This is a genomic window from Acidovorax sp. (assembly GCF_034519795.1).
In the GTDB taxonomy this organism is placed as follows: Bacteria; Pseudomonadota; Gammaproteobacteria; order Burkholderiales; family Burkholderiaceae_C; genus Acidovorax.
Map to the genome: position 1 here is coordinate 15001 of NZ_JAXHOB010000003.1, position 56412 is coordinate 71412.

The 56412-nt window shown below is 68.4% G+C and carries 48 protein-coding genes, 2 rRNA genes and 1 pseudogene (2 of these 51 cut by a window edge); 24 read left to right on the plus strand and 27 right to left on the minus strand.

Annotated elements, in window-relative coordinates; genetic code table 11:
* Both U5N23_RS01985 and rrf read left to right on the plus strand, forming a co-directional pair.
* A 23S ribosomal RNA gene (locus tag U5N23_RS01985) occupies nt 1-1036 on the plus strand (it extends 1843 nt beyond the left edge of the window).
* Nucleotides 1037-1174: 138 nt separating this feature from the next.
* Nucleotides 1175-1287: ribosomal RNA gene (rrf, locus tag U5N23_RS01990) — 5S ribosomal RNA — on the plus strand.
* Between the two features lie 95 nt (nt 1288-1382).
* Here the strand turns inward: rrf and U5N23_RS01995 are convergent.
* From U5N23_RS01995 to U5N23_RS02015, 5 genes are all read right to left on the minus strand, one after another.
* Complete coding sequence (locus U5N23_RS01995) at nt 1383-2150, minus strand: class II glutamine amidotransferase (RefSeq protein WP_322591206.1); 768 nt, start codon at nt 2148-2150, stop codon at nt 1383-1385.
* A 34-nt stretch (nt 2151-2184) separates the two neighbouring features.
* On the minus strand, nt 2185-3669 hold the full coding sequence (locus tag U5N23_RS02000) for an MFS transporter (RefSeq protein ID WP_416208559.1): 1485 nt from the start codon (nt 3667-3669) through the stop codon (nt 2185-2187).
* Nucleotides 3670-3688: 19 nt separating this feature from the next.
* Complete coding sequence (locus U5N23_RS02005; protein WP_322591207.1) at nt 3689-3877, minus strand: 4-oxalocrotonate tautomerase; 189 nt, start codon at nt 3875-3877, stop codon at nt 3689-3691.
* A gap of 48 nt (nt 3878-3925) precedes the next feature.
* Nucleotides 3926-4204 carry a cysteine-rich CWC family protein gene (locus U5N23_RS02010; protein WP_416208560.1) on the minus strand — a complete coding sequence of 93 codons (279 nt, stop codon included), beginning with the start codon at nt 4202-4204 and terminating at the stop codon, nt 3926-3928.
* A gap of 172 nt (nt 4205-4376) precedes the next feature.
* Nucleotides 4377-6587 carry a malate synthase G gene (locus U5N23_RS02015; protein WP_322591209.1) on the minus strand — a complete coding sequence of 737 codons (2211 nt, stop codon included), beginning with the start codon at nt 6585-6587 and terminating at the stop codon, nt 4377-4379.
* Between the two features lie 171 nt (nt 6588-6758).
* Between U5N23_RS02015 and U5N23_RS02020 the strand changes: the two genes are divergently transcribed.
* Both U5N23_RS02020 and U5N23_RS02025 read left to right on the plus strand, forming a co-directional pair.
* Nucleotides 6759-7691: a LysR family transcriptional regulator gene (locus U5N23_RS02020; RefSeq protein WP_322591210.1), complete on the plus strand. Its 933-nt coding sequence runs from the start codon at nt 6759-6761 to the stop codon at nt 7689-7691.
* A gap of 27 nt (nt 7692-7718) precedes the next feature.
* Nucleotides 7719-8363 (plus strand): response regulator transcription factor, encoded by a 645-nt coding sequence (locus U5N23_RS02025; protein WP_322591211.1) that lies wholly within the window; start codon nt 7719-7721, stop codon nt 8361-8363.
* 11 nt (nt 8364-8374) lie between these two features.
* Here the strand turns inward: U5N23_RS02025 and U5N23_RS02030 are convergent, their stop codons facing one another.
* Nucleotides 8375-11038 carry a PAS-domain containing protein gene (locus tag U5N23_RS02030; RefSeq protein ID WP_322591212.1) on the minus strand — a complete coding sequence of 888 codons (2664 nt, stop codon included), beginning with the start codon at nt 11036-11038 and terminating at the stop codon, nt 8375-8377.
* Nucleotides 11039-11282: 244 nt separating this feature from the next.
* Between U5N23_RS02030 and U5N23_RS02035 the strand changes: the two genes are divergently transcribed.
* The gene (locus tag U5N23_RS02035; protein ID WP_322591213.1) at nt 11283-12647 is read left to right on the plus strand and encodes a dicarboxylate/amino acid:cation symporter; all 1365 of its coding nucleotides are present in this window, start codon (nt 11283-11285) and stop codon (nt 12645-12647) included.
* 182 nt (nt 12648-12829) lie between these two features.
* Nucleotides 12830-13276, plus strand: coding sequence for a DUF2214 family protein (locus U5N23_RS02040; protein ID WP_322591214.1), 447 nt, complete (start codon nt 12830-12832; stop codon nt 13274-13276).
* Between the two features lie 152 nt (nt 13277-13428).
* On the opposite strand, the gene U5N23_RS02045 is transcribed toward U5N23_RS02040, so the two are convergent.
* Nucleotides 13429-13779, minus strand: coding sequence for a PsiF family protein (locus U5N23_RS02045; RefSeq protein ID WP_322591215.1), 351 nt, complete (start codon nt 13777-13779; stop codon nt 13429-13431).
* A gap of 210 nt (nt 13780-13989) precedes the next feature.
* Here U5N23_RS02045 and argS point away from each other — a divergent pair, with 210 nt between their 5' ends.
* The 6 genes from argS (at nt 13990) to U5N23_RS02075 (ending at nt 20311) form a co-directional block, all read left to right on the plus strand.
* Nucleotides 13990-15699 carry an arginine--tRNA ligase gene (gene argS / locus U5N23_RS02050; protein WP_322591216.1) on the plus strand — a complete coding sequence of 570 codons (1710 nt, stop codon included), beginning with the start codon at nt 13990-13992 and terminating at the stop codon, nt 15697-15699.
* Between the two features lie 13 nt (nt 15700-15712).
* Nucleotides 15713-16375 carry an SPOR domain-containing protein gene (locus tag U5N23_RS02055; RefSeq protein WP_322591217.1) on the plus strand — a complete coding sequence of 221 codons (663 nt, stop codon included), beginning with the start codon at nt 15713-15715 and terminating at the stop codon, nt 16373-16375.
* A gap of 74 nt (nt 16376-16449) precedes the next feature.
* Nucleotides 16450-17106 carry a thiol:disulfide interchange protein DsbA/DsbL gene (locus tag U5N23_RS02060; protein ID WP_322591218.1) on the plus strand — a complete coding sequence of 219 codons (657 nt, stop codon included), beginning with the start codon at nt 16450-16452 and terminating at the stop codon, nt 17104-17106.
* Nucleotides 17107-17216: 110 nt separating this feature from the next.
* Entirely contained in the window at nt 17217-17867 is a 651-nt protein-coding gene (gene lptA / locus U5N23_RS02065; protein ID WP_322591219.1) for a lipopolysaccharide transport periplasmic protein LptA, read from the plus strand.
* Nucleotides 17864-18646, plus strand: coding sequence for an LPS export ABC transporter ATP-binding protein (gene lptB, locus U5N23_RS02070; RefSeq protein ID WP_322591220.1), 783 nt, complete (start codon nt 17864-17866; stop codon nt 18644-18646). Before lptA ends, lptB begins: the two co-directional genes overlap by 4 nt.
* Before the next feature lie 63 nt (nt 18647-18709).
* Nucleotides 18710-20311 (plus strand): RNA polymerase factor sigma-54, encoded by a 1602-nt coding sequence (locus U5N23_RS02075; RefSeq protein WP_322591221.1) that lies wholly within the window; start codon nt 18710-18712, stop codon nt 20309-20311.
* A 7-nt stretch (nt 20312-20318) separates the two neighbouring features.
* Here the strand turns inward: U5N23_RS02075 and U5N23_RS02080 are convergent, their stop codons facing one another.
* From U5N23_RS02080 to U5N23_RS02095, 4 genes and pseudogenes are all read right to left on the minus strand, one after another.
* Nucleotides 20319-20687: a VOC family protein gene (locus U5N23_RS02080; RefSeq protein ID WP_322591222.1), complete on the minus strand. Its 369-nt coding sequence runs from the start codon at nt 20685-20687 to the stop codon at nt 20319-20321.
* Nucleotides 20687-21235 (minus strand): hypothetical protein, encoded by a 549-nt coding sequence (locus U5N23_RS02085; RefSeq protein ID WP_322591223.1) that lies wholly within the window; start codon nt 21233-21235, stop codon nt 20687-20689. The genes U5N23_RS02080 and U5N23_RS02085 overlap by 1 nt, the downstream gene beginning before the upstream one ends.
* 22 nt (nt 21236-21257) lie before the next feature.
* Nucleotides 21258-21446 (minus strand): annotated as a pseudogene (locus U5N23_RS02090) (glutaredoxin family protein); the annotation flags it as partial.
* Between the two features lie 12 nt (nt 21447-21458).
* Nucleotides 21459-21746 (minus strand): DUF4124 domain-containing protein, encoded by a 288-nt coding sequence (locus U5N23_RS02095; protein WP_322591224.1) that lies wholly within the window; start codon nt 21744-21746, stop codon nt 21459-21461.
* A gap of 200 nt (nt 21747-21946) precedes the next feature.
* On the opposite strand from U5N23_RS02095, the gene U5N23_RS02100 reads away from it, so the two are divergent.
* The 3 genes from U5N23_RS02100 to U5N23_RS02110 are packed head-to-tail and all read left to right on the plus strand — an operon-like array spanning nt 21947 to nt 24188.
* On the plus strand, nt 21947-22390 hold the full coding sequence (locus tag U5N23_RS02100; protein ID WP_322591225.1) for a thioesterase family protein: 444 nt from the start codon (nt 21947-21949) through the stop codon (nt 22388-22390).
* Nucleotides 22391-22414: 24 nt separating this feature from the next.
* Nucleotides 22415-23707, plus strand: a complete 1293-nt coding sequence (locus tag U5N23_RS02105) for a THUMP domain-containing class I SAM-dependent RNA methyltransferase (RefSeq protein WP_322591226.1) — start codon at nt 22415-22417, stop codon at nt 23705-23707.
* A complete protein-coding gene (locus tag U5N23_RS02110; protein ID WP_322591227.1) occupies nt 23697-24188 on the plus strand; it encodes a putative toxin-antitoxin system toxin component, PIN family in 492 nt (163 codons plus the stop codon). The genes U5N23_RS02105 and U5N23_RS02110 overlap by 11 nt, the downstream gene beginning before the upstream one ends.
* 19 nt (nt 24189-24207) lie before the next feature.
* Here the strand turns inward: U5N23_RS02110 and U5N23_RS02115 are convergent, their stop codons facing one another.
* The gene (locus U5N23_RS02115; protein ID WP_322591228.1) at nt 24208-25047 is read right to left on the minus strand and encodes a hypothetical protein; all 840 of its coding nucleotides are present in this window, start codon (nt 25045-25047) and stop codon (nt 24208-24210) included.
* Entirely contained in the window at nt 25044-26783 is a 1740-nt protein-coding gene (locus tag U5N23_RS02120; protein ID WP_322591229.1) for an FMN-binding glutamate synthase family protein, read from the minus strand. The genes U5N23_RS02115 and U5N23_RS02120 overlap by 4 nt, the downstream gene beginning before the upstream one ends.
* Nucleotides 26784-26953: 170 nt before the next feature.
* On the opposite strand from U5N23_RS02120, the gene U5N23_RS02125 reads away from it, so the two are divergent.
* Together U5N23_RS02125 and U5N23_RS02130 are read left to right on the plus strand one after the other, a co-directional pair.
* Nucleotides 26954-27805, plus strand: coding sequence for a UPF0149 family protein (locus U5N23_RS02125; protein ID WP_322591230.1), 852 nt, complete (start codon nt 26954-26956; stop codon nt 27803-27805).
* A gap of 143 nt (nt 27806-27948) precedes the next feature.
* Nucleotides 27949-29445 carry a SulP family inorganic anion transporter gene (locus tag U5N23_RS02130; RefSeq protein ID WP_322591231.1) on the plus strand — a complete coding sequence of 499 codons (1497 nt, stop codon included), beginning with the start codon at nt 27949-27951 and terminating at the stop codon, nt 29443-29445.
* Between the two features lie 4 nt (nt 29446-29449).
* Here the strand turns inward: U5N23_RS02130 and U5N23_RS02135 are convergent, their stop codons facing one another.
* The 5 genes from U5N23_RS02135 to U5N23_RS02155 form a co-directional block, all read right to left on the minus strand.
* A complete protein-coding gene (locus U5N23_RS02135) occupies nt 29450-31327 on the minus strand; it encodes a cyclic nucleotide-binding and patatin-like phospholipase domain-containing protein (RefSeq protein WP_322591232.1) in 1878 nt (625 codons plus the stop codon).
* 214 nt (nt 31328-31541) lie between these two features.
* The gene (locus U5N23_RS02140; protein WP_322591233.1) at nt 31542-32033 is read right to left on the minus strand and encodes a nuclear transport factor 2 family protein; all 492 of its coding nucleotides are present in this window, start codon (nt 32031-32033) and stop codon (nt 31542-31544) included.
* A gap of 101 nt (nt 32034-32134) precedes the next feature.
* Nucleotides 32135-32554: a CinA family protein gene (locus tag U5N23_RS02145; protein ID WP_322591494.1), complete on the minus strand. Its 420-nt coding sequence runs from the start codon at nt 32552-32554 to the stop codon at nt 32135-32137.
* A 65-nt stretch (nt 32555-32619) separates the two neighbouring features.
* The gene (locus tag U5N23_RS02150; protein WP_322591234.1) at nt 32620-33153 is read right to left on the minus strand and encodes a phosphatidylglycerophosphatase A; all 534 of its coding nucleotides are present in this window, start codon (nt 33151-33153) and stop codon (nt 32620-32622) included.
* Nucleotides 33154-33161: 8 nt separating this feature from the next.
* Complete coding sequence (locus tag U5N23_RS02155; protein ID WP_416208561.1) at nt 33162-34910, minus strand: DUF4139 domain-containing protein; 1749 nt, start codon at nt 34908-34910, stop codon at nt 33162-33164.
* A gap of 92 nt (nt 34911-35002) precedes the next feature.
* Between U5N23_RS02155 and U5N23_RS02160 the strand changes: the two genes are divergently transcribed.
* The gene (locus U5N23_RS02160; protein WP_322591236.1) at nt 35003-36409 is read left to right on the plus strand and encodes an esterase-like activity of phytase family protein; all 1407 of its coding nucleotides are present in this window, start codon (nt 35003-35005) and stop codon (nt 36407-36409) included.
* A gap of 6 nt (nt 36410-36415) precedes the next feature.
* On the opposite strand, the gene U5N23_RS02165 is transcribed toward U5N23_RS02160, so the two are convergent.
* Entirely contained in the window at nt 36416-38386 is a 1971-nt protein-coding gene (locus tag U5N23_RS02165; protein WP_322591237.1) for a right-handed parallel beta-helix repeat-containing protein, read from the minus strand.
* Nucleotides 38387-38388: 2 nt separating this feature from the next.
* The gene (locus U5N23_RS02170; protein WP_322591238.1) at nt 38389-39291 is read right to left on the minus strand and encodes a LysR family transcriptional regulator; all 903 of its coding nucleotides are present in this window, start codon (nt 39289-39291) and stop codon (nt 38389-38391) included.
* Between the two features lie 125 nt (nt 39292-39416).
* On the opposite strand from U5N23_RS02170, the gene U5N23_RS02175 reads away from it, so the two are divergent.
* Nucleotides 39417-40427, plus strand: a complete 1011-nt coding sequence (locus U5N23_RS02175) for an NAD-dependent epimerase/dehydratase family protein (RefSeq protein ID WP_322591239.1) — start codon at nt 39417-39419, stop codon at nt 40425-40427.
* 20 nt (nt 40428-40447) lie between these two features.
* On the plus strand, nt 40448-41626 hold the full coding sequence (locus tag U5N23_RS02180) for an Acg family FMN-binding oxidoreductase (RefSeq protein WP_322591240.1): 1179 nt from the start codon (nt 40448-40450) through the stop codon (nt 41624-41626).
* Here U5N23_RS02180 and U5N23_RS02185 read toward each other — a convergent pair.
* Nucleotides 41617-42522: a LysR substrate-binding domain-containing protein gene (locus U5N23_RS02185; protein ID WP_322591241.1), complete on the minus strand. Its 906-nt coding sequence runs from the start codon at nt 42520-42522 to the stop codon at nt 41617-41619. The genes U5N23_RS02180 and U5N23_RS02185 overlap by 10 nt on opposite strands.
* Before the next feature lie 85 nt (nt 42523-42607).
* Here U5N23_RS02185 and U5N23_RS02190 point away from each other — a divergent pair, with 85 nt between their 5' ends.
* Both U5N23_RS02190 and U5N23_RS02195 read left to right on the plus strand, forming a co-directional pair.
* Nucleotides 42608-43801, plus strand: a complete 1194-nt coding sequence (locus U5N23_RS02190) for a pyridoxal-phosphate dependent enzyme (protein WP_322591242.1) — start codon at nt 42608-42610, stop codon at nt 43799-43801.
* 41 nt (nt 43802-43842) lie between these two features.
* Entirely contained in the window at nt 43843-44811 is a 969-nt protein-coding gene (locus tag U5N23_RS02195) for a tripartite tricarboxylate transporter substrate binding protein (RefSeq protein ID WP_322591243.1), read from the plus strand.
* Between the two features lie 18 nt (nt 44812-44829).
* Here the strand turns inward: U5N23_RS02195 and U5N23_RS02200 are convergent, their stop codons facing one another.
* The 3 genes from U5N23_RS02200 to thiL form a co-directional block, all read right to left on the minus strand.
* Entirely contained in the window at nt 44830-45366 is a 537-nt protein-coding gene (locus U5N23_RS02200) for a sigma-70 family RNA polymerase sigma factor (RefSeq protein ID WP_322591244.1), read from the minus strand.
* A complete protein-coding gene (locus tag U5N23_RS02205; RefSeq protein WP_322591245.1) occupies nt 45363-45566 on the minus strand; it encodes a DUF2892 domain-containing protein in 204 nt (67 codons plus the stop codon). Before U5N23_RS02205 ends, U5N23_RS02200 begins: the two co-directional genes overlap by 4 nt.
* Nucleotides 45567-45670: 104 nt before the next feature.
* Complete coding sequence (gene thiL / locus U5N23_RS02210) at nt 45671-46627, minus strand: thiamine-phosphate kinase (RefSeq protein WP_322591246.1); 957 nt, start codon at nt 46625-46627, stop codon at nt 45671-45673.
* Between the two features lie 197 nt (nt 46628-46824).
* Between thiL and U5N23_RS02215 the strand changes: the two genes are divergently transcribed.
* Nucleotides 46825-53808 carry an ExeM/NucH family extracellular endonuclease gene (locus U5N23_RS02215; RefSeq protein ID WP_322591247.1) on the plus strand — a complete coding sequence of 2328 codons (6984 nt, stop codon included), beginning with the start codon at nt 46825-46827 and terminating at the stop codon, nt 53806-53808.
* A gap of 21 nt (nt 53809-53829) precedes the next feature.
* On the opposite strand, the gene U5N23_RS02220 is transcribed toward U5N23_RS02215, so the two are convergent.
* Nucleotides 53830-54720 (minus strand): LysR family transcriptional regulator, encoded by an 891-nt coding sequence (locus tag U5N23_RS02220; protein ID WP_322591248.1) that lies wholly within the window; start codon nt 54718-54720, stop codon nt 53830-53832.
* A 168-nt stretch (nt 54721-54888) separates the two neighbouring features.
* Here U5N23_RS02220 and U5N23_RS02225 point away from each other — a divergent pair, with 168 nt between their 5' ends.
* Nucleotides 54889-55089 carry a hypothetical protein gene (locus U5N23_RS02225; RefSeq protein WP_322591249.1) on the plus strand — a complete coding sequence of 67 codons (201 nt, stop codon included), beginning with the start codon at nt 54889-54891 and terminating at the stop codon, nt 55087-55089.
* Here the strand turns inward: U5N23_RS02225 and U5N23_RS02230 are convergent.
* Both U5N23_RS02230 and U5N23_RS02235 read right to left on the minus strand, forming a co-directional pair.
* A complete protein-coding gene (locus U5N23_RS02230) occupies nt 55046-56170 on the minus strand; it encodes a YbdK family carboxylate-amine ligase (protein ID WP_322591250.1) in 1125 nt (374 codons plus the stop codon). The two genes, U5N23_RS02225 and U5N23_RS02230, sit on opposite strands and share 44 nt — an antisense overlap.
* Nucleotides 56167-56412 carry the end of a cation:proton antiporter gene (locus U5N23_RS02235; RefSeq protein ID WP_322591251.1) on the minus strand. Its footprint extends 1014 nt past the window's final position, so 246 of the gene's 1260 nt are visible here — the last part of the coding sequence; its start codon lies off the right edge, out of view; it ends in the stop codon at nt 56167-56169. Before U5N23_RS02235 ends, U5N23_RS02230 begins: the two co-directional genes overlap by 4 nt.

A 56412-nucleotide genomic window follows, 5' to 3' on the forward strand; every position in this document is an offset into this window, starting at 1 on the left:
TGGGGTGCAAGCTCTTGATTGAAGTCCCAGTAAACGGCGGCCGTAACTATAACGGTCCTAAGGTAGCGAAATTCCTTGTCGGGTAAGTTCCGACCTGCACGAATGGCGTAACGATGGCCACACTGTCTCCTCCTGAGACTCAGCGAAGTTGAAATGTTTGTGATGATGCAATCTCCCCGCGGAAAGACGGAAAGACCCCATGAACCTTTACTGTAGCTTTGTATTGGACTTTGAACAGATCTGTGTAGGATAGGTGGGAGGCTTTGAAGTGAGGTCGCTAGATCTCATGGAGCCAACGTTGAAATACCACCCTGGTGTGTTTGAGGTTCTAACCTAGGTCCATTATCTGGATCGGGGACAGTGCATGGTAGGCAGTTTGACTGGGGCGGTCTCCTCCCAAAGCGTAACGGAGGAGTTCGAAGGTACGCTAGTTACGGTCGGACATCGTGACGATAGTGCAATGGCATAAGCGTGCTTAACTGCGAGACTGACAAGTCGAGCAGATGCGAAAGCAGGACATAGTGATCCGGTGGTTCTGTATGGAAGGGCCATCGCTCAACGGATAAAAGGTACTCTGGGGATAACAGGCTGATACCGCCCAAGAGTTCATATCGACGGCGGTGTTTGGCACCTCGATGTCGGCTCATCTCATCCTGGGGCTGTAGCCGGTCCCAAGGGTATGGCTGTTCGCCATTTAAAGAGGTACGTGAGCTGGGTTTAAAACGTCGTGAGACAGTTTGGTCCCTATCTTCCGTGGGCGCTGCAGATTTGAGGAAGCCTGCTCCTAGTACGAGAGGACCGGAGTGGACACACCTCTGGTGTATCGGTTGTCACGCCAGTGGCATTGCCGAGTAGCTAAGTGTGGAAGAGATAACCGCTGAAAGCATCTAAGCGGGAAACTCGTTTCAAGATGAGATCTGCCGGGGCCTTGAGCCCCCTGAAGAGTCGTTCAAGACCAGGACGTTGATAGGTCAGGTGTGGAAGCGCAGTAATGCGTTAAGCTAACTGATACTAATTGCTCGTGCGGCTTGACCCTATAACTTTGATAGCGCGTAATGTGCTTCAATGATTGTTATGCCAAGTTGACGCAGTCAAAAATACAAAAATCTAATCTGATTCCATACTCTATGAATTCGTTGTCTTGACCTAAACACCAAGACAACACCAAGTTATGCCTGATGACCATAGCAAGTTGGTACCACTCCTTCCCATCCCGAACAGGACAGTGAAACGACTTTGCGCCGATGATAGTGCGGGTTCCCGTGTGAAAGTAGGTCATCGTCAGGCTCTTACAGCCCCAAACCCCCTCAGTCTCCAAAGGACTGGGGGGTTTTGCGTTTGGGGAGGCGAAAAATGCAGCCAGGCCCGCCAGAGCCAGCGGTTCAGCAGCCTTGCCGCTGCCCGTCCACAAACACCAGCAGTTCCCCTTTGCCGAAGGCCGTCCACTCCTCGTTGACCGTGAGTGGAGCCGTCACGATCACGGCCACGCGGTCGGTGGCGGTGGTCTGGGTGGCGAAGTCGATGCGCACGTCCTCGTCCGACAGTTGCGCCTCGCTGAACGGGTGCTTGCGCTCGATGTAGTACAGCCCCGTGGACGCATGGGCCCACAGCGCCTGCCCATTGGAGAGCAGGAAGTTGAAGGTGCCGTGCGGTGCGATGCGCGCTGCCAGCTCCTTCAAGGTGATGGTCAGCTCGGCAATGCTGGGCACGCTGGCGTGCGACTTGGCCAGCTCCTGCATGATCCAGCAGAACGCATGCTCACTGTCCGTATCCCCTACGGGGTGGAAATGCGCGTGCAGGCGGGGACGGAAGTCCTTCAGGTCACCGTTGTGCGCAAACACCCAGTACCGCCCCCAGAGCTCGCGCACGAAGGGGTGGCAGTTCTGCAGGCTCACCAGGCCCTGGGTGGCCTTGCGGATGTGCGCAATCACGTTGCGGCTCTTGATGGGATAGCGGCGGATCAGCTCCGCCACGGGCGAATCCACCGCCGGCAGGTGGTCGACGAAGTGGCGCAGCCCGCGGTCCTCGAAAAATGCGATGCCCCAGCCGTCGGCATGGTCGGCCGTGTTTCCCCCGCGCTGCGCGAATCCGGTGAAGCTGAAGGTCACGTCGGTCGGCGTGTTGCAGTTCATACCGAGCAATTGGCACATGATCGAAAGGGTCCGGGTCTATCGGCCTCTGGGCCTAGGGAGAGGGTGGGGTGCCGGTGGGTGCCGCAGGCGCTTCGCGCAGTTGCCAGGCGGCCACCAGGGCCAGCACGCAAAGCGCGGTCAGCATCAGAAAGGTTTCGCCGAAGGCATCGATGCGGGCCGTGTTGCTTGCGCCCGAGGTCAGCGATGCGCCATGCGCACCCAGGCGCCATTCCAGCACGATACCGCACAGGCTCACGCCGGCGGCACCGCCCAGCATGCGCAGGAAGCCGATGGCGCTCGACCCCTGCGAGATCAGCGACTTGTCCAATGGCCGCATGGCCCCGAGGTTGAGGGAGGGCAGGATGAAACCGAGGCCGACGCGGCCCAGGATCGCAAAGGCCACCAGCATCCACAGCGCCGAGCCCAGGCCCACCAGCACCATGAGCCCGAAGGACAGGGCCAGCAGGGCCAGCCCGATGCTCACCAGCAGGTGCGTTGGCTGCCGGTCGGCCAGCCGGCCCACCATGGCGATGGTGATGGCCAGCACGAAGCCTGCGGGCAGCATGATGGTGCCCACGTGCGAGGCCGACAGCTGCATTCCGAGTTGCATGAACACGGGCAGCAGGTAGGTCGAACCGAACAGCGCCGTGCCGTAGATGAAGGCCACGATGCTGCCCATCGCGAATTGCCGGTACTGGAAGAGCCGCAGGTCCATCAGCGGCTTGCGGCCCTGCCGCAGCTGCCGACGCTGCCAGCCGATGAACAGGCCGGTGGCCACGACGGCACCGGCCAGCAGTAGGATGGCTTCGGTGACGGTGCCCCCATGCAGGGCCACCAGTCCATTGAGCAGGCACAGCGTGCCGGCCGTGCCCAGCGCCAGGCCGCGCCAGTCGAGCGCCTCGCCATTGCGGTTGGCCGCCACGCCGCCCGGTGCCGTGACCGGTACGAACTTGTAGGCCAGCCAGATGGAGGCCAGGCACAGCGGCACCACCATGAAGAAGATGGAGCGCCAGCCGAACCAATCGACCAGCAGCCCGCCGATGCTGGGGCCGATGGCCGGCGCCAGCACCACACCCATGCCGAAGATGCCGCTGGCGCGGCCCTGTTCATGGGGTTGGAATGCGTACAGGATGATGACGGCAGGAATGGGTTGCACCACCCCGGCCGCAAGGCCCTCGGCCACACGCGCCACCAGCACCAGGCCGAAATCGCGCGCCAGGCCACCCCCGATGCCGCCCGCCAGCAACAGCAGCATGGCGCCCACGTAGGTGGCGCGGTAGCCATAGCGCGACAGCAGCCATGGCGTGGTGAGCATGGACACCGTGGTGGCCACCATGAAGCCCGAGGTCACCCACTGGGCACGTTCCTGCCCCAGGGTGAAGTAGTGGCTCATGTCCGGGATGGCCACGTTCACGATGGTCGAGGACATGATCGAGGCCATCGTGCCGACCATGACCGACAGCAGCAGCAACCAGCGGTAGCGCTCGCCGTGGCGTTCGCGCAGCGCGGCGAGGGAGCTGGGCGGCTGTGCTGTCATGGGCTGGGGCTGCGTTTGCTCAGGTGCGCTCTGACCAGAGCTTGCCGCCGGTGGCCCAGTTCTCGCGCTTGACGTCGGTGATCAGGATATCGACCGATTCGGGCGAGCCGCCGAGCACTTCGACGGACACGCGGGTGATTTCTTCCACCAGCTTCTTCTTTTGCTCGACGGTACGGCCTTCCATCATTTCGACGTGGTAGGTGGGCATGCAGGGCTCCTTGGGGTAATGGTCAGTGAACGAAAAGGAAAGAGGAAATCATATCGGGGCAGCCGGGTCCAATGCGCCCAAAGCAGGTCGAGGCCGGGCGCACTGCGGGCAGATGCAGACCTTGCCACGCTCCGTGGCCGGGATTTTCTCCAGGGCTTCGGGCGGCACGGCAGCGGCCATACACCAGCAGGTTTCCGGCGGTTGCCCGGCCGCCATGGCGCACTGGTTCGCCTGCCCGCACAAAGGGCACTGCGAGGCGGTGGAAATCGGTGGGGGGATCAACATGGGGTGGGGGCAGCAGAGCGCGCCATGCCTGGCGCACTGCATGGCTCGCGTGACCGGTCCATTGTGCCGCCTCCCGGGCCCAGGGGCCAGGGTGAGGGCCTTTGTGTGGTCGGCGGTGTGGGGCCCTGCCGAAAAAAACGGCACCCGAAGGTGCCGCTGGAGGAAGGATCCGAGGGATCCATCTGTGCCGGGGTGCGGCGAAGGGCCCCGGAGGTCAGGCCGCCGCCTTGAGCTTCAGGCGCCAGGCGTGCAGCAGCGGCTCGGTGTAGCCGCTGGGCTGGGCCATGCCCTTGAAGACCAGATCGCAGGCCGCCTGGTAGGCCATGCTGGTGTCGAAATGGCCGGCCATGGGCTGGTACAGCGGGTCGCCGGCGTTCTGGCCGTCCACCACGGCGGCCATGCGCTCGAAGGTTTCCTTCACCTGGGCTTCGGTCACCACGCCATGGCGCAGCCAGTTGGCCATGTGCTGGCTGCTGATGCGCAAGGTGGCGCGGTCTTCCATCAGGCCGACGTTGTGGATGTCGGGCACCTTGGAGCAGCCCACGCCCTGGTCCACCCAGCGCACCACATAGCCCAGGATGCCCTGGGCGTTGTTGTCCAGCTCCTGCTGCTTCTCGGCATCCGTCCAGTTGGGCGTGGCGGTCACGGGCACGGTGAGCAGGCCGGTCAGCAGGTTGTCGCGCTCGGCGTTCACATCGGTCTTTTCCAGGCCGATCTGGATCTCGGCCACGTTGACCTGGTGGTAGTGCAGCGCGTGCAGCGTGGCGCCCGTGGGGCTGGGCACCCAGGCGGTGTTGGCGCCGGCCTTGGGGTGGGCGATCTTCTGTTTCAGCATCTCGGCCATCAGGTCGGGCATGGCCCACATGCCCTTGCCGATCTGCGCCTTGCCGCGCAGGCCGCACGACAGGCCCACCAGCACGTTGTTCTTCTCGTACGACTGGATCCAGGCGCTGGTCTTCATGTCGCCCTTGCGGATCATGGGGCCGGCCAGCATGGCGGTGTGCATCTCGTCGCCCGTGCGGTCCAGGAAGCCGGTGTTGATGAAGGCCACGCGGCTGGCCGCAGCGGCGATGCAGGCCTTGAGGTTCACACTGGTGCGGCGCTCCTCGTCCATGATGCCCAGCTTGACGGTGTCGGTGGGCAGGCCCAGCAACTGCTCCACGCGGCCGAACAGCTCGCTGGCAAAGCCCACTTCGGCGGGGCCGTGCATCTTGGGCTTGACGATGTAGACACTGCCCTTGCGCGAGTTGCGGATGCCGTTGGCGCTGCGGCCCTGCAGGTCATGCAGTGCAATCGTCGTGGTGACCACGGCATCCATGATGCCTTCGGGGATCTCGCGCTCCTGGCCCTGGGCATCGGTGTACAGGATGGCCGGGTTGGTCATCAGGTGGCCCACGTTGCGCAGGAACATCAGCGAGCGGCCGTGCAGGCGCACGCCACCGGCCTGGCCGTCGGGGGCCGTGTACACGCGGTCGGCATTCAGCCCGCGCGTGATGGTCTTGCCACCCTTGGCGACCTGTTCGGTCAGCGTGGCCTGGATGATGCCCAGCCAGTTGCTGTAGCCCAGCACCTTGTCATCGGCATCCACGGCGGCCACCGAGTCTTCGAGGTCGAGAATCGTGGAGAGCGCCGCTTCCAGCACCAGGTCGCTCACGCCGGCGGAGTCGCTCTGGCCGATGGGGGTGGTGCGGTTGATCTGGATATCCAGGTGCAGGCCGTTGTGCTGCAGCAGCACCGACGACGGCTCTGCCGCATCACCCTGGTAGCCCTTGAATTGGGACGGGTCCTTGAGGCCCGTGGTGCTGCCGTTGGCGAGCGCCACCACCAGCTGGCCGCCTTCCACGCGGTAGCCGGTCGAGTCCTTGTGCGCGCCGCTGGCCAGGGGCGCCGTGTCGTCCAGTACCTGGCGCGCGAAGGCGATCACCTTGGCGCCGCGCACGGGGTTGTAGCCCTTGCCCTTGTCCGCACCGTCGGTCTCGGGGATGGCATCGGTGCCATACAGCGCGTCGTACAGGCTGCCCCAGCGCGCATTGGCCGCGTTCAGGGCATAGCGGGCGTTCAGGATGGGCACCACCAGCTGGGGGCCGGCCTGGGTGGCCAGTTCGTCGTCCACGTTGGTCGTGGTGGCCTGCACGTCGGCAGGCTGGGGCACCAGGTAGCCGATCTTTTCGAGGAAGCCCCTGTAGGCCACCATGTCCGTGATGGGGCCGGGGTTGGCCTGGTGCCAGGTGTCGAGCTCGGTCTGCAGGCGGTCACGCTCGGCCAGCAGGGCGATGTTGCGCGGTGCCAGGTCGGCCACGATGGCGTCAAAACCCTTCCAGAACGCGGCGCTGTCCACACCGGTGCCGGGCAGCACCTTGTCTTCGACGAAGCGAAAGAGGGAAGTGGCCACTTGCAGGCCGTGGATGGAAGTGCGGTCGGTCATGGAGTGCCTCAGGCGTTGGATGTGAACAAATGCGGAGCCCGCCACTGCAGGCCATGGACAGACTGTATTGCAAATGTTTGTCGGCATAAATATGCTCAAAAGCTGTAAACCAATGACTTTTACGCACAAGTGGGCGTGCGTTCGGCGGGCGCACTCCCCATAATCGGCGCCATGGACAAGCTCAAGGCCTTCGAATCCTTCGTCTCGGTTGCCACGCGTGGCAGCCTCACCGCCGCCGCCAAGGCCGAGGGCGTGGCGCCCGCCATCATGGGCCGCCGGCTCGATGCGCTCGAAGAGCACCTGGGCGTGAAGCTGCTGGTGCGCACCACGCGGCGCATCAGCCTCACGCACGAGGGCAGCGCCTTCCTGGAAGACTGCCAGCGCCTGCTGTCCGACGTGGCCAATGCCGAGGCCAGCGTGTCCGAGGGGGGTGTCAAGGCCACGGGGCACCTGCGCATCACGGCGCCGGCCGGTTTTGGCCGGCGCCATGTGGCGCCCCTGGTGCCGCGCTTTCGCGCCGAGCACCCGGACGTGACGATTTCGCTCAACCTCAGCGATCGCGTGGTGGACCTGGCCGGCGAGGGCTTCGACTGCGCCGTGCGCGTGGGCGACCTGCCCGATTCGTCCCTGGTCAGCGTGCGCATCGCCGACAACCGGCGCCTGTGCGTGGCCACGCCCGGCTACCTGAAGCACCACCCGGCCCCGCGCCACCCGGGCGAGCTGCCCTCGCACGACTGCCTCACCCTGTCGAGCGAAGCCTCGCAGACGCGTGGCTGGGCCTTCCGCATGCCGGTGGAAGGTGGCGGCACCGAGGTCGTGCACCTCAAGCCCGGCGGGCCGCTCGACTGCTCCGACGGGCAGGTGCTGCACGACTGGTGCCTGGCAGGCTACGGCATCGCCTGGCGCAGCACCTGGGAAGTGGAGGCCGAAATCGCGGCCGGCCGCCTGGTGGAGGTGCTGGAAGAGTTTGCCGCGCCGCCCAACGGCATCTACGTGGTCTTCCCCCAGCGCAAGCACATGCCGCTGCGCGTGCGGCTGTGGATCGACTTCCTCAAGCACCACTACGCGCAGCCTGCCTTCTGGCGGGGCCTGCAGGCCCATTGATCGGTGCCGTGGCAGACTGCAGTCCCCATGTCCGAGCCCACGCTGCTGGCCGCCGATGACCACCCTCTGTTTCGCACCGCCGTGCTGCATGTGCTGCACGAGCGCCTGCCCCAGTTCCGCACGCTGGAGGCCGCCAGCGCGGCCACGCTGGGCGCGGCGCTGCAGGAGCACCCCGAGGTGGAGCTGGTGCTGCTGGACCTGAGCATGCCGGGGGCGCGTGGCTTCTCGGCCCTGCTGCATGTGCGCGGGGAGTACCCTGAGCTGCCCGTGGTGATCATTTCGTCCAACGACCACCCACGCGTCATCCGCCGTGCCCAGCAGTTCGGCGCGGTGGGCTTCATCCCCAAGTCCGCGCCCGCCGAGGCCATGGGCACGGCCATCGAGGCGGTGCTGGCCGGCGACAGCTGGTTCCCGCCCATGGCGGCCGAGCGCTCCGAGGCCGACGCCGAGCTGGCCGCCCGCCTGGCGCAGCTCACCCCCCAGCAGTTCCGCGTGCTGCTGTGCCTGGCCGACGGCCTGCTCAACAAGCAGATTGCGGGCGAACTGGGCCTGGCCGAGAACACCGTCAAGGTGCATGTCACCGCCATCCTGAAAAAGCTGGCCTGCCACAGCCGTACCCAGGCCGCGGTGCTGGTCAAGAGCCTGGAGACCGAGGACGCCGCTTCCGCCTGATTCCGCGGCGCCTATCTTTCCCGCAGGCGCAGCAAGGTCTGGCTCATCAGTGCCCGCAGCGCGGGTGCGCGCACCGGCTTGGCCAGAAAGCCCCAGCCGCGTTCGGCAGCCTGGCGGCGCAACGTGGCGTCGCGCTCGGCGGTCACCAGGATCACGGCCGGAGCCTGGCACCAGCGCTGGCACAGCTCGGTATAGACGTCAGGGCCGTGCTGGCCACCACCCAGGTGCACGTCCAGCAGCACCAGTTGCGGCGCCTGCCCGGGCCGGGCCTGGCCGAGTGCCTCGGTCGCGCCGCCGGCCAGTGCTACCTGGCAACCCCAGCGTTCCAGCAAGGCCTTGGTGGCTGCGCAGGTCGGGCCATCGTCCTCGATCACCCAGGCACTGCTGCCGTGCAGCGGGGCGTCCTCGGGCGCTTGCTGTGCGGTGGCGGGCGGGGCCGTCTGCTGCTGCAGGGCGGCCGGGTCACCCAGCGGCACCTGCACCCAGAACACGCTGCCGCGCCCGAGCTGCGAACGCAGCCCGATGGGGTGCCCCAGCAGGCGGCCCAGGCGCTCCACGATGGCCAGGCCCAGGCCGGCCCCCCGGTCGTCGGCACGGCCCTCGTCCAGGCGGCGGAACTCCTCGAAGATCTCGCGCTGCAGCGCCTCGGGAATGCCCGGCCCCTGGTCATGCACCTCGATGCGCAGGTGGCCGTTGCCCACGCGCCGGCAGCCCACCACGATGCGCCCGCGCCGGCTGTAGCGGATGGCGTTGGAGACGAAGTTCTGCAGGATGCGGCGCAGCAGGTTCTCGTCGGTGCGCACCACCTGGCGCGTGGCCACGCAACGGAGCGCGAGGCCCTGGCTCTCGGCCAGCACGCCGAAATTGTGGGCCAGTACCTGCAGCAGCGGGCCCAGGGCCACGTCGTGGATGCGCACCTCGAGCTGTCCGGACTCCATGCGCGAGATGTCGAGCAGGCTGTTGAGAATCGCGTCCTGCGCGGCCAGGGCCCCGTCGATGCTGTCGGCCGCATGCCGGCCGGCCTCGTCGTGCAGGTGGCTGCGCAACAGCGAGCTGAACATGCGCGCGGCGTTCAGCGGCTGCAGCAGGTCGTGCACGGCAGCCGCCACGAAGCGGGTCTTGTAGCGGTTGGCCTGCTCGGCCTCGTGCCGCGCGGCATCCAGGTCGCGCGTGCGGTCGGCCACGCGCTGCTCCAGCGCATCGGCCAGCGAGCGCAGCTCGCGCGCGGCGTTCTTGTAGCTGGTGATGTCGGCGTAGCTGGTCACGAACCCGCCCTCGGGCAAGGGGGTGCCCCGGATCTCCAGCACCGTGCCGTCGTCCTTGGCGCTTTCGTGCAGGTGGGGCAGGCCGCTGCGCAGGTGCGACAGGCGCCGCTCGACGGAGTCGTCGACCGGGCCAGGTCCCAGCAGGCCGCGGCGCGCGTTGTGGCGCAGCAGGTCCGCGATGGGCCGGCCCACCTGCATCAGGTCGGAGGGGTAGCGGAACAGCTGCACATAGCGCGAGTTCCAGGCCGCCAGGTTCAGGTCGGCATCGATGATGACCACGCCCTGGGGCAGGTGCTCCAGGCTGCGCGAGAGACCGGTGTCGGCCTGCTGCGCCGCCTGCACGATGCCGTCCTGCGCCGTGCGCAGCTCCTGGGCGTGCTGCTGCAGCACGGTCTCCAGCTCCTGGCGGCTGCGCTGGCGCAGGTGGGCCAGGCGTTGGCGCTGGCGCACGAACAGCACCAGCAGCGCCAGTGCCAGCCAGCCGCCCCCGCCCGCCGCTGCGGCCCAACGGCTGTCCGCCACACTGCTGTGGGTCGCGTGCACCAGGTGCAGTTGCCACGGCGTGCCGGGCAGGGGCTGGGTCTGCCACAGCAGGCGGCCGGGCAGGCCCGGCAGGTCGGCTGTCTGCATGCGCACCAGGCGGCCGCCGTTGTCCATGTGGTCGTCCACCCGGTAGTCCAGGGGGCGCAGGGGTTGGTCCGAATACTGGCGCGTGGCGGCCAGCTCCCTGCGCTCTGCCTCGGTCAACGGTTCCAGCAGCCGGTAGCGCCAGGCATCCTGGCTGGCCAGGAAGACCACGCCGTGCGCGTCGGACGCCAGCACGATGTCCTCGGTCTGCAGCCATTCGCGCTCCAGCTCCTGCAGCGCGATCTTGATGACCACCAGGCCGAGTGGCTCGCCCTGGTCGTTCCGGATGGCCTGCGACAGGAAGTAGCCGGGCTCTCCCGTCGTCACCCCGATGCCATAGAAGCTGCCGCTGCCCTGGGCCAGCGCCTGTTGCACATAGGGGCGAAAGCTGTAGTCCACACCCACGTTGCTGGTGGCGCTGCGCCAGTTGCTCGCCGCCACGGCTAGGCCCTCGCGGTTGATCAGGGTCAGGGTGGACGATTGGCTGGCGCCGTTGGCCCGCTCCAGCCTGAGGTTGAGCTGCTCCACCTGCGCCGGGCTGCGCGGGCGGCTCAGCGCCTCGTAGAGCTGCACGTCCAGCGCCAGCACCTCGGGCAGCGTGCGGTAGCGGTCGATGCGCTGGCCCAGCGTCTGCCCATACAGGGCCAGTTGGCGCTGCACGCTGTCGCTCTCGTCGTACAGCGAATGCCGCCAGGCCCATTGCCCGGCCACGAACATGCAGCCGGCCATGCCGGCGAGCACGATCAGCACAGTCCAGAACTTGCGGCGGTGGGACGGGGTCATGGCGGGTGAGGTGGGTGGAGGGCGCCTGCAAGCGCGCGCCTGGTGCATATCTGGTGCGCATGGGAGTGAGTGTGCCGCACCTTTCTGGGGTGCTAGGTGTTTTCCCTAGTTTTTGTCGACCCGTCTCCTATGGGGCGGCCAGCGACTACTACCAATTAGCTATCTGCTGAAACGGAGTGCAGGGGTACAAACGGCACCCTCGAAGCACCCCGGTGGTGCAGTTTCCGCGACATCTGGAGTCCCCATGCACGCCATTCCCGCCCAGGCCACCCAAGCGGTGCCCCTGCCGTTCTACCGCCAACTGTACTTCCAGGTGGTGCTCGCCATTGTCCTGGGCGTGCTGCTGGGCCATTTCGAGCCGGCCTACGGCGAGGCGCTCAAGCCGCTGGGCGATGCCTTCATCAAGCTGGTGAAGATGATCATCGCCCCGGTGATCTTCCTGACCATCGTCACCGGCATCGCGGGTATGTCGCAGCTCTCCTCCGTGGGCCGCGTGTTCGGCAAGGCCATGGCGTACTTTCTGTTCTTCTCCACACTGGCCCTGGTCATCGGCATGGTCGTGGCCAACGTGGTGCAGCCCGGTGCGGGCATGAACATCAACCCGGCCGACCTGGACCAGACGGCCGTGAAGACCTATGTGGCCAAGTCGCACGAGATGACGCTCACCGGCTTTGCCATGGACATCATCCCCAAGACGTTGGTCAGCCCCTTTGTGGGCGACAACATCCTGCAGGTGCTGCTGGTGGCCGTGCTGTTCGGCATTGCGCTGGCCATGGTGGGTGAGGCCGGTCGCCCCGTGCAGAACTTTCTCGAAGCCCTGACGACCCCTGTGTTCAAGGTGGTGGGCCTGGTGATGAAGGCCGCGCCCCTGGGTGCCTTCGGCGCCATGGCCTTCACCATCGGCAAGTTCGGCCTGGGCTCGCTGGTCAACCTGGCCTGGCTGGTGGGCGCGTTCTACATCACCTCGCTGCTGTTCGTGCTGGTGGTGCTGGGCTTCGTGGCGCGCCTGTGCGGCTTCTCGGTGCTCAAGCTGTGCCGCTACCTCAAGGCCGAGCTGATGCTGGTGCTGGGTACCTCGTCGTCCGAATCGGCCCTGCCCTCGCTGATGGAAAAGATGGAAAAGGCCGGTTGCAGCAAGTCGGTGGTCGGCCTGGTGGTGCCCACGGGCTACTCCTTCAACCTGGACGGCACCAACATCTACATGACGCTGGCCGCGCTGTTCATCGCCCAGGCCACCAACACCGAACTGACGCTGGGCCACCAGGTCGCCCTGCTGCTGGTGGCCATGCTCAGCTCCAAGGGGGCCGCCGGCGTGACGGGCGCGGGCTTCATCACCCTGGCCGCCACCCTGGCCGTGGTGCCCGAAGTGCCGGTGGCCGGCATGGCGCTGATCCTGGGCGTGGACCGCTTCATGAGCGAGTGCCGCTCGCTGACCAACTTCATCGGCAACGCCGTCGCCACCGTGGTCGTCTCGCGCTGGGAAAACGCGCTCGACTACGACCGCCTGCATGCCGCGCTGGACGGCCACCCGCTGCCGGCGGCTGCTGCTCCCGTACCGGCACCCGTGGTGCCGGCCGATGGGGTTGCCGTGGCGCGCACGGCCGCCTGATCGCCGGCAAGCCCCGTTGCGGGGCCATGGGTTTTGCAAGAGGGGGCGTGCCTGCATGGGCACGCCCCTTTTTCGCATGCGGCCGCCAGCCAGGGGACGGATCAGGAGAGGTGCCTGCGTCTGCAGGGCCATTCCTCGCGCACAATCGCCGCGAAGCTGCCCAACCCCAAAAAGGATCCGCGATGACCCTCGAAGCCGTACTGGCCGCCCTGCACATAGTGGCCATCCTGACCCTGGTGGTCTTCCTGTCGAGCCAGGCCGCGCTGTGCCGCATCGAATGGCTCAACGCCGCCGTGGTGGAGCGCCTGGCGCGGCTCGACGCCATCTACGCCGCTGCGGCCATGGCGCTGGTGGCTACGGGGCTGGCGCGGGTGTTCTGGGGCGTCAAGGGCATGTCCTGGTATGTGTCGCAGCCCATGTTCCACTTCAAGATCACGCTGGTGGTGGCGATTGCCATCGTCTCCATCTTCCCGACCATCGCCTTCCGGCGCTGGCTGCGCAAGCTGCGCGCCGATGGCACCCTGCCGGATGCGCGCGAAGTCGCCCGGGTACGCCGCCTGGTGATGCTGCAGGCCCATGCGATCCCGGTGGTGGCCGTGATCGCGGTGTTCTGGACCCGCGGCTGGTAAACCCATGAAAAATGGTCCCCGCGCTCTGTCGCTGCCCCCCGAGGGGGTGTTTTCATCTTGGGGCGGGGCCCGGCAATGAAAAAACCCGCCGTGCACGCGTGCCGGGCGGGTTGATGGTTTGGTTTGCGCGGGGGCTCGCGCCCCTCAGCCGCTCACTTCTTGAGGCATTCGCTCATGAAGGCCTTGCGCTCGTCGCCCTTCTTGCCGGCGGCATCGGCGTTGCAGGTCTTCATCTTGTCCTGCTGGGTCGCAGGCTTGCTGGACAGGCAGGTCTTCATGAAGGCCTTGCGCTCGTCGCCCTTCTTGTCGGCCGCCTCGGTATTGCAGGTGGCCATCTTGGTCTGTTGCTTGGTGGGGGCGGCCGCCGAGGCTGCAGGTGCGGCCGGGGTGGCGGCTGCCGCCGGTGCAGCCGCCTTGGCGGGCGCCGCAGGGGCATCGGCAGCATGGGCTGCGCCCAACGAAAGAACCAGGGTCAGGGCCGCGAGGGAGAGAAGCTTTTTCATATAGTGCTCCGGTGGTAAGGGCATCCAATGCAATCCGCACCGGATTGCCCGATTACAACGTACGGGCATCGGGTCACGCTGACATGCCTGCCCGGCGGCAAGAATTCTTTACGATCTGTTGCTCTGCAGCACAGGCCAGGGTGGGCATTTGGTGGTGCGGGCAAGACACCTTCCCAAGGAGGTGACCGGGTCGCCCCGTAAAATCCCCGGATGCTCTCTGTCAAACACGATCTGCTGGCCGCGCTCGCGGCCGAGCTGGACACCCTTTCCCCAGGCGCTGGCGCCAAGGCGGCGTTCGAATCCCCCAAGGTGGCTGCGCATGGCGACTTCGCCTGCACGGCGGCCATGCAGCTGGCCAAGCCGCTCAAGCTCAACCCGCGCGCCCTGGGCGAACAGCTCAAGGCCGCGCTCGAGGCCACGCCGGCCTTCACGCGCTGGGTCGAGGCCATCGAGATCGCGGGCCCCGGCTTCCTGAACATCCGCTTGAAGCCCGCCGCCAAGCAGGAGGTGGTGCGCGAGGTGCTGGCCGCGGGCGAGCGCTTTGGCTTCCAGGCCGACCGCGGCGCCAAGGTGCTGGTCGAGTTCGTTTCGGCCAACCCCACGGGCCCGCTGCACGTGGGGCACGGCCGCCAGGCCGCCCTGGGCGATGCCATCTGCAACCTGTTCGCCACCCAAGGGTGGGGTGTGCACCGCGAGTTTTACTACAACGACGCGGGCGTGCAGATCCAGACCCTCACGAACAGCACGCAGCTGCGCGCCAAGGGCTTCAAGCCCGGCGACGAATGCTGGCCCACCGACCCCGACAACCCGGCCAGCAAGGCGTTCTACAACGGCGACTACATCCAGGACATCGCGGGCGACTTTCTGGCGAAGAAGACCGTCAAGGCCGACGACCGCGAGTACACCGCCAGCGGCGACGTGGACGACGTGGAATCGATCCGCCAGTTCGCCGTGGCCTACCTGCGCAACGAGCAGGACAAGGACCTGCAGGCCTTCAACCTGAAGTTCGACGAGTACTACCTCGAATCGAGCCTGTACACCAGCGGCCGCGTGGAGGCCACGGTGAACAAGCTGGTGGCCAACGGCAAGACCTACGAGCAGGATGGCGCCCTGTGGCTCAAGAGCACGGACTACGGCGACGACAAGGACCGCGTCATGCGCAAGCAGGACGGAACCTACACCTACTTCGTGCCCGATGTGGCCTACCACATCGCCAAGTGGGAGCGCGGCTACACCAAGGTCGTCAACATCCAGGGAACGGACCACCACGGCACCATCGCGCGCGTGCGCGCCGGCCTGCTGGCCGCCGAAGTGGGCATTCCACAGGGCTACCCCGACTATGTGCTGCACACCATGGTGCGCGTGGTCAAGGGCGGCGAAGAGGTCAAGATCAGCAAGCGCGCCGGCAGCTATGTCACCTTGCGCGACCTGATCGAATGGACCAGCAAGGATGCGGTACGCTTCTTTCTGCTCAGCCGCAAGCCGGACACCGAGTACACCTTCGACGTGGACCTGGCCGTGGCGCAGAACAACGACAACCCGGTGTACTACGTGCAGTATGCGCATGCGCGCATCTGCTCGGTGCTGCGCGGCTGGGCCGAGCAGGGCGGTGGCGACGTGGCCTCGCTCCAGGGCGTGGACCTGTCCCCGCTCGAAGGCCCGCAGGCCCAGGCGCTGATGCTGCAGCTGGCCAAGTACCCCGAGATGCTCACCGCTGCGGCCGATGGCGAGGCGCCGCACGACGTCACCTTCTACCTGCGCGACCTGGCCGCCAGTTACCACAGCTATTACGATGCCGAGCGCATCCTGGTGGATGACGAGGCCGTCAAGCGCGCGCGCCTGGCCCTCGTCGCCGCCACCGCGCAGGTACTGCACAATGGCCTGGCTGTGCTGGGCGTATCGGCTCCGGCCAGAATGTAAGCAACCACTACCTATGAAGAACAAGCAACTGGGCGGAACCATCATCGGCTTTATCGTGGGCGTGATCTTCGGCCTGGGCGCCGCGCTCGCGGTCGCCGTCTATGTGACCAAGGTACCCGTGCCCTTCCTCAACAAGGGCGGCGCGCGCGGCACCGACCAGGATGCGGCCGAAGCGCAGAAGAACAAGAACTGGGACCCGAACTCGCCGCTGTACGGCAAGAACCCGGCGCGGCCTCCTGCGGCTGCAGCGTCGGCTCCCGCCACGGCAGGCGTGGCCCCGGCGCCTGTCGCCTCGGCACCGGCCGTGGCAGCGGTGGACCCGCGCGCTGCCGCCTCGTCGGCCAAGCCTGCCGCCGCAGTCACCAAGCCCGGTAGTGCCGACCCCCTGGGTGATCTGGCCGCTGCCAAGGCCGCGGCGGCGCCCGGCAACAGTGCGGACCCCTTCGACTACTTCGTGCAGGCCGGTGCCTTCCGCACCCAGGCCGATGCCGATGCGCAGCGCGCCAAACTGGCCATGCTGGGCTGGGAGGCCCGCGTGAGCGAGCGCGAGCAAAATGGCCGCACCGTGTTCCGCGTGCGCGTGGGCCCCTTCACCAAGCGCGACGACGCTGCCCAGCTCAAGGACAAGCTCGACACCACGGGTGTCGAATCTGCCTTGGTGCGCGTGCAGCGCTGAGCGCATGCCTGCCTGAACTTTTTCCGGGGGCGTGGCTCACACCCCCCAACACCAGACCAAGGAGTGCCACTTTCATGAAACGCCGCGAGTTTTCCCTGTCTGCCGCTTCCGCAGTGGCCGCATCCGCCCTGACCCTGCCCGTGGCCGCCCCCGCGCTGGCGCAAGCGCGCCAGTTCAAGGAGGGCAAGGACTACCGCAAGCTCGACAAGCCCCTCACGCCCGACGCGCCTGCGGGCAAGGTCGACGTGATCGAATTCTTCTGGTACAGCTGCCCCCACTGCAATGCCTTCGAGCCCACGCTCGACGCCTGGGTCAAGGCCGCTCCCAAGGACCTGAGCATCCGCCGCATCCCGGTGGCGTTCAACGCCAGCTTCGTGCCGCAGCAAAAGCTCTATTTCACGCTCGAAGGCATGGGCAAGCTCGATGCCCTGCACGCCAAGGTCTTCCGTGCCATCCACGTGGAGAAGGCCAAGCTCGCCAAGGACGATGAAATCATGGCCTGGATCGCCACGCAGGGCGTGGACGTGGCCAAGTTCAAGGAAGTCTACAACTCGTTCACCGTCTCCAACCAGGTGCGCCGCGCGTCGCAGCTGCAGGATGCGTATGGCGTGGAAGGCGTGCCTTCGATGGGCGTGGCCGGCCGGTTCTACACCGATGGCACCATGGCGGGCAGCATGTCGGTTGTGCTGCAGGTGGTGGAGCAACTGGTGGGCGTGGCCCGCAAAGGCTGACCATTTCTTGGCAGGGCTGGTTCCTGCGTGTACCAAAAGCCCGCTGATGCGGGCTTTTTTCATGGCATGTCGCCACGGGTGGCTACAATGATCTGCAAGATTCGTGCCCTATGAACTACCGCATCCTCCCGATCCTCCTCCTCTCAGCCCTGGGCTTTGTCCAGGGTGTGGCCCATGCCGAAAAGGCCGACCGCAACAAGCCCATGAACATCGAGGCCGACGCATTGCGCCACGATGAGCTCAAGCAGACCAGCGTGTTCACCGGCCGGGTGGTCATGACCAAGGGCACCATCGTGCTGCGTGGCGCGCGCCTCGATGTGCGCCAGGACGCCGATGGCTACCAGTTCGGCGTGGTCACGGCCGAGCCGGGCAAGCGCGCCTTCTTCCGCCAGAAGCGCGACACGCTGCCCGGAGCGCCCGACGAGTTCATCGAGGGCGAGGGCGAAGTCATCGAATACGACGGCCGGGCCGACAACGTGAAGTTCATCACCCGCGCCGAGCTGCGCCGCTTGCGCGAATCCACGCTGACCGACGAGATCACCGGGCAGATCATCGTCTACAACAACCTGACCGACGTGTTCACCGTGGATGCCAAGCCGCGCGGCGGTACCAATGCCGCGGGCGATGCCCCGGCGCCCGGCGGCCGCGTGCGCGCCATCCTGTCGCCCAAGGAAACACCGGCCAGCGCCGCTGCCCCTGCCCCTGCGGCACCGGGCACCACCCTGCGCCCCAGCAGCACCCTGAGCGGCGGCGCCAAGTGAGCGGGCCTGACGTGAGCACCGTCGCCGGGTCCCCGGCGGACAGCCGGCTGGAGGTGCACCACCTCGAAAAGTCCTACGGCAGCCGCAAGGTCGTCAAGGACGTGTCGCTGGTCGTGCAAAAGGGTGAGGTCGTGGGACTGCTCGGCCCCAACGGTGCGGGCAAGACCACCTCGTTCTACATGATCGTCGGCCTGGTGCGCAGCGATGCCGGCGACATCCGCATCGACGGCCAGTCGGTGGCCCACATGCCCATCCACCGGCGCTCGCGCCTGGGCCTGTCCTACCTGCCGCAGGAAGCCTCGATCTTTCGCAAGCTCACGGTCGAGGAGAACGTGCGCGCCGTGCTCGAATTGCAGCGCGGCGAGGACGGCCAGCCGCTGCCGCGCCAGGCCATAGAGGAACGCCTCACGGCGCTGCTCACGGAACTGCGCGTGGAGCACCTGCGCGCCTCGCCCGCGCTGGCCCTGTCCGGCGGTGAACGCCGCCGCGTGGAGATCGCCCGCGCGCTGGCCACGCAGCCGCGCTTCATCCTGCTGGACGAGCCCTTTGCCGGCATCGACCCCATCGCGGTGATCGAGATCCAGCGCATCATCGGCTTCCTCAAGGCGCGCGGCATCGGCGTGCTCATCACCGACCACAACGTGCGCGAGACGCTGGGCATCTGCGACCACGCGTTCATCATCAGCGACGGCCACGTGCTGGCCCAGGGTACCCCCTCCGAAATCGTCGACAACGCCGAAGTGCGCCGGGTGTACCTGGGTGAACACTTCCGCATGTAGCAGACCGATGGACCACCTGTTCGCCATGCACCTGCCCCTGCGGCAGCCCCCGGGGGCTGTGCGATGAAGCCCGGCCTGTCGCTGCGCGTATCGCAGCACCTGGCGCTCACGCCCCAACTGCAGCAGTCCATCCGGCTGCTGCAGTTGTCCACACTCGAGCTGGGCCAGGAGGTCGAGCAGATGCTCGACGAAAACCCCTTCCTCGAACGCAATGCCGACGAGGCACCGCGCGAGGAGTTCGGTGTGGACACGGCCGACGCGCCCGCGCAGCCGGACGACTACAGCTCCGACGACGCGGTCTACTCCAACGCCCCGGGCACCAGCACGTCGACCGAGACCTCGGCCGACAGCCCGCAGGGCGATGCGGAAGTGGGCAGCAGCGCCGCCGACGAGCCCGACTGGAGCGGCGACGGTACCGTGGACGTCTCCCCCAACGATGCCGAATGGGGCGGCGATGCGCCGGCCCGCAACCGCAATGATTCCGAAGGCGACGAGGCCGACGCCACCGAATTGGCGCGCACGCACGAATCGCTCACCGCGTTTTTGCACCGTCAGGCGCTGTCGCTGCGCCTGTCCGAGGTGGACCGCGCTGCGTTGCGCTTTCTGATCGAATCGCTCAACGACGACGGCTACCTCGAAGACCCGCTCGAAGATCTGGCCGTGGGCCTGGCCGGCCCGGACGACCTGGAGCAGATCGAGGAGCTGGTGCACCGTTTCACCGTCGCCCTGCGCCTGCTGCAAAGCCTGGAGCCTGTGGGCGTGGGCGCACGCGGCCTGGGTGAATGCCTCACGCTGCAGCTCACGGCGCTGGCCGCCGACGAAGACAGCCAGCTCGACCCCGACACCGTGCAGACCGCATTGCGCGTGTGCCAGCAGCCGCTGGAGATGCTGGCGCGCCGCGACATCCGCCGCCTGACCCAGCTGTGCGGCGACGGTGAGGAGCGCACGCGCGCCGCCATGGCCCTGATCGCGCGGCTGGAGCCGCGCCCCGGGCGCAAGTTCGTGGACGTGGAGCGCAACATCATCGTGCCCGACGTCATCGTGCGCAAGGCCGGGCGGGCCAATGGCCGCGATGGCCAGCACAACTTCATCGTGGCCCTGAACCCTGATGTGATGCCGCGCCTGCGCGTGCACGACATCTACGCCGGCGCCCTGCGCGGCCACAAGGGCGGCGAGGGCCACCAGGCCATGCAGCAGCGGCTGCAGGAGGCGCGCTGGTTCATCAAGAACATCCAGCAGCGCTTCGACACCATCCTGCGCGTGTCGCGCGCCATCGTCGAGCGGCAAAAGAGCTTCTTCACCCATGGCGAGCTGGCCATGCGCCCGCTGGTGCTGCGCGACATCGCCGACGAACTGGGCCTGCACGAGTCCACCATCAGCCGCGTGACCACGGCCAAGTACATGTCCACGCCCATCGGCACCTACGAGCTCAAGTACTTCTTCGGCTCGGGCCTGGGCACCGAGACCGGCGGCAATGCATCGAGCACGGCCGTGCGCGCCCTCATCAAGCAGTTCGTGGCCGCCGAAAGCCCGGCCAAGCCGCTGTCGGACAGCCAGATCGCAGAGATGCTCAAGGAGCAGGGCATCGAGTGCGCACGCCGCACCGTGGCCAAGTACCGCGAGGCGCTCAAGATCGCGCCGGCCAACCTGCGCAAGGCGCTCTGATCCGCTGTCAGCCTGGCTGGCGGAACGCCCGGCTGGAGATGCTGACGGCGTTGCCGTCCGGGTCCTTGGCATTTGCGAACGCATAGCCATTGGCCTGGTGCGTGCTGCCGAAGGCCAGGCCCTGCGCCAGCGCACGGACCTTGAAGGCTTCCACATCCGGCACATGGAAGCACAGCTTCACCCCTGCCTGGCCGAGCTTCACGCTCTTGGCCGCCTGGTGGACCAGGATGCAGGCCCCGCCGTCCGGGGCCTGGAGCTCGATCAGGCCCTCCACCACGTCCCCAGTGGTCTCAAGGCCGAAGTGGGTGCAGTAGAACGCTGCGCTGCGCTGCATGTCGCGCGCGTAGACCATCACGGTGCCGAGGATGGGAGGCATCAGGGCGCTTTCGAGGCCGGTGTGCGCCGCAGCGAGCGCAGCAAGTCCAGTGCCTGGGCCACAGGTTCCTGCGGAGCGCCGTTGGCGAGCACGGTGAAGGTCACGCGCAGCTCGTTCATGCCCAGCACACCCTGGGTCAGGTACTTGTAGCCGCCCGGCTCGGGCGCGCGGTCGGTGGCCGAAAAGTAGTAGCCTGTCTTGTCGGCGGCGCCCAGGTCTTTCAGGGGCAGCTCGGCCTCGACTGCCCGGGGCATGGCACGGGCGGCACCGGCCTGGGCCAGTGCCCGCAGCCCATCGGCCGTCGGGCCCCGGGGGGCACTGCCGACGGGCCAGATGGGCGTGACGAGCATCTGCAAGGCCGTGGCATCGGGGCCGCTGATGGCGACCGAGGGCGGCAGCTCGGCATGGGGGCGGCGCACCTGGGCGCGCCATTGCGCGGGCAGGTCGATCACCAGGTCATCGCGGCCGGGCAGGGGAACGCGCAGTTCTTCGGCGAGAACGGGCAGGCACAGGGCAAAGGCCATCGAAGCGAGGGCGGTGCGGAGCATGGAGCGCAAGAGGAGGGAGGGGTTACTGGCGTTTGGCAAAAACGGCGTCGTAGGACGAGGCGCTGAAACCGTTCACCCGCTGGCCATTGGTGAGCAGCACCGGCACGCCGCGCGCACCCAGTTGCGCAAAGGCGGCCTTGCCGGTGGGCGTGTCCACGTCGAACTCCCGGTACGCGATGCCCTTGCCGCCCAGGTAGGCCTTGGCCGCCTTGCAGTAGCCGCACTAGGTGGCCATGTAGAGCGTGACCTCGCCCCGGGGTTGGGCTGCTTTCTGGGCTTCTACAGGTGCCTGGCCGGGCGTGGTGGGTGGCAGCGGGTTGCCCGGGACCACGCTGACGGGCAGGCTTTCGAGCTTCAGGGTTTTTTGCACCGCACCCGAGGCGGGGGGCTGGTCGCTGTAGACGACCTTTCCGCTCGCATCCACGGATTTGTAGAGCGTCTGGGCATGCGCCGTGCCGGTGAGCGCGGCCGCAATCAGGGCGAGGGTCAGGGTACAGCGCAGGGCGTGCATGGGGGCTCCGGGTAAAATCGGCATTCCGGGAGCATAAGAGACTTCTGCCCCGAGACCCGGCAGCGCGTGCGCTGCCTGTGCCGGCTACCCCGCCAATGGGGATACGGCCTTCCTTTTTTTGTCCTTCCACGGGCCTTGCCTGCGGGGCGCCTTGCATGGGCTGCCACCGTTTCGCTGCTTACCTTTCTACCGCCCGCGCCATGGCCCGCATTGTTTTCGACCTCCCCGCGCATTTCGGTTTTGCCACCGAGCTGCAGATCTACATCAGCCATGTCAACCAGGGCGGGCACCTGGACAATGCGCAGCTGCTGAGCCTGGTGTCCGAGGCGCGCGTGCGCTTCTTCCAGTCGCTCGGTTACCCCGAGGCGGACGTGGGCGGCCTGTCCACCGTGGTGGGTGACATCGTGGCGCAGTACAAGTCCGAAGGCTTCCACGGCGAGACCATGCGCGTGGAGATGGCGCCCGAGGACCTCAACCGCTACGGCTTCGACCTCGTCTTTCGCATGACGGAAAAGACCTCGGGCCGCGAAGTGGCGCGGGGCAAGGTCGGCATCGTCTTCATCGGCCGCAGCGACCGCAAGGTGGCGCCCATTCCCGAATCCATCCGCCAGCTGCTGCTGGCCCGCGCCTCGTCCCCTGCATAAGCGCGTATCCTGTCGCCCAGTGCCATGAACCAACTCCAACTCTTTCTCCCCTGCGCCGCCGGTGTCGAGGGCTACCTCGCCGACGAGGTGCATGCCATCACCGGCCTCACGGGCCAGGACCTGCTCATGGGCCGTGGCGGTGTGCTGCTGCGCGCCTCGTGGCGCCAGGCGCTGCTGCTCAACCTGCACAGCCGCCTGGCGCAGCGCGTGCTGGTGCAATTGGCGCACCGGCCCTACCGCTCCGAGAACGACCTGTACGGCATCGCCAGCGAGGTGGCCTGGGAGATCTGGTTCACCACGCGCCAGACCTTCAAGGTCGAGGTCACGGCCCAGCACAGCCCGCTGCAGAGCCTGAACTTCGCCGGCCTGCGCGTGAAGGATGCGGTGGCCGACCGCTTCCGTGCCAAGAGCGGCGTACGCCCCGACGTGAACACCCAGTGGCCCGACGTGCGCATCCACCTGCACCTGACCACCGAAGAGGCCACGGTCTACATCGACACCTCGGGCGAGCCGCTCTTCAAGCGCGGCTGGCGCGAGGACAAGGGCGACGCCCCGCTCAAGGAAACCCTGGCCGCCGCGATGATCGCCGCCAGCGGCTGGGATCCGCTCGGTGATGCGCCCGTGCCGCTGTACGACCCCTGCTGCGGCAGCGGCACCATCGCCATCGAGGCTGCGCAGATCGCCTGCCGCATCCCGGCCGGCATGCTGCGCCGCTTTGCCTTCGAAAAGCTGCTGCCTTTCCAGGGCCATGTGTGGTCGGCCATCCAGGCCGAGGCCGAGAGCGCCATCCAGGCGAGCCCGGTGCCCATCTTCGGCAGCGACGTGGCCCACCGCATGGTCGATTTTGCCCAGCGCAATGCCGAGCGCGCGGGCGTGGCCGACGCCGTGCAGCTGCGCGGCGGTGACGCATTGCAGCGCATGCCGCCGAGCGAACAGCCGGGCGTCATGCTGCTCAACCCGCCCTATGGCGAGCGCATTGCCGCCGCCGGCGCGGCCGGCCAGAACGCCAACGAGCGCGCGGCCGAGCGCGCCCTGGGCGCCAGCGTGGGCCGCGAGGCCGCGCACACCGACGACGGCGGCGAGTTCTTCAGCCAGCTCGCCACCCACTGGAAGAAGAGCTACGCGGGCTGGACGGCCTGGATGCTGACGCCCGACCTCAAGCTGCCCGGCAAGATGCGCCTGAAGGAGTCGCGCCGCGTGCCCATGTGGAACGGCCCCATCGAGTGCCGCATGTTCCGCTTCGACATGGTCAAGGGATCGGTGCGCGCCAAGCCATCGTCCGAGACGCCGCCGGCCGGCCCGACCGATGCGGGTTGAGCTGGCCCTGCCGGCCCAGGCGCCGGCCGGTGAACCCGCGCGCCCCGTGGTGGTGGACACCAATGTCGCGCTCGACCTGCTGATCTTCTCCGACCCGGCCACCGTGCCGCTGCGCCAGCTGCTCGCCGAAGGGCGCCTGGACTGGATCGCCACGCAGGTCATGCGCGACGAACTGGAGCGCGTGCTGGCCTACCCGCACATCGTGGGCCGCATGGACTACTACCGCGTGGACGCCGCGCAGGTGCTGGCCGGCTTCGACGCGCAGGCCCGCCTGGTGGACATCGCGCCGCGCGTGGCCTATGTCTGCAAGGACACCGACGACCAGAAGTTCATCGACCTGGCCGCTGCGCACCGCGCCATCCTGCTCAGCAAGGACAAGGCCGTGATCTGCATGCGCAAGCGCCTGCTCACGCTGGACGCCCATGTGGCGACAGCGCTGGTGCTGGTGCCTGCGCTCGAGGCCGAACCAGCCGCCGCCTGAGCCTGGAGTCGGCGCTCCGTCAGGGACCCAGCAAATCGTACGCCGCGCGCACGCGCTGCATGTCGCGGCCGAGCCTGCGGTTTTGCGGCAGGTGGCGCATCCAGCCCATGCGCCGGATGCTGCTGGCCATCACGGCCTGCAGCTCAGGGCTGCCCGATGCGATCCAGGCCGTCCATAGGGCACGGGCATCGTCGAGCGCGCCCACCAGGCGCAGGTAGATGGCCGTGGAGTGCGCGTAGCACAGCGCGTCGCGCGCGTGGCATACCGGCAGCGGCAGCACGGCCGCCGGGTCGTCCTCGAAATCGATGTAGCCCACCACGCGGTCAGGGCAGCGCACCAGGTTGCGCGCGAACGCCTGGCTCAGGCAGGTGCCGCTGGCGTGCACCTGCGCAATGGCCTCCAGACCCTGCCGCCACAGCGCCAGCACGGCGGCGGGCCCGGCGGACACGGCATGGTCGATCTCATTGCCCAGCGAGGGCGTTTGCTGCGCGGGGCGCCCCAGGTGGCGCATCAAAAAGCCATCCTCCTGCGCGGCCAGCACGGTGGGCACGCGCAGGCCGCGCACCTGCAGGTCGCGCAGGCGCCGCACTTCGATGGCAATGGCCTCCCGGCCGCCCGGGTTGGGCACGGGGCGCAGCACCTCCAGGCGCAGCACCGAGGCCAGCGCGGCCATGGCGCGGTAGCGGCCCGGGCCATGGGGCGCACCGGCCTTCTTGAGCCATACCTGCTGATCGCCGAGCCGGTAGCTGGCCACGTTGAACTGCTGCTGCGCGAGCTGCTGGCGCAGGTAGGCCGCGTAGTCGATGGTGCCGTCGCTGTCCAGGGTGCTTTCAGGGACCTTGCCTGCATCCATCGTCATACGGCGGCGTTGGCGGGCAGATCGCTGACGGCGGCCACGGCCGCGTGGGCCACTTCCACATGGTGGGGCACTGATGGCTCCAGCGCCGGCTCGCTGGCCGCAAAGCTGTGCGCGCTGGCCAGCGGCCAGTACAGGCGGAACACGTTGTGCTGGGCGTCGAGCGGGCCCAGCAGTGCGCCGGGCTGCATGCGCGTGATCAGGTTGGACAAAAGACGCACCTCGGTATCGCTGATGCGGCGCACGATGTGGTGGGCGGTGATGTCCTTGGGGTGCTGCAGGCCTGCAGCCTGCACAAGCTCCTGCAGGGCATGCAGGGTGCTGCGGTGGAACTGCGCCACACGCGAGGCCTTGTCGGGCACCACCAGGGCCTGCTGGCGCTGCGCGTCCTGCGTGGTCACGCCGGTGGGGCAGTGGCCGGTGTGGCAGCTTTGCGCCTGGATGCAGCCCAGCGCCATCATGAAGCCGCGCCCGGCATTGCACCAGTCGGCGCCCAGCGCCATCATGCGCGCAATGTCGAAGGCGGTGATCACCTTGCCCGCGCAGCCGATGCGCACGCGCTCGCGCAGGTTCACGCCGACCAGCGTGTTGTGCACCAGCAGCAGGCCTTCTTGCAGCGGCGCGCCCACGTGGTCGCTGAACTCCACGGGGGCCGCGCCGGTGCCGCCCTCGGCCCCGTCGACCACGATGAAGTCGGGCGTGATGCCGGTGACCAGCATGGCCTTGACGATGGCGAACCATTCCCAGGGGTGGCCCAGGCAGAACTTGAAGCCCGTGGGCTTGCCGCCCGAGAGCTCGCGCAGGCGGGCGATGAACTGCATCATCTCCACCGGGTTGGAAAACGCACTGTGGCGCGAGGGCGAGATGCAGTCCTTGCCCACCGGCACGCCGCGCGCGGACGCAATCTCGATGGTGACCTTGGCCGCCGGCAGCACCCCACCGTGCCCGGGCTTGGCGCCCTGGCTGAGCTTGAGCTCGATCATCTTCACCTGCGGGTCCTGCGCATTGGCGGCAAAGCGTTCGGGGTTGAAGCTGCCATCGTCGTTGCGGCAGCCGAAGTAGCCCGAGCCGATCTCCCAGATCAGGTCGCCGCCATGCACCCGGTGGTGCTGCGATATGGAGCCCTCGCCCGTGTCGTGGGCGAAGCCGCCGAGCTGCGCCCCCTTGTTGAGCGCCAGCACCGCATTGGCCGACAGGGCGCCGAAGCTCATGGCCGAGATGTTGAACACGCTGGCCTGGTAGGGCTGGGTGCAGGGCGACACCGACGGGGACGGTGCGCCGGGGCTGCCACCGATCCAGACCCGGAAATCGTGCGACGCGAGGTGCGTGGGCGCCATGGAATGGTTGACCCACTCGTAGCCCTGGGCACCGACGTCCAGGTGCGTGCCAAAGGGCCGGTTGTCGGGTTCGCCCTTGGCGCGCTGGTAGACCAGCGAGCGCTGGGCGCGCGAGAAGGGGGCGGCTTCGCTGTCGCTCTCGATGAAGTACTGGCGCACCTCGGGGCGCACGTATTCGAGCATGAAGCGGATATGTCCGATGACCGGGTAGTTGCGCAGGATGGCGTGGCGCGTCTGGCGCACGTCGTAGACGCCCACGGCCGCCAAGGCCCCGAAAACCAGCACCAGCGGCAGGCCCACACCGAACACCACCAGGGCGAACAGCGCCAGCAGCAGGCCCAGCACGCACAGTGCAAAGGCCGTGTAGCGCACCGGGTACAGGGAATTGAGTTGGTGGAGCATCGCTTGTCCTGGTTCTTTTGGGGGGCGCGGCGGGAGGGCTACACTGACCGCCTTTGCGCGGGTGGCGTTGCCGCCCCCCGCACTGTGCCCCGGTGCTGTGCTCGGGCGCAGTCCTTGAGCATCATAAAAGTAAAACTTTGCTTTCAGCCGCCCGACCACGGAGCCCCGCCATGACCGACCCCATCGAAACGCCCGAAACCGATCCCGAAACCTCCGCTGTGGCGCCTGCCCTGGGGCCTGACGAGCTCGAAGAGATCGACAACATCCTCGACGACCTGCGCTCGCGCGGCGAAGAGATTCCCCAGTGGGAGTTCTGCGACGGCTTCCTGACCGCCGTCATCTGCAACCGCCGCCCCATCGCGCCGGCCGAGTACCTGCCCATGCTGCTGGGCGACGGCGCCGAGCTCGAAGTCGCCGAGGGCGAGCCCCTGCCCCTGTTGCCGGCCTTTGCCGATGCAGCCCAGCAGGCGCGGTTCCTGGAGTTGTGGACACGCCGCTGGGACGAGGTGGTGCGCCAGCTCGACGCCAAGGTCGACCGCCTGGACGACGATCAGACCTTCCAGCCCGAGGCCATGGACATGCGGGGCGCGGTGGCCAGCCTGACCGAAGAGCAGCGCGCCGAGATGGACTCCGACGAGCAGGACATCCCCTCGTTCGGCCAGGTCTGGGCGCTGGGCTTCATGTTCGCCGTGGAAAACTGGCCCGAGGATTGGGCCGCGCCGCGCGACAAGGAGGCCGCCCAATGGCTCGACGACGCGCTCGACAGCATCGTCGCGCTGACCGAGGACGACACCGGCAAGCCCGAAGTCTGCATGTTCGACGAGAACGGGCCCCCGAGCACCAGCCAGGCGCGGGTGGAGGCGTTCGGCGAGGCCATCTGGGCCGTGTACGACCTGCGCCAGATCTGGAAGAGCATGGGCCCGCGCGTGGAGACCATCCGCAAGGCCCCCGAGCCCGGCCGCAACGACCCCTGCCATTGCGGCAGCGGCAAAAAGTACAAGAAATGCCACGGCGCCAGCTGAGCAGCCGTTGAATCTGCACTGACGCCCAGGCTGCCTCGCGTGGTGGCGCCGGGCCGTCAAGCCCGCGCCAGCGGGCGTGCTTCTTGCCTTCCCTGTCCTGTCTCTTTTCCTGATCGCGCGTCCCTGGCGCGCGCTGCCATTGCATGAGTGCCACCTTCCTGACCCGCCTGCGTGCCGAATGGGCGCCCAGCATCCCGCGCGAGCTGCTGGCCGGGGCCGTCGCCACCTTTGCGCTGATCCCCGAGGTCATTGCGTTCTCCTTCGTCGCGGGCGTCGACCCCTCGGTAGGGCTCTTCGCCTCGTTCGTCATCAGCCTGGTGATCGCCTTCACCGGCGGTCGCCCGGCCATGGTCTCGGCCGCTGCTGGATCGGTGGCGCTGGTGGCGGCGCCGCTGGTGCAGTCGCACGGCCTTCCCTACCTGCTGGCGGCCGGCATCCTCGCGGGCCTGGTGCAGGTGGTGTTCGGGTTGCTGCGCATGGGCGTGCTGATGCGCTTCGTCTCCAGCTCGGTGCGCACCGGCTTCGTGAATGCCCTGGCCATCCTGATCTTCTCGGCCCAGCTGCCGCACCTTGCCGGCGCCGGGGCGGCCACCTGGGCCATGCTGGGCCTGGGGCTGGCCATCATCTACGGGCTGCCGTATCTGGGGCGCATGCTCTCCTGGCGCGCACTCACCGCCATCCCTTCGCCGCTGATCTGTGTGGTGGCACTCACCGTGCTGGCATCCGGCATGGGCCTGCCGCTGCCCACCGTGGCCGACCTGGGCCAGTTGCCCGATTCGCTGCCGCTGTTCGGCCTGCCCGAGGTGCCGCTGGCACTCGACACGCTGCGCATCATCCTCCTGCCGGCGCTGGCGATTGCCATGGTGGGCCTGCTCGAATCGGTGCTGACCGCCGCCGTGGTGGACGAGATGACGGATACGCCCAGCTCCAAGAACCGCGAGTGCGCGGGCCTGGGCGTGGCCAACGTGGCCGCCAGCCTGTTCGGCGGCATTGCCGGCTGCGGCATGATCGGCCAGGCCGTGAGCAACGTGAAGTACGGCGGGCGCGGGCGCCTGTCCACGCTGTTCGCCGGCGTGTTTCTGCTCATCCTCATGGTGGCGCTCAAGCCCTGGGTGTCGCAGGTTCCTGTCATCGCCCTGGTGGCCATCATGGTCATGGTGTCGGCCTCCACCTTCGACTGGAAATCGCTCGGCACCCTGGTGCGCCACCCGCGCATGTCCAGCGCGGTGATGCTGGCCACCGTGGCCGTGACCCTGTTCACGCACAACCTGGCGGCCGGCGTGGCGGTGGGTGTGTTGCTCAGCGGCGTGTTCTTTGCCTTCAAGGTGGCGCGCATGCTGCAGGTGCGCGCAACAGACGATGAGGCCAGCGGCCTGCGCACCTGGCAGGTCACGGGCCAGGTGTTCTTTGCCTCGGCCGATGCCTTCATCGACGCCTTCGACATCCTGGGCGCCGAAGGCCGGGCCGTGCGCATCGACGTATCGGGCGCCCATTTCTGGGACATCACCGCCGTGGCAGCGCTCGACAAGGTGGTACAGCGCCTGCAGCACCACGGCTGCACGGTGGAGGTGCTGGGGCTCAACCAGGCCAGTGCGGTGCTGATCGACCGGCTGGGCGCCACGCCGGCCAGCAAAGGCTGAACGGTCAGGCCGTTGCGGGTTCTGGCATGTGCGTGGGCGGGCGCTCGCCGGCATCCCGCTGGCCCAGCACGTCCAGGCCATGCACATAGCCCTGCTGCACGATCTGCTCGAAGCGGTTCCACTGCAGCATGCCCACGCGGTCCATGGGCGGGTTGAAGTACAGGTCCGTGAGCTGCTGCGACTGGCGCTGGCGCGACATGCTGTACAGAATGGTCACGGTCATCAGGTAGCTGGCCAGGGAGGGCAGCTTGTAGCGGCGCTGCGCGCGCGGGCGCAGTTTGTCGCGCAGCAGCGCCCAGCTGCTGGGCACGTCGTCCAGGTCGATGTGCCGGGGCTTCCTGAAGTTCAGGTCCACGCCGATCACGGTGCCCACGCCGCGCATGCCGCGCATCACGTCCACCGGGAAGTTGTTGAAGGTGCCGCCATCGCACAGCAGGTCGCCTTCGTGCACCACGGGGGGCAGCGCACCGGGGATGGAGATGCTGGCCAGCAGCGATTTGACCAGGCTGCCGTGGCGCACCACCTGCTCGCAGGCGCGTGAGTAGTTCGTGGCCACGCAGTAGTAGTTCTTCCACAGGTCTTCGATCTGTGCCGGAAACCCCACCAGCCGACCCACGGCCTCATCGAGGATGTGGCGCAGGCGCCGACCCTTGATCAGCGAGAGCATGGGCAGCAGGTTGAAGTCGCCCGTGGGGTTGGTGCGAAAGGCCTCGCGCGCGTTGGCCATCACCGCGTCCAGCGGCTGGTCCGAGGCCACGTAGGCCGCCATCACCGAGCCGATGCTGGTGCCGCCCACGCAGTCGATCTCCACGCCCTGCTCCAGCAGCGCGCGGTACACGCCCAGGTGCGCAAAGCCGCGCGCACCGCCCCCGGCCAGCACCAGCCCCACGGCCGTGCGGCTCTGGATGCGTGCCAGGCGCGCCATGTCGCGCTCCAGTGCCGGGCGCACATGCACATGGTCGGTCACCGTGCGGCGCGCCAGCCACTGCTCGGTGTGGCGCGGGCAGCGGGTGTCGGCCGGGTGCAGCAGCACCAGGATCTCGGCCGCCTCGGTCAGGGGCGCGCGCTGGGCCAGGCACTGCGCCTCGATGGGGTGGATGGCAGGCTCGGCCGATGCGTCGGCCAGCAGCAGCAATTCGTCGCAGTGGCGGCTCACGCGGCGGGTCCAGGGCGTGGGCTCGGCATCGGCCAGCAGCAGCACGAACTCGTTGCGCGCCTCGATCTCGTCGAGCAGCATGGCAATGCGCCGGTTGGCCGAGGCATCGGCCCCCTCGCGCTGGGCGATGCCGGGGTCCTGCAGCTCGCGGTCCACCGTGGCCGAGTCCACCACTCGCACCTTGCCCGGCGCGCCGAGCTGGCGCGCGAGCTTCACCGCAAAGCCCTGCAGGTCCACCCCCGCGCTGATGGGCAAGAGCCCCATGGCCACGGGGCGCTCCATCGCCGGGTTGACCGAGCGCGACTGCAGGCGCTCGATGATCTGGCGCGTGAGCGCGATCGAGACCTGGGCACTGCCCGCCAGCAGGTTCTTGAACACCGGCTTGGTCAGCCGCACCAGCACCGAATCGCGCACGGCGACCACGGTGGCTGCGCGCGGTGCATCGGTGAACAGGCTGATCTCGCCGATGGCCTGGCCGCGGCCCATGTCGGCCACGCGGCGCTGGCGGCCATCGTCGCCGCGCACATAGGCGCGCAGGCGGCCGCTCACGGTGAGGTACATGGATTCGCCGGGATCGCCCTGGTTCATCAGCGTGCCGCCGCCGGGAATCTCCACCCATTCCATGTGGGAGCGCAGCAGCTCCAGTGCCTGCGGCGCCATGCCCTGCAGGAAGCTGCGCAGGTGCTCCATCAGGAGCTGGTTCTGGGTGGCGGTGAAAGGCGACATGGCGGCAGCGGCAGGCGGATCGGTCGGCTCCGGGCAGGAGCGGGCTGGGGACCGAAAGGGTTCCAGGTGCTGCGGGCACCCGGCCGGGAGGGCCTGCCCGCAGCATGCGAAGCCGCGAATTCTAGGGATGCACCAGCGCAGCGCCCCACCCCGCACGGGTAGCGGGCGCGGGTGGTGTGAACAAATGCACGCTGTGCCTGCCGGCGTGGGCCGGTTACTTCTTTTCCTGCGCGAGGAATTTCGCCAGGTTACCCGCCGCCGTGCTGCGCACCTTGCGCTTGAGCGAGGGCGACCAGCCCAGCAGCAGGCCGGGCGTGCCCAGGGCCTGGCGCGACCAGCGCCAGAAATTGAAGCGGTCGCGGTGCGTGGCGATCAGGCCCTCGGGCGTGAACGTGAACGTGCCATCGATGATGTTGTGCACCTTGCGCCCCGTGGCGCTGAAAAGGTAGTGCGCCTCCCAGTGGGCGCGTCCGCTCCTGTCATCGGCCTCGATGCCGCTCGACTCGAGCTTCCAGTGCCCGGCGCCGTTCTTGCGCGTGGCGGTGGCCAGCATGCGCCACATGCCGCCGATCTGCTCGCGCCCCTTGAGCGAGAACGCCTCGTCGTCGAAACTGGCGTCGGGCGCGTAGCAGGCCTGCATGGTGGCGTGGTCGAGCTGGCCGAAGGCGGTGTAAAAGCGCTGCAGGGTCTGGGCGTTGGGGTGCATGGGGGCTCCGGTAGGGGCAATGCGGGCTTTGGAGCCCGGGCGGAAGATGCTACACCGGCGCTGTGCAGGCCCGCTGGCGCCTGGGCGACGCGCTTGCCGCATCAACCCAGGTAGTGGAGCAGCCGCTGCAGTGCGTGCGCGACGGTGGCATGGCGCACCGCGGCACGGTCGCCCGGGAATTGCTGCAGTTCGGTGTGCACGGTGCCACCCACGGCCCAGCCGAACCACACCGTGCCCACCGGCTTGGCCGGGCTGCCGCCCGTGGGCCCGGCCACGCCCGTGACGGCCACGGCCACCTGCGCGCGCGAACGCGCCACCGCACCCGCAGCCATGGCGCGGGCCACTGGCTCGCTCACGGCGCCGTGGGCGTCGATCAATGCGGGTGGCACGCCCAGCAGCTCGGCCTTGGCCTCGTTGGAATAGCTCACGAAGCCGCGTTCGAACCACTGGCTTGACCCCGACAGATCGGTGCAGGCCGCAGCGATCATGCCGCCCGTGCAGCTCTCGGCCGTGGCCAGCATCTGCCCGCGCGCGAGCAGTCTGGCAGCGATGTCGGTCAGCAGTGTGGCCTGTGCCTTGGGATCGTTCACCACCAGAACCTCCACAGCGCAATCACCAGCAGCGTGCAGAACGCCGCCACGAAATCGTCCCACAGGATGCCCCAGCCCCCACGCCAGCCAAAGCCCTTGAACAGACCGTCGGCCCAGGCCACGGGGCCGGGCTTGGCGGCGTCGAAAAAGCGGAACAGGGCAAACGCCACCAACTGCCCCCACCAGCCCATGGGCATGGCCAGCCACAGCACCAGCCAGAAGGCCACCACCTCGTCCCAGACGATGTTGCCGGGGTCGGCGATGCCCAGGTTGCGTGCCGCCACCGTGCAGGCCCACCAGCCGACCAGGGTGCTGGCGGCGATCAGCAGGCCCATGTGCAGGGGGCTCAGCCACTGCTGCAATGCCAGAAACGACAGCCAGGCCCAGAGCGTGCCCACGGTGCCGGGCGCGATGCGCGAGAGCCCCGCGCCAAAGCCCAGCGCGATGCAGTGCGCAGGGTGCGAGAGCATGAAGGCGGCCGTGGCGCGGCGCGGCGCGGCAGGCGGTGAAGGGGGAAACACAGGGTCCATGGTGGGGCTCACTGCCGTTCCTGCAATTGAATGTCCTTGGAATAGCGGACCGTGTGCTCGGCGCTGAACTGCGCTGTGGCGCCTGCCGCCAGCGGCTGCTGCCAGGCCACCGTGCCGGGCGTGCGGTTGAAGGCCATTTCGGCGGGCTGGGGCTGGTAGCGCGACTCGACCTCGATCTTCTCGTTGCGCGAGACCGGGGCGGCATGCAGCACCTGCAGCGTGATGGCGGTCGTGTGGCGGTTTTCCACGCTGTAGGCGCGGCGTGTGCGGCGCTCGGTGCGCGAGCCCGTGAAGCCCGTGGCGCTGGTCAGGTCCTGCGGCGCCTCGGCGCGGACGGTGACCAGGTCGTCCTTGCCGAACGACAGGCTGGTGCTGCCTGCGGGCGCGGTGCTGGGCGCCGCGAAGTCCAGCCGCCCGGTGCCCACGAAGGCGCCGTCGCGGTACAGCCCCACGGGGCCGGCAGGCCACACGCCGGGCGGCGTGGCGACTTCGGCCACCAGGTAGGCGACATCTTCCACCGCCGGGGCGGTGCGCGTGAGCAGCGTGGCCGCTGCGCTGTGGTTGCCCAGCGCCAGGGTCACGCGCTGGCCGCTGGAGGGCACGGTGATGCGCTGGGGCACGGCGAACTCGGTGGCAAAGCCCCTGTCGGTGGTGCTCACGTCGAAGCTCGGCATGGCCTCTTCGGCCATGGACCGCTCCCGGGCCACAGGGGCGGGAGGCGCGGCAGGGGCCATGGCCATCGCGGGGGCTGCCATGCTCATGGGTTGCGGTGGCGGGGCCACATCCAGCGTCCAGGGGCGCGGCAGTCGGCCCTGGGTGGCGCGCCCCGGCTGGCCGGTGGACAGAACGAGCTGCACATTGCCCCAGTCCTCGCCGCTGTTCTGTGCCACCAGGGCCTGGCGTTCGAGCAGCACGGTGGCCTTGGCCGGGTCCAGCGTGGCGCGGTAGGCCGGCTGCCAGCCCGGGCCGCGCACCTGGTAGGACAGGCGCAGCTCGCCCTCGCGCTCGGCCGCCAGGTTGATGCTGACCGACACCACGCGCGCGCGCTGGCTGGCCACACGGTTGCGCTCGGCCACCAGGGGCTTCAAGGCCAACTCCAGCGCCTCCTGCTTGCGCCGCAGCTGGTGCGTGCGGGCCAGTGCGTCCTGGCCCGATTTGCGCAGCACCTCGGCCATGGCGGTGATCTGCGCCGGCGTGGGGCCCAGCCCCCGGCCGCCGGGCGCGTCGTCGCCCCCGGTGCGGCCGCCCGCCACGCCCTTGAGGTAGCTGTCCACCAGGCCCAGCGCGCCGGTTTCGGCCTTCACACCGGCGATCTGGTCCTCCAGCTCGCGGATGCGGCCGTCCAGCGGGCTGGCACAGGCGGGGGCCACGTCGCGGTCCTCGGTGAGCACGTTGAATTCGCCCACGCGCACGCTGGCATCGGCATGGATCTGCAGGCTCTGCGCATCGAGGGAAGCGGGCAGGCAACTGAAGGTGAAGCTGCGCGCACCCATGGCGACCCTGGCCACACGCTCCACGGCGGCCGTGCCCGAATAGACGGTGACGCGGGCGATGCGCGAGTTGGCGCTGCTGTCCTGCGCGAGCGCGGTGCCCGCAGCGCACAGCAACAGGCTGGCGCAGACGGCGAGCCGGGTGGCGAAACCGATGGTAGGGGTCAAGGATGCCTCCTGGTGTGGGTCGGGGCGCGCCGAAGGCGGCAGCGCAGGAATGGTTTCAGCGTTTGTAGCGCAAATGCAGGCCGCCGTGCGGCGGCGCATGGGCGATCGACAGCGCCAACCTTGGTGGATTCATGGGATTGTCACGCAGCCTTCATACCCTCGAAAAGTCTTCCATTCTCACTCCAACAACCATGAAGCATTTCCTTCCCCATGCCCTGTCCATTCTTGCCCTGGGCCTGGGCATGGTCGCCTGCGGGGGCTCCGACGACGGGTTCCAGTACCCGGGCGCCAGCGGCACCAGCCTGCCCTACGAGGTGATGGGCCGGGTGGACAACGCCGAGAAGACCGAGCTGCGCAACGGCAGCTACGGTTCGTCCATGGCGCCGCACCCCACCCTGGAAGGCCACTTCTACGGCCTGAGCGACCGCGGCCCGAACGCCGCCACCGAGGCGGGCCGCACGCCGTCCGGCATCATCTTCGTCACGCCCGATTACACGCCGCGCATCGGCCTGTTCCGGTTCACGTCCGAGGGCAAAGCCGAGCTGGTCAGCACCATCCTGCTCAAGGACCCCAAGGGCCGCCTCATCACCGGCCTGCCCAACCGCCAATTCGGCGGCACCGGCGAGACACCCTACAACCTGGACGGCAGCGTCGTGTCGCTGGACCCGGATGGCGATGGAGTCAAGGGCTTCGACGAAAGCGGGCTCGATTCCGAAGGCCTGGTGGCGATGAAGGACGGCACGTTCTGGATCAGCGACGAGTACGGCCCGCACATCGTGCACTTCGACGCCACGGGCAAGGAGATCGAGCGCATCAACCCCTTCGCGGCCGACCCGCGCAACAAAGCCGGCCGCACCTTGCCGGCCGAACTGTCCACGCGCTGGCCCAACCGCGGCATGGAAGGCCTGACCATCACGCCCGACGGCAAGACGCTGGTGGGCATGATGCAGTCGAACCTGCACAACCCCAGCAGCGCGGTGGGCAGCATCAACCTGGTTCGCCTCGTCACGGTGAACATCGAAACGGGTGCCACGGCGCAGTACCTGTACCGACAGGATGCGGCGGGCCTGGCCAACTCCGAGATCGTGGCCCTCTCCGCCACCAGCTTCCTGGTGGTCGAGCGCGACACCAGGTTCTATGGCATCGACACCGGCGTGGTGCGCAAGAACATCTACAAGATCGACATCGGCCAGGCGACCAATGTGGACCGCTCCAACACCGCCCTGCGCAGCGCCAACGCCACGCTCACGGTGAATGCCGCCAACGGCCTGCTGGTGAACGGCAAGACCCTGGAGCTGGTGGTCAAGGACGGCGGCACCGCCGACAACTACGCCGCCGGCTGGGCGCAGCTGGCCGCACTGGGCATCAAGTCCATCACCAAGGTGCTGGCCTACGACGCCGTGGCCTCGCAGAAGTACCCGCACGACAAGCTGGAAGGCATCTGGGTCATCGATGCGAACCGGTTGGCCATCATCAACGATGCCGACTTCGTGATCGCCCCGGACAACCTGGGCGGCGTCAAGCAGAAGTACCTGTACGACGGCAAGCCCGACAGCAATATGCTGTATGTGGTCAAGCCCATCGCACCGCTGTTCTGATCCTGCTCAGCGGGGGCCGTACACGGGCGGGGCCTGGCCGAGTTCATAGGCTCCGGCATCAGGGGCTCGGCCCTGGAAGCCCTGGCTGATGTTGGGAATGGCCTGCCCTGCATCGACCGCCGCCGAGCCGGGTTGCAGGCGCAGGTCGGGCACGGTGTACAGGGTGAGCGGCGCGCCGGGGAATACTGGCACTGCGGCGAAGGAGTCCATGCCAACCTGCACGGCGGCGCGATCCGTGGTGCGCGCACGCAGTTCGGCCAGGCCGGCAAAGCTGGTGGCGCCCCAGTGGCCGGAGACGTTGCCCACGGTGGAGCCATAGGCGTTGTAGTCCAGGTCGGCGCTCGCGGTGTCCAGGTCGGCAATCGACAGCACGCGCCCGGTGCCGCTGGAATAGCCGGCATAGGTACCACCCGGCCCGCCGATGAACAAATTGTTGCGCGCATACAGCCGCCCCACCGTGGCACCGGCGTAGATGCCCAGCGCATCGCCGTTCTTCACCACGGTGTTGTGCAGCAGCACGTCGCCATGGCTGCTGCGGTACAGCTTGAAGGCCACGTGCACGGCGTTGTAGACGACATTGCGCACGAAGTAGGTGGGCCCGCCGAGGCCCGGCTGCGACGACAGCGCGATGAACACATTGGTCAGCCGGTTGCGCAGGATGCGGCAGTTGTGCATGCAGAAATCGGCCTCCACGCCGTCGTCCGCCGCCTCGGAAATGTCGTTGTTCAGGATGTCGATGCTGTACTGGTCCACCGCCTCGTCGTCTTCGAGCAGCGAGATGTTGTCGCGAAACCGCGCCACACGGTTGTTCATGACCACGTGGCCGGGGCCCGTGATGAGGATGCCCTCGCCCGCGTTGCTGCCCGATGCGCCGAGGGCCGCCTCGGACCACACCACCGTGCCGGTGACCGTGTTGTCGGCGATGTAGGCGTTCTCGGTCCGCGTGAACGTGATGATGCCGTGCCCACCCAGTGCCGTCGTGGCGTTGACGGTGCTGCGCGTCATACTGAAGTCGTTGCTGCCGTTGAAGCGCACGCGGCCGTTCAGGGTCATCTCGGTCAGCATCACATGGCGCTGGTTGAAGACGCTGATCTCCCCCTCCACCACCGCGCCCGGCGTACCCCGTATCACCAGCGGCCGGCCCGGTGCGCCGCTGCGCGCCACGCTGAAGCCGCTGTAGCGCCCGGATCCCAGCTCCACGATGTCGCCGGCATTGGCGCCGGCCAGCACGCTGGCAAGCGTGGCCGGTGTGGCGGGCTTGACCAAAGCGCCGGGCGCAGGCGTGGGCACGCTGCGGGTCGTGGCGGTGGTGGTGCGCACGGTGCTGCCGCCATCGGGATCGGTGAGCATCAGCTCGATCTCGTAGGTGGTGCCCGGCGCCACGTCGAAGATGCTGCCCGAATGGCGCAGCGGCCAGGTGCGGCCCTGGCCCGAGGTCTCGTTGTGGATGCGGCGCAGCGGCATGCCCGTGAGCCAGGTGCTGCTGCCCTGCGCACGGTAGCGCACGCCGACCACCGCATTGCGGTTGGCATCGCCCGCAAAGGCCCATTCAACCGTGATGTTCTCCAGGGTGGGGAAGGGTGTGGTGATGGCGCCCGGTACGCTGGCGTCCGCCGCGCTTGGTGGTCCGATCAGCCCGCCCACGCCCAGCAGTTCCAGCCCCGGCCGGGTCAAAGTGACCCGTGGATAGGTTGCGGTGCCGATCACCACCTGCGGCAGGAGCAGCACGCTGCCGGCTGTCATGAACTGCAGTTCGGCGCCCACCGTGGGGTCGCCTACCCGCAGTTGCCCGGGGTCGATCAGGCGCACCACCACGTCGCGGTAGCGGTCACCGGCGTCCAGTTGCAGCGTGGGCAGGCGCAGCGTGCCAGTGGCGGGCTCGAACACGGCGGTGTCTGCGGCCCTTGCGGCGTCGGTGGCACCCAGCACACAGGCGAGCAAGGTGGCGGCGACGCGCGGTATCAGGGTGAAGGGCATGGTCATGGTCTCAGAGGGGTTTGCAGCGCCTCGGGCACGGCATCGGCCAGAAAATCGTACACCGCCCGGATGCGCTGGTTGGTGCGGATCTCGCGGTGCACCGTGAGCCAGATGGGCAGGTCCGGCGGCTGGAGCATGGGCAGTATGCCCACCACGTCGGGATCGGTGCGTGCCATGTAGTGGCCCACGAACCCGATACCCAGGCCGCTGCGCACCGCTTCCCAGTAGGCCATGAGGTCATCGGTGCGGAACGCAAACTGCTCGCGTGCCACCGGATAGCCCATGGCAGCAAAGCCGCGCAAGATGTCTTCATGGCGGTCATTGCCGATGAGCTCATGCTGCAGCAGCTCGACCAGCTGGCGTGGCGTGCCCCGGCGGCGCAGGTAGTCGCGGTGGGCATAGGTGCCCAGCGCGACCTTGCCGATGCGCTTGGCCACCAGGCTGGCCTGCGTGGGCTGCATCATGCGCAGTGCAATGTCGGCCTCGCGGCGCAGCAGGTTCGTCACCTCGTTGCTGGCCACCAGCTCCACCTGCACCGCAGGCAGCGCCTGGCGCATGCGCGCCAGCACGGGCGGCAGCAGCACACAGGCCACCGGCTGGCTGGCGGTGATGCGCACGGTGCCGCTCACCCCCGCCTCGGCGCCCGAGACGCTGCGCGCCAACTGGTCGGCACCGGCCTCCATCGCGCGGGCCGATTCGGCCAGGCGCAGTGCGGTGGCGCTGGGCAGCAGGCCCCGGCCCGTGCGCTCGAACAGCACCACCCCGAGCTGCGATTCCAGCTCGGCAATGTGCCGGCCGATGGTGGGCTGGCTGGCGTTCAGCGCCTTGGCCGCGCCCAGCAGGCTGCCCTGGTCCAGTGCGGCCAGGAAGGACTGGATGAGGCTCCAGTCAAAGCGTTGTTTCATGGGAAGGACCAGGGTTGATATTCAAATTTGCATTGCTGCTATGGACCGCTAGCCAATTGTGTAACTGCCGGCGCATTTCCACAATCACCCCATTCCTTCAACTGCCTGCTTGCCGGGAGCCCACCATGACCACCTCACCTTCCGCGCCCATCGTTCTCATCCTGGGCGCCCGCGGCCGTCTGGGCCTGGCTGCCACACGCGCCTTTGCGCAGGCGGGCTGGCAGGTGCGTGCCCAGGTGCGGCCAGGCGCCACGGGCCCTGCCGTGCCCGGAGTGCAGTGGATGGCCGCAGCGCCCGGAGACACCCCGACCCTGGCGGCACAGGCGCAGGGCGCGCAGGTGGTGGTGCATGCCCTGAATCCCGCCTACACGCACAAGGCCTGGCGCGAAGGAGCTCCGTCGCTCATGGATGCCGCCATCGAAGTCACCCGCGCGCTGGGCGCTACGCTCATGCTGCCGGGCAGTGTCTACAACTACGGCCACGCGATGCCGCCCGTGCTGCGCGAAGACACGCCCCAGGCCGCCATGGACTTCAAAGGGCGCCTGCGCATCGGCCTGGAGCAGCGCCTGCAGGCCGCCACGCGCGACGGCGACATGCGTGCCGTCGTGCTGCGCGCGGGCGATTTCTTTGGCAGCGGCGCCGGCAACTGGCTGGACCAGGCCATTGCCAAGGATCTGGCCCGGGGCCGCGTCACCTGGCCCGGCCCGCTGGACGTCGGCCGGCCCTGGGCCTACCTGCCGGACCTGGCCCGCAGCCTGGTGCGGGTGGCCGAGGAGCGCCATCGCCTGCAGGCCTTCGACACCCTGCACTTTGCCGGCCAGCAGGTGACGGCGCAGCAGTGGGTGGACGTCCTCGCTGCGGTCGCGGCCGAGCAGAGGTGGGTGCCCGATGCCAGCAAGGTGCGCGTGGACCGGTTGCCCTGGCCGCTGTTGCGCATCGCGGGCATGGTGATGCCGACCTACGCCGCCCTGGCCGATGTGCGCTACCTCTGGAGCACCCCGCACCGGCTGGACAACACGCGCCTCGCTGCCCTGATCGGCGCAGAGCCGCACACCCCGTTCGAGCAGGCGGTGCGCCGCGCGCTCCACGACCTGGGGTTGCTCGCCCCAGTCCGTCCCCAAGCCGCCCTGGCATGAACCGCAAGGAGATTCTCACCATGCATCGCCGTACCTTCATCCGTCTGGCCGGCGGTGGCACCATCGCCGCCGCTGCCATCCTCCCCCTGGCTGCCTGCAGCTCGGGCGCGCATTACCCTGCCCAGGCCGTGGAGGCGTGGCAGGGACCCGTGGGCGAAACCGACCTGCGCCGCCGCGCCGTGGCCTATGCCATCACCGCGCCCAACCCGCACAACCTGCAGCCCTGGGTGGTGGACCTGCGCGAAGAAGGCGTGATCACCCTGCGCACCGACCGCGAGCGTGTGCTGCCCGAAACCGACCCGCTGGGCCGGCAGATCCTGATCGGCCATGGCGCTTTCCTGGAGCTGCTGGTGCTGGCACTGGCCCAGCAGGGCATGGCCAGCGAGGTCACGCTGTGGCCCCAGGGGCCGCTGCCGGCGCAACTGCGCGACTGGGATGATCGCCCCGTGGCCCGCGTGGTACTGCGGCCCGGCGGCGAACCCGATGCCTTGTTCACCCAGGTGCTGCGCCGCCGCACGCCCAAGGTGGATTTCGACCTGGCCCGGCCCGTGGCACCCGATCGGCTCCAGGCCTTGCTGGCCAGTGCGTCCCGGCCGGGCAGCCCGCAGGCGGGTGGAACGGTGGAGCCCGCCCGCCTGGATGCCTTGCGCGCGCTGTGCTGGCAGTCGGCCCAGGTGGAGCTGCGCACGCCGCGCACCATGATGGAAAGCATCCGCCTCACCCGCGTCGGCCCCTCAGAGATCCTGGAGCACCGCGACGGCATCTCGCTGAACACGCCGTTCATCCGCGCCGCAGCGGCGCTCGGCTTCTTCGACCGCTCGGCCCCGCCCGAGGAGGGCAGTGCGGGCTACAAGGGCGCGATGGACCGCTTCGAGGGCCACAGCCGCACGGCGATGGGCTTCGTCTGGTTGGCCGGCGGCAACACCCGCGCCGACCAGATCGCAGCCGGCCGGGCCTATGTGCGCCTGCAGCTCAAGGCCACCGAGCTGGGCGTGGACATGCACCCCATGAGCCAGGCGCTGCAGGAATTTGCCGAGATGGCGCCGCACTACGAACGCGCCCACCAACTGGTACTGGGGCGCGGCGCGCCCAAGGAGGCTGGCGACCCCACGGTGCAGATGCTGTGCCGCATTGGCTACCCGCAGGGCGAGGTGCCCGCCACGCCGCGCCGGCCCCTGGCGCGCATGCTTCAGGCGTAGGCGAGGCGCCGCCGGCACAGGGCCACGAACTCCTGCACCGCGCGCGACTGGGCCTGGCGCGGCTTGAAGGCCAGCAAGGCGCGAAACAGAAGGTCCTCGCCCGCCAAGGGCACGCTGCGCAAACCCAGAGGGGCATGCTCGGCGGCCACCAGCGGGTTGGTCACGGCCAGCCCCGCGCCGGCCAGCACCAGCGCGCACTGTGTCGCGCTGTACGGGGTCTCGATCACGAAGCGCGGGGTGATCCCTGCGGCGGCAAACAGCCTTTCCAGCCGCTGCTGGGCCGGGTCGGTGGCCGACAGGCCGATCAGCGGCGCGTCGCGCAGGTCCGCCAGGTCGAGCACCGCCTTGCGCGCCAGCGGGTGGGCGGCGGGCACCGCGCACACGGCGGGCAATTCATAGAACGCTGAGGACACCAGGCCGCTGGTGTCCGCCTCGTCGCCCAGGAAGGCCAGGTCCACGGCGCCCTGGAACAGCGCCTCGCGCAGTGCCTTGGAGCTGTCGACCATCAGCAGGCAGCGGGTGCGCGGGTAGTGGCGCTGGAACCCGGCCAGCACCCCGGGCATGATGCTCGCGGCCAGGGCATGCAGGCTGCCGATGCGCAGCACCTGGTCCTCCAGCGACTGCAGCGCCACGATCTTGCGCTGCACCGCCTCCAGGCCCTCGTACACACGCTCGACCTCTTCCATCAGCGCATGCGCTTCGGGCGTGGGCACCAGGCGGCCCTTGGGGCGGTCGAACAGCGTGAGCTGGGCGCGCGACTCCAGTTGCTGCAGCAGCTGTGTCACGGCAGGCTGGCTGACGTGCAGTGCCGCCGCCGCACGGTTGGCCGAGCCCAGCCGCATGACCATGCGGAACACCTCGATCTGGCGCGTGCTGACCTCTTTGGTATCGTTCATGGGCGGGCTCTTGATATAAGTTCTACTTAATGAAAACGGCTGCGGCATGGTACCGTTATGGCCTGCGCCTGACTACGATGCAGGCATGAATTCCGATACGTTCTTCGGTGCGCAGCCGCACCGCTCCTGCACGAGTGAATCCCCTGTCCTGCGCGCCAATGCGCGGCTTCAGGGCCTGCGCTGCATTCACTGCGGGGCCCGGTATCCGGTGCAGGACATGCCTGCGGGCTGCCCCGCGTGTGCAGCACGAGGCACTCCCGCCAGCGTGGAGGCGGTCTACAGCGATCTGCAGCGCACGCTGGCAGCAAGCAGCTCGGGTTATAGCTGGGGCGAGTGGCTGCCCTACACCCACGGGGTGTCGCTGGGAGAGGGCAACACGCCCTGCCTCGCGCTGCCGCGGCTGGCCCGGTCGCTGGGAATCCGCGAACTGACGGCCAAGCACGAAGGCATGAACCCCACGGGCTCGCACAAGGACCGCATGTCGGCGCAGGCCGTGACGCGTGCCCTGGCGGTGGGGGCACACAAGGTGGTGCTGGCCTCCAGCGGCAATGCCGCCGTGTCCGCCGCCGCGTACTGCGCTGCGGCAGGCTTGCCCTGCGAGATCGCCACCTACCGCGACATGCCCGAACCGTTTGCCCGCGCGCTGGACCGGCTTGGCGCCCGCCGCGTTGCGTTCGACCAGGGCATGGACCGATGGGCCCATGTGCGCCAGCAGGTGCAGGAAGAGGGGGCCTTTGCCCTGACCAATTTCAGTGTGCCCGCGGTGGGCAGCCCAGCCTTTGGCGTGGAAGGCTACCGCGCGGTGGTGCTCGAATGCGTGGCCGATGGCTGCGTGCCCGACCATGTGCTTGTGCCTGCGGCGCGCGGGGATCTGCTCTGGGGCCTGTACAGCGGCCTGCGCGACCTGCTGGCCGCTGGCCTCATCGCACGCATGCCCCACCTGTGGGCCGTGGAGCCCTTTGCCCGGCTGAGCCAGGTGCTCGCCGGGGCGCCGGCCCAGGCCGATTTCGGCGGCAGCACCGCGCAGTTCTCGATTGCAGGCAGCACCGTCACCCTGCAGCAGCAGATCGCAGTGGAGCGCTCGGGCGGCGGTGCCGTCGTGGTGGGCGATGCGGATGCAGCGCGGGGCGTGGCCGCACTCGGTGCCCAGGGCCTCTGGGTGGAGCTGTGTGCGGGCGCCTGCGTGGGCGCGGCAGCACAGCTGCGCCAGCAGGGCCGCATTGCGCCAGAGGACCACGTGCTGTTGCTGCTCACCGCCAAGGGCGACCGCGACGCCTGAGCGCTTATCCCGAATCTCTTCGCCTGACCAAGGACCCTGCCATGACCTTCCTGTTCCGCCGCAGCTTCGTGCTGGCCTGCGCCTGCCTTTGGGGCACCAGCGCCTTCGCCGCCTACCCCGACAAACCCGTGCGCCTCATCGTGCCCTGGGCACCGGGCGGCAGCACCGACGCGATTGCCCGCGCCATCGCCCTGCGCATGGGGGCGTCGCTGGGGCAGAGCGTCATCGTGGACAACCGCTCGGGCGCGTCCGGGCGCATCGGCACCGAGGCCGCTGCCAAGGCGGCGCCCGATGGCTACACCATCGCCATCGTGGAGCTGCCGCATGCCATTGCGCCGGCCGTCACGGCCAAGCTGCCTTATGACCTGCTCAAGGACTTCACGCCCATCTCGATGGTCGGCACCTCGCCGCTGCTGCTGTTCGTCAACGGCAGCAGGTACAAAGCCGGCGACATCAAGGGCTTTTTGAAGGACGGGCGCGCCAGCGCCACGCCCGTTACCCTGGCCCACAGCGGCAATGGCTCCATCAGCCACCTCTCGTCCGAACTGCTGGCCGGGGCCAGCGGCCTCAAGGTCAATGCCATTCCCTACCGGGGCTCGGCCCCGGCGCTCACCGATGTGGCTGCCGAGCAGGTGGCGGGCCACTTTGCCACGCTGGCCAGCGGTGCATCGCTGCTCTCGGCGGGCAAGATCTCGGTGCTGATGACCACCGGGCCCACGCGCCTGCCATCCATGCCCCAGGTGCCCACGGCCCGCGAGGCAGGTCTGGCGGGCATGCAGTTCAACCAGTGGTGGGCCCTGGTGGCGCCGGCCACCACGCCCATTGAGGTGATCGAGCGCCTGCGCAAGGAGGCCATCGCCGCGCTGGAGCACCCCGCCACGCGCGAGCGGCTCACCACGCTGGGCATCGAGCTCAAGGGGTCCACCCGAGACGAGTTGCGCTCCTTCATGCGCGACGAGGTGGGCCACTGGGGCGCCGTGGTGCGCAAGATCGGCCTGCAGCCGGAGTGAACCGCAGCTACTGCGGGATCAGCCGGGCGGCGAGGGCACCAGGTACTCCCGCACCAGGCTGCGCGCCCGGTGCAGCCGGCTCTTGGCCGCCTCGCGCGTGGTGGAGAGGCGCTGGGCCATCTCCTCGATGGTGAGCTCCTCGAAGTCGCGCAGCAGCAGGGCTTCGCGGTACAGGGGCGGCAGCGAGTCGATGGCCAGGGCCAGGTCGTGGCGCAACTCGTGGTCGGGCCGGTGCGACCAGGCCAGCGCATCTTCCACCTGCGCCAGCGGCTCGCCCCTGAGCCAGGCCAGCGCCGGGCGCATGCACAGCCGCTGCACGATGCGCACCACCCAGCCGCCAAAGGCTGCCACCTCGCGCAGCGCGCCCACGCGGCGGTAGACGATGATCAGCGCCTCCTGCACCACATCATCGGTCGCGGTGGTGGCCGCGCAGTGGCGCAGCGCATAGCGGCGGATGTCGGGCCGCGCCAGCGCCAGCAGGCGCTCCATGGCCTCGGTGTCGCCCGCCCGCGTGGCGGGCAGGAGCTGCGCCAACGTGTTCGAGGCAGTGCTCATTCCACCGGCTTTCTGCCCACCATGGCGCAGGCTGGGCAGTAGCCGAAGAGACCGGTCACGATGCCCATGGCACCCGAGGCGGCCAGCACCAGGCCCCACGGCGTGGCGCCCAGCCAGAAGAGGCTGGCGGCGATGAGGGCCACCCCGGCGACGACGCGCAGCAGGCTTTCGGGGCGGGTGATGTTCTTGCGGTACAGCATGGCAAAGCTCCTTGGGGTTGAAAGAGAAAGCGACGACACGGGGCGCCTTCCCTGACAAGAGCGGGCCTTGGGGCCAAAGGATTCATGCTGCGAGAAAAAAGTTGTCAGCCGAAGTGGTCGAACGAGGCGTAGCGGTGGTCCACTGGCCGGCCTTGCCCATCCACCAGCCGCAGGCCGGGTTCCGCCTCGATCACCCCGATGCGTGCCACCGGTGTCTGGCTAGTCTGCGCAGCAGCCAGCACAGCCGCACGCTGCGATGGCGGTGCGGTGAAGGCCAGTTCGTAGTCGTCGCCACCGGCCAGGGTGCACTGGCGCAGCAGCTCGGTGTCCGCCACGGTGCTGCCATGGGCCATCAGGGCGCCCGTGAGCGAGGTGTCGATGCGTGCCCCCACGCCGGATGCCTTGAGGATATGGGACAGGTCGCCCAGCAACCCGTCGCTCACATCCATCGCGCTGCTGGCCACGCCGCGCAGCGCCAGGCCCAGGGCCACGCGCGGCGTGGGCTGCTCCAGCCGCAGGCGCGCGGCGGCGAGCACCTCTGGGGGCAGGGCCGTGTGCCCCAGCAGCGCCTCCAGCGCCAGCCGCGCATCGCCCAGCGTGCCGCTCACATAGAGGTCGTCGCCCGCGCGCGCGCCGCTGCGCAGCAGCGCCTGGCCGGCCGGCACTTCGCCGAACACCGTGATGCAGATATTGAGCGGCCCCTGGGTGGTGTCACCACCGACCAGCTCGCAGCCATGGGCATCGGCCAGGGCCAGCAGCCCGCGTGAAAAGCCGGCCAGCCAGGCCCCGTCCACCCGCGGTAGCGCGAGGGCCAGCGTGAAGGCCAGCGGCCGGGCGCCGCAGGCGGCCAGGTCCGACAGGTTCACCGCCAGCGCCTTGTGGCCCAGTGCCTCGGGCGCCACCTCGGCAAAGAAGTGGCGGCCCTCCACCAGCATGTCGCTGGACACCGCCAATTGCATGCCGGGCGCGGGCGCCAGCAGCGCGCAGTCGTCCCCCACACCCAGCGCGGCGCGGTGCACGGGCCGCGTGAAATAGCGTGCGATCAGATCGAATTCACCCATGGGTCGATTGTGGCGTGCCCCGCGTTCATTGGCACCGATGGTGTGACATATCTCTGCAACACACGGTGCCTAGAGTCACCGCTTCGTGCCCGGCTCGACCCAGAGCCCGCAGGCCTCTTGCAACTGCGCGGTGAAAACCGGCTTTCCCGCGCGCCTTCCCTTCACACCCCACCCGCACCCATGCGGAGGAAACGAGCATGACCACCGTCTACCACGCCCTGTCGACCAGCAACTTCACCCAGGATTGGACCAATGTCAGCACGCTGATCACCACTGCCAACGACTGGAGTGGCGTGCCCTCCATCGTGGGCTACCGAGGCGACAACCTGTCCGCGCTCGCGGGCACCGACCCCCAGACCGTCGTGGATGACGGCAGTGCCACTCCGCCCAGTGCCGTGCTCCTGGGCAGCACACCCAGCAGCAGCGGCGCCGTGGGTGTCTTTCAATCCCTGGCCGACCCTGTGGTCGCGCTGCAGGGCTCGGGCACGGCCGATGCGCCGCACCTGGTGCTGCACCTTGACGCCACGGGACGCCAAAATATCCAGATCAGCTACAAGCTGCGCGATCTCGACAGCAACACCGACAACGCAGTGCAAGCCATCGCGCTGCAGTACCGCGTCGGCAATTCCGGCCCGTTCACCAATGTGCCGGCGGCTTTCACGGCCGATGCCTCCGATGGTCCCAGCCTGACCAAGGACACGACGGTGACCGCCACGTTGCCAGCGGCCGCTGACGGCGCTGCCATGCTGCAGTTGCGCATCATCACCAACGATGCGGCCGGCGCCGACGAGTGGACCGGCATCGACGACATCGTGGTGAGTTCCACCGCGGCCGGCCCTGTCGGCCCCAGCCTTGCCTACAGCGGCTCCATCAACGAATCCCAGGCCTTCGACGGCCACATGGCCCCCGGTTCCAAGATCACCATCACCCTGACGGGCGAGACCTTCACCGGCACCGACGGCGCCAGCCTGCTGTCGGCCGCCACCGTCAGCAACGTGCCTGCCGGCCTCACGGCCGTGCTCACCCGCACCAGCGCCACCACGGCCGAGCTGGGCTTCACCGGTACGGCCACCAGCCATGCCAACGCCAACGACGTGGGCAACCTCACGGTCGCGTTCGCCGATGGCGCCTTCACCGGCGGCGCCGCTTCCGGTGTCGCGAACGCCACCCAGAACAGCCTGAAAATCAACTTCAGCGACGAAGGGGCTGCCGGCAGCGCGCAGACCTTCACCCCCAACGCCGGTACGGCCCTGGGCAGCTCCGACGCTTCGGCCGCGCTCGCGCTCGATGCCAACTGGATGGTGGTCGGAGACGATGAAGCCAGTGTGCTGCGCGTCTACGACCGTGCCGGCGGCGCGGCCGTGAAGGAGTGGAACTACGGCGCCGCGCTGGGCAATGGCGGCGAGCTGGACCTGGAGGCGGGCACGCGCATCGGCGACACCTTCTACTTCACCGGCTCGCACAGCAACAACAAGAGCGGCGCAGAGCAGAACAACCGCGAATACATCCTGGCCGTGAAGATCGAGGGCACGGGCGCCGACACGCAATTCACCTACCTGGGCAAGCACAGCGGCCTGGAAGACCAGCTCGTGGCCTGGGACCAGGGCAACGCCCACGGCAAGGGCGCGAACTATTTCGGTTTCGCCGCCTCGTCGGTCGGCGTGATTCCCGAGAACGTCAACGGCTTCTCCATCGAAGGCATGACCGCCTCGCAGGACGGCAGCCAACTGCTGGTGGCCCTGCGCGCGCCACAGACCGACGCCAACACCCGCGACAAGGCCGTGGTGCTGGCACTGGACGTGGCCGGGCTGGTCGATCCCTCAGGGGGCTCCGCGCCCAATGTCAGCTCAGCCTTCGAGCTGAACCTGGGTGGCCGTGGCGTCCGCTCCATCGAGAAGGCCGGCGACGGCAGCTACCTGATCCTGGCCGGCCCCTCGGGTTCGGCCAGCACCGAAGTCACCCATGACTTCCGCCTGTTCCGCTGGGACGGCGTGAGCACCACCCCCACCGAGCTGGACGTGAACCTCGACGCCCTGCGCGACGGCACGGGCGGCAGCTTCGAGACCATCGTCGACGTGCAGAACACGGCGCAGGGCACCCTGGTGCAACTGCTGCAGGACAATGGCGACAGCACCTGGGGCGGCGCAACCGCCTCCAAGGACCTGCCCGCAGCACAGCAGAAGTTCATGGGCAACTGGGTGCAGATCGGCGCCAACGTGACCGACAGCACGGGCCCTGCGCTGGCCAGCAGCACGCCTGCGGACGATGCCGGCAGCGTGGGCAAGACGGCCGACATCGTGCTGCGCTTCAACGAAGGCGTGGCACGCGGAACGGGCGATTTCGTGGTCAAGAAGGTCAGCGACGACAGCGTGGTCGCGACCATCGCCGTGACCGACACCAGCAAGGTCACCGTGGCCTTCAACACGGTGACCATCAACCCGGCGAGCGACCTGGACGTGGGCACGGCCTACTACGTCGAAGCGGCTGCCGGCACCCTCAAGGACCATTACGGCAACAACTGGACCGGCCTGTCGGGCAACGCGGCGCTGAATTTCACCACCTCGGCCGCGCCCCTGCCCAAGCTGCTGGTCACCGAGGTCAACTCCAACGCCACGCCGGGCGACTTCTTCGAGCTGTACAACTACGGCAGCGAAGAGATCGACCTCTCGGGCTGGACATGGACCGATTCCGCAGCCGACCCCACGAAGCTCGGTACCTTCGCCAGCGGCACCAAGATCGCCGCGGGCGGCAAGCTGGTGGTGGCCGGCGAGGTGACCGATGCGACCGCCTTCAAGGCGGCCTGGGGCCTGGACGCCAACTCCAGCGTCGTGGCCGTGGGCGGCCCCGGCCTGGGCAAGGGCGATGGCGTGGTGGTGCTCAATGGCAGCGGCCAGGTGGCTGCGGCCATCAACTACAGCGGCACGGCCTTCACCAACAACGGCACCAGCGTCGCTCCGATGGCCAAGACCAGCGGCGGCGCCGTGACCGGCTCCGAGCATGCGGGCGTGGCCTTTGGCGGCACGGCCACCACCTCGGCCGTGTGGGATGGTCTGTCCACCACCAACCCGACCTACAAGGCCGCCGCAGTGGGCGAACTGGGGGCCTTCGCACAGACCGGCACGCCGGCCAACATCGGCTCCCCCGGTACGCTGGTGGTTCCACAGCCCAAGCTGCTGATCACCGAGGTCAATTCCAACGCCACCCCGGGCGACTTCTTCGAGCTGTACAACTACGGCACCACGGAGATCGACCTTTCGGGCTGGAAGTGGACCGACTCCGCTGCCGACCCCGCCAAGCTCGGCACGTTTGCGGCGGGCACCAAGATCGCTGCCGGTGGCAAGCTGGTGGTGGCCGGTGAAGTCACCGACCCTGCGGCCCTGAAGACCGCCTGGGGGCTCGACGCCAACACCAACGTCGTCGCCGTGGGCGGCCCCGGCCTGGGCAAGGGCGACGGTGTGGTGATCCTGGACGCCAGCGGCCAGGTGGCCACGGCCATCAACTACAGCGGCACGGCCTTTGCCAATGGCAGCACCACGGTGGCGCCCATGTCCAAGACCGGTGGCGGCGCGGTGACCGGCTCCGAGCACGCGGGAGTGGCCTTCGGCGGCACGGCCACCACCTCGGCCGTGTGGGATGGCCTGTCCACCACCAACCCCACCTACAAGGCGGCGGTGGCGGGCCAGCTGGGTGCCTTTGCGCAGTCCGGCACGCCGGCCAACATCGGCTCGCCCGGCCTGACCAGCGCCCCGGCCCTTCCACCGGGCGCGGCCCCCAGCTACACCCAGACTTTCGAGAACGCCGCAGGCTTCAACGAGTTCACGGTGTTCAGCAAGGATGCCGATGCGGCCAGCAGCTGGTACTACAGCACGGCCACCAAGACCGCCGAAGTCAACGGCTTCGGTGACACGGCCCATGCCAACGACTGGCTGGTCTCCAAGGCCTTCAACCTCGACGGCACGAGCGCCGAGTTCCTGAGCTTCAACACCTGGACGCGCTTTGCCGACACCGGCATCGCCGACCCCGAAGTCAAGCTCTATTACTCCACCAACTACAGCGGCTCGGGCGACCCCACGGCCGCCACCTGGACGCAGCTGTCCTATACCCACTCCCCGGCAGACAGCCAGGTGACCACGCCCTCGGGCCTGATCGACCTGTCGGCCATCCAGGGCAGCAACGTCCACTTCGGCTTCCAGTACCAGGCCTCTGGCACGGCGAGCAACAGTTCATCGAGCTGGCGCGTGGACGACTTCAAGCTGGAGAGCTTCACGGGCCCGGTGGTGTCCATCGCCGCCACCAGCGCCGACAAGCCCGAAGGCAACAGCGGTACCACCGACTACACCTTCACCGTGACGCGTGCGGGCGATGCCTCGGCCGCTGCCTCGGTGCAATGGGCCGTGGCGGGCTCGGGCGGCTCGCCCGTGGCGGCCGATGACTTCGTGGGCGGTGCGCTGCCCTCGGGTACCGTGGCCTTCGCGGCCGGAGAGACCAGCAAGACCATCACCATCGGCGTGCAGGGCGACACCAGCCTGGAGCAGGACGAGGCCTTCACCGTCACGCTGTCGGGTGTGTCCGCCGGCACCACCATCATCGGTGGCGGCACCGCACAAGGGCTGGTTCGCACCGACGAAGCGCCGATCACCAGGATCCACGAGATCCAGGGCAGCAACGACACCGCGCTGCTCATGGGCAGCGCCGTCACCATCGAAGGCATCGTGACCGGCTATGCCCCCAATCTGCAGGGCTTCTACGTGCAGGAAGAGACGGCGGACCAGGATGGCAATGCCAATACCTCGGAAGGCATCTTCGTCTACTACGGCAGCACGCCCATCGCTGGCCTGGACGCCAACAGCGTGGGCGACAAGGTCCGCATCAAGGGCACGGTGGCCGACTTCCGTGGCCAGACCCAGCTCACTGCCCCCACGGGCTTCACCCTGGTGCAGGACAACGCCGGCCTGCCCGCCGCCGCCGTCGTGACCTTGCCCGTGGCCAGCGCCGTGAGCTGGGAGGCCTACGAAGGCATGCTGGTGACCGTGCAGTCCGGCACGGCCGGCGGCCAACTGGTGGTCACCGACAACTACAACCTGGGCCAGTACGGCCAGGTGACGCTGACTTCGGATGCCGTGCAGTCGCAGTACACCGAACTGCATGCGCCCAGCGTCAGTGGCAACACCGACTACCTGGCCGAACTGAAGAAGGACCAGATCATCCTGGACGACCTGAACGGTTCGCAGAACCCCGCAAGCCATCTCGGCCGCGGCGGGCAGCCGCTGTCGGCCACCAACACCTTGCGCGCAGGCGACGGTGTGGCGAGCGTGACCGGCATCGTGGACCAACTGGTGGACGCGGCGGCAGCCCCGCACGAAACCAGCTACCGCGTGCAGCCCACGCAGGCCGTGAACTTCACGGGCGACGCCCGCCCTACCGCCGCCGACATCCCGGCCAGCATCCGCAATGCCGAGATCAAGGTCGGCTCGGCCAACGTGCTCAACTACTTCTCCACGCTGGGCACCGGCAGCTTCACCACGCCCGACGGCGTGACGCAGTCCGGCCGCGGCGCCACCAACGCCACCGAACTGGCGCGCCAGCAGGCCAAGGTGGTGGAGAACCTGGTGGGCATGGACGCCGACGTGCTGGGCCTGATGGAAGTGCAGAACAACGGCTTTGCCGACGGCACCAGTGCCCTCGATTCGCTGGTGGACGCGCTCAACGCCAAGGCCGGTGCCGGCACCTATGCCTACATCAAGGCGCCCTACAACAACGGCGCAGCCCCTGGCGACGCAGCGACCGCCGGCACCGACGCCATCATGGTGGCCATCCTCTACAAGCCCGCCAAGGTCACGCCCGTGGGCGCGGCGGCCGTGGCCGATCCGACCGTCTACACCGCCTTCTCGGCGGCCTTCGGCAGCCGCGTGCCGGTGGCGCAGACCTTCAAATCGAATGCCGACAACGAGGAGTTCACCGTGGTGGTGAACCACTTCAAGTCCAAGGGCAGCGTGAACGACCCGGACCTCGGCGACGGCCAGGGCGCCAACAACCTGGCGCGCGTGAAGGCCGCCGAAGACCTGTCGGCCTGGCTGGCCACCAGGCCCACCGGCACCACCGACAGCGACGTGCTGCTGGTCGGCGACTTCAATGCCTATGGCAAGGAAGACCCGATCACCAAGCTCGCCGCCAACGGCTACAGCAAGGTGTCCACGGGCAACTCGTACTCGTTCGACGGCCTGTGGGGCTCGCTCGACCATGCGCTGGCCAGCGGCAGCCTGGCCGGCCAGGTGAGCGGCACCTACAAGTGGGGCATCAACGCCGAAGAGCCAGCCCTGCTCGACTACAACATGGAGAACAAGAACGACGCGCAGGACGCGAGCTATTTCAATGCCGACCCGTACCGCTCCAGCGACCACAACCCGATCCTGATCGGTCTGAACCTCGGTAGCACGCCCGCACCCGGTGGCGGTGGCACGCCCACCACGCCGACCATCCCTGTCATTCCCCCCACGGCGCCTGGCGAGCCTGCCACGTTGCAGGGATCGAGCGGCAACGACACCATCGTCGTGCCCGACCTGCCCCTGACCCGAGTGGTCACCGGTGGCGGTGCCGACACGGTGACGGGGGGCAGTGGCGTGGACACGGTCGTGGTCTCCGCCACGCTGGCCGACGTACTGCGCCTGGGCATCAGCCAGGACAGCAGCGGCAAGGTGGTGATCAACACCCCCACGGGCCCCGTCACCCTGAGCGGCGTGGAACGCGTGGAACTGCAGGGCAGCCTGTTTGCCTTCGACGTGGCCCTGCCCACGGCGACCAGCGAGGGCGGCAAGACCGGCCAGATGCTGGCCTTGGCCTACACCATCTTCGGCCAGAAGCCCGACACTGCGGCCCTGAGCCAGTGGGTGCACAAGGCCGACAGCATGGCGGGCCTGGACGCACTGGCCCAGTCCTTCATCGATGCGCTGGCCCCCGGCATCGGCAACGACGGCCTGGTGAGCTTCCTGTTCCAGAGCGTCACGGGCGTGGCCCCCACGGCCCAGCAGGTGCTGGAGTTCGCATCGCTGATCGGCCCTGGCAAGGCCTATGCCACGCAGGGCGCCTTCCTGGCGGCGGTGGCCAAGCTGCCGATCGCCACGGAGGGCATGGCCGAGCTGGTGGGCATGGTCCAGCCGCTGGACGCCGCCGTGTTCCTGTGACCAAGGCGCGCCCGGGTTGCTTCAGCCCAGGGCGCTGACGCCGCTGCCGAACCACTGGGCCCAGTGGTCGATGCAGGCCTTGATCTTGGGCAGGCGGTGCCTGCGCGTGAGCGTGATGGCGTGGATCGGCGAGGGCTGCTCGTCCACCCACTCGCTCAGCACGGGGGCCAGCACGCCCTGCTGCACCAGCGGCTCGGCCACCAGCGTGGCCAGCCGCGCAATGCCCAGCCCCTGCAGTGCCAGGCGCGCCGTGATGCCGGTGCTGCCGGAGCGCCAATGCCCGTCGGCGACGACGACGCGGGGCTCGCCGTCGACGATGAAGGGCCAGCGGTTGAGCTGGGCCATCGCGCTGTTGGTGATGAGCCGGTGGCGGTGCAGCTCGTCCGGGTGCTGCGGCGCGCCGTGGGCCTGCAGGTAGGCCGGCGTGGCATAGAGCCGGCGCACCAGGGTGCCCAGCGGGCGCGCTACCACGGTGTCGCTGGTGGGCGGGCCGGTGCGGATGGCGATGTCGATGCCGTCGCGCGCCATGTCGGCCATGCGGTCGTCCACCACCAGCTCCACGCGCAGCAGCGGGTGTGCCTGCTGCAGGCTGTCGAAGCTGGGGATCAGCAGGTGCTCGGCGATGACCGAGCTGGCCGCCACGCGCACCGAGCCGCTGGCCTGGCCGCTCTGGTGGTTGGCGAATTCGCCCTCAAGCTCGTCCAGGGTGCTGGTCAGGCGCCGGCAGTATTCGAGGAAGGTCAGCCCCTCGGCCGTGGGGGTGAGGCCATGCGTCGAGCGGTGGATCAGCCGCGCATGGCAGGCCTTCTCGATGCGCGCCAGCGTGCGCGAGACCTGGCTCACGGGCACGTCGCGCTCGCGCGCCACGGCCGAGAGTGAGCCCAGGTCCGCCACGCGGACGAAGAGGTGCATGTCTTCAAAGCGGATATCGCGCATCGGCCAATGGTAGCGGGCCTTTTGCCGGGGTGGAGCGGCCTTTGCAGTCAGTGCAAAGCGCCGTTGCAGCGGCTGGGGTTTCCGACGACCGCCCCTCTGCCTACAGTCATTGCATCCCCTGCTGCCCCCCGAAGGATGTGACCCATGAGCCCGCACGACGACCTGGACCCGGCCAGCTACCAGCGCCTGAAGGACGCCGCCGTAAGGCGGGCGAACCGCTTGCGCAACGAGGCGCTGTGGAGGACGCCCAGCCTGCTGTACCGCCTGACCGCGTGGACCGGGCTGCGCCTTCAGGCGAAGCTCAGAGGCGAGCGCCGCGAAAGCGCTGTGCCGCCTGGCGGCTGACCTCGGCCAGCAACTGCTCTTCGCGCTGGCGCTCGCGCAGCCAGCGGGCGTCGTTCTGGCCGGCTTCGGTCTCGGTGCGCAGCATGTGCATGGCGTTGGCCGCGCCCTGCATGGCCGCGTGGCTGGCGATCTTGTCCATGGTCATCATGATGTGCTCGCGCAGTGGCATGTGGTCGCCGGTGGACGGGTCCACGTAGACCGCGTCCATGCCGAAGCGGCAGGCCTGGAAGCGGTTGTAGGTGTAGACCAGGTAGTCGTCCTCCTCGGGCATGAAGGGCTGGTCCGCGAGGAACCAGGCCCCGAGCGACTGCACGTAGCCCGCCAGCGCGGCGGCGCGCTCGATGGTCAGCGGCGTGTCGAAGACGCGGATCTCGATGGTGCCGAACTCGGGCTTGGGGCGGATGTCCCAGTAGAAGTCCTTCATGCTCTTGACCACGCCGGTGCGCGTCATCTTGTCGAAGTAGGCCGTGAAGTCTTCCCAGGTCAGCGCGAACGGTGCGCGGCCCGACAGCGGGAAGGCGAACACCGAATTCAGGCGTGCCGAGTCGAAGGCCGTATCCTGGCCCTGCACGTACGGGCTCGACGCCGACAGCGCGATGAAGTGCGGGATGTAGCGCGACATGCGGTGCAGCATGAGCAGCGCGGCATTGGCATCGGGACAGCCGATGTGCACGTGCTGGCCGAAGATGGTGAACTGCTTGGACAAATAGCCGTACAGCTCCGACAGCTCGCGAAAGCGCGGCTTGTCGTAGATGCGCCGCTCGTGCCACTGCTGAAAGGGGTGCGTGCCGCCGCCCACCACGGCGATGTTGAGCTTGTCGGCGCTCTTGACCAGGGCATCGCGGATCGGCGTGAGCTGGCCCAGCACTTCGCTGGCCGAATGACAGATGTCGGTGGAGATCTCGATCATGCTGTTCGTCATCTCGGGCACCACGCTGCCGGGCAGCGGTGTCTTGTGCATGAGGCGCAGCATGTCCTCGGCATAGGGCGCGAGGTCGTAGTCGTTGGTGTTGACGAGCTGCAGCTCGAGCTCGACGCCCAGCGTCAGCGGTTCGGAATGGTTGAAGGCTTCAAGGCTCACGCGTTGTCTCCGTTGCTGCTGGCGGCGGCGTTCGACAGCGGCGCCCAGGGTTTTGAACTCTCGCCAGCGCGGTAGATGGCGATGGTGGCGATCACCGCGCCCAGTACCTCCATCAGCAGGATGGCGGGCAGGGCCACGCGGGCGATCAGGTGGCCGGTGGAGGGCGAAGCCACGACGAACTGCGAGGCGATCAGCAGCGCGATGGACGACATGGGCGTCATCGCGCCGCCGACCCACAGGGC

Coding starts and splice junctions, on each gene's coding strand:
- U5N23_RS02145 (WP_322591494.1), bottom strand. CDS start 32,554: ATGCTGGCCACGGCCGAGAGCTGCACGGGCGGCATGATCGCTGCGGCC.
- U5N23_RS02080 (WP_322591222.1), bottom strand. CDS start 20,687: ATGCCTCCCATCCTCGGCACCGTGATGGTCTACGCGCGCGACATGCAG.
- U5N23_RS02215 (WP_322591247.1), top strand. CDS start 46,825: ATGACCACCGTCTACCACGCCCTGTCGACCAGCAACTTCACCCAGGAT.
- U5N23_RS02110 (WP_322591227.1), top strand. CDS start 23,697: ATGCGGGTTGAGCTGGCCCTGCCGGCCCAGGCGCCGGCCGGTGAACCC.
- U5N23_RS02045 (WP_322591215.1), bottom strand. CDS start 13,779: ATGAAAAAGCTTCTCTCCCTCGCGGCCCTGACCCTGGTTCTTTCGTTG.
- U5N23_RS02150 (WP_322591234.1), bottom strand. CDS start 33,153: ATGGACCCTGTGTTTCCCCCTTCACCGCCTGCCGCGCCGCGCCGCGCC.
- U5N23_RS02035 (WP_322591213.1), top strand. CDS start 11,283: ATGCACGCCATTCCCGCCCAGGCCACCCAAGCGGTGCCCCTGCCGTTC.
- U5N23_RS02135 (WP_322591232.1), bottom strand. CDS start 31,327: ATGTCGCCTTTCACCGCCACCCAGAACCAGCTCCTGATGGAGCACCTG.
- U5N23_RS02095 (WP_322591224.1), bottom strand. CDS start 21,746: ATGCACGCCCTGCGCTGTACCCTGACCCTCGCCCTGATTGCGGCCGCG.
- U5N23_RS02140 (WP_322591233.1), bottom strand. CDS start 32,033: ATGCACCCCAACGCCCAGACCCTGCAGCGCTTTTACACCGCCTTCGGC.
- lptA (WP_322591219.1), top strand. CDS start 17,217: ATGAACTACCGCATCCTCCCGATCCTCCTCCTCTCAGCCCTGGGCTTT.
- U5N23_RS02115 (WP_322591228.1), bottom strand. CDS start 25,047: ATGACGATGGATGCAGGCAAGGTCCCTGAAAGCACCCTGGACAGCGAC.
- U5N23_RS02125 (WP_322591230.1), top strand. CDS start 26,954: ATGACCGACCCCATCGAAACGCCCGAAACCGATCCCGAAACCTCCGCT.
- U5N23_RS02130 (WP_322591231.1), top strand. CDS start 27,949: ATGAGTGCCACCTTCCTGACCCGCCTGCGTGCCGAATGGGCGCCCAGC.
- U5N23_RS02175 (WP_322591239.1), top strand. CDS start 39,417: ATGACCACCTCACCTTCCGCGCCCATCGTTCTCATCCTGGGCGCCCGC.
- U5N23_RS02190 (WP_322591242.1), top strand. CDS start 42,608: ATGAATTCCGATACGTTCTTCGGTGCGCAGCCGCACCGCTCCTGCACG.
- U5N23_RS02155 (WP_416208561.1), bottom strand. CDS start 34,910: ATGCGCCGCCGCACGGCGGCCTGCATTTGCGCTACAAACGCTGAAACC.
- U5N23_RS02010 (WP_416208560.1), bottom strand. CDS start 4,204: ATGCAGTGCGCCAGGCATGGCGCGCTCTGCTGCCCCCACCCCATGTTG.
- U5N23_RS02205 (WP_322591245.1), bottom strand. CDS start 45,566: ATGCTGTACCGCAAGAACATCACCCGCCCCGAAAGCCTGCTGCGCGTC.
- U5N23_RS02105 (WP_322591226.1), top strand. CDS start 22,415: ATGAACCAACTCCAACTCTTTCTCCCCTGCGCCGCCGGTGTCGAGGGC.
- U5N23_RS02180 (WP_322591240.1), top strand. CDS start 40,448: ATGCATCGCCGTACCTTCATCCGTCTGGCCGGCGGTGGCACCATCGCC.
- U5N23_RS02005 (WP_322591207.1), bottom strand. CDS start 3,877: ATGCCCACCTACCACGTCGAAATGATGGAAGGCCGTACCGTCGAGCAA.
- thiL (WP_322591246.1), bottom strand. CDS start 46,627: ATGGGTGAATTCGATCTGATCGCACGCTATTTCACGCGGCCCGTGCAC.
- U5N23_RS02200 (WP_322591244.1), bottom strand. CDS start 45,366: ATGAGCACTGCCTCGAACACGTTGGCGCAGCTCCTGCCCGCCACGCGG.
- U5N23_RS02170 (WP_322591238.1), bottom strand. CDS start 39,291: ATGAAACAACGCTTTGACTGGAGCCTCATCCAGTCCTTCCTGGCCGCA.
- U5N23_RS02195 (WP_322591243.1), top strand. CDS start 43,843: ATGACCTTCCTGTTCCGCCGCAGCTTCGTGCTGGCCTGCGCCTGCCTT.
- U5N23_RS02100 (WP_322591225.1), top strand. CDS start 21,947: ATGGCCCGCATTGTTTTCGACCTCCCCGCGCATTTCGGTTTTGCCACC.
- U5N23_RS02020 (WP_322591210.1), top strand. CDS start 6,759: ATGGACAAGCTCAAGGCCTTCGAATCCTTCGTCTCGGTTGCCACGCGT.
- U5N23_RS02185 (WP_322591241.1), bottom strand. CDS start 42,522: ATGAACGATACCAAAGAGGTCAGCACGCGCCAGATCGAGGTGTTCCGC.
- U5N23_RS02225 (WP_322591249.1), top strand. CDS start 54,889: ATGAGCCCGCACGACGACCTGGACCCGGCCAGCTACCAGCGCCTGAAG.
- U5N23_RS02040 (WP_322591214.1), top strand. CDS start 12,830: ATGACCCTCGAAGCCGTACTGGCCGCCCTGCACATAGTGGCCATCCTG.
- U5N23_RS02030 (WP_322591212.1), bottom strand. CDS start 11,038: ATGACCCCGTCCCACCGCCGCAAGTTCTGGACTGTGCTGATCGTGCTC.
- U5N23_RS01995 (WP_322591206.1), bottom strand. CDS start 2,150: ATGTGCCAATTGCTCGGTATGAACTGCAACACGCCGACCGACGTGACC.
- U5N23_RS02025 (WP_322591211.1), top strand. CDS start 7,719: ATGTCCGAGCCCACGCTGCTGGCCGCCGATGACCACCCTCTGTTTCGC.
- U5N23_RS02015 (WP_322591209.1), bottom strand. CDS start 6,587: ATGACCGACCGCACTTCCATCCACGGCCTGCAAGTGGCCACTTCCCTC.
- U5N23_RS02075 (WP_322591221.1), top strand. CDS start 18,710: ATGAAGCCCGGCCTGTCGCTGCGCGTATCGCAGCACCTGGCGCTCACG.
- U5N23_RS02000 (WP_416208559.1), bottom strand. CDS start 3,669: ATGACAGCACAGCCGCCCAGCTCCCTCGCCGCGCTGCGCGAACGCCAC.
- U5N23_RS02060 (WP_322591218.1), top strand. CDS start 16,450: ATGAAACGCCGCGAGTTTTCCCTGTCTGCCGCTTCCGCAGTGGCCGCA.
- U5N23_RS02055 (WP_322591217.1), top strand. CDS start 15,713: ATGAAGAACAAGCAACTGGGCGGAACCATCATCGGCTTTATCGTGGGC.
- argS (WP_322591216.1), top strand. CDS start 13,990: ATGCTCTCTGTCAAACACGATCTGCTGGCCGCGCTCGCGGCCGAGCTG.
- U5N23_RS02160 (WP_322591236.1), top strand. CDS start 35,003: ATGAAGCATTTCCTTCCCCATGCCCTGTCCATTCTTGCCCTGGGCCTG.
- U5N23_RS02120 (WP_322591229.1), bottom strand. CDS start 26,783: ATGCTCCACCAACTCAATTCCCTGTACCCGGTGCGCTACACGGCCTTT.
- U5N23_RS02085 (WP_322591223.1), bottom strand. CDS start 21,235: ATGCTCCGCACCGCCCTCGCTTCGATGGCCTTTGCCCTGTGCCTGCCC.
- U5N23_RS02220 (WP_322591248.1), bottom strand. CDS start 54,720: ATGCACCTCTTCGTCCGCGTGGCGGACCTGGGCTCACTCTCGGCCGTG.
- U5N23_RS02165 (WP_322591237.1), bottom strand. CDS start 38,386: ATGCCCTTCACCCTGATACCGCGCGTCGCCGCCACCTTGCTCGCCTGT.